Origin of the sequence: Pseudomonas sp. MWU16-30317, assembly GCF_020515695.1 — a bacterium.
Lineage (GTDB): Bacteria > Pseudomonadota > Gammaproteobacteria > Pseudomonadales > Pseudomonadaceae > Aquipseudomonas.
The window spans coordinates 1-55,663 of the sequence record NZ_JAIWJA010000002.1; the positions used below are offsets into that span (position 1 = coordinate 1).

Annotated in this window: 56 protein-coding genes and 1 pseudogene; 36 read left to right on the top strand and 21 right to left on the bottom strand. The window is 61.2% G+C overall.

Annotated features, from left to right (window positions below; translation table 11 throughout):
- Positions 1 to 789: 789 nt before the first annotated feature.
- The 5 genes from LIX93_RS04710 to gatC all read right to left on the bottom strand — a co-directional run bounded on the left by LIX93_RS04710 (position 790) and on the right by gatC (position 5,613).
- Positions 790 to 1,830 carry a calcium/sodium antiporter gene (locus tag LIX93_RS04710; RefSeq protein ID WP_226503662.1) on the bottom strand — a complete coding sequence of 347 codons (1,041 nt, stop codon included), beginning with the start codon at positions 1,828 to 1,830 and terminating at the stop codon, positions 790 to 792.
- 54 nt (positions 1,831 to 1,884) lie between these two features.
- Complete coding sequence (locus LIX93_RS04715; RefSeq protein WP_226502866.1) at positions 1,885 to 2,262, bottom strand: septal ring lytic transglycosylase RlpA family protein; 378 nt, start codon at positions 2,260 to 2,262, stop codon at positions 1,885 to 1,887.
- 138 nt (positions 2,263 to 2,400) lie between these two features.
- Entirely contained in the window at positions 2,401 to 3,846 is a 1,446-nt protein-coding gene (gene gatB, locus LIX93_RS04720; protein WP_260524664.1) for an Asp-tRNA(Asn)/Glu-tRNA(Gln) amidotransferase subunit GatB, read from the bottom strand.
- Between the two features lie 11 nt (positions 3,847 to 3,857).
- Entirely contained in the window at positions 3,858 to 5,309 is a 1,452-nt protein-coding gene (gene gatA / locus LIX93_RS04725; protein ID WP_226502868.1) for an Asp-tRNA(Asn)/Glu-tRNA(Gln) amidotransferase subunit GatA, read from the bottom strand.
- A gap of 16 nt (positions 5,310 to 5,325) precedes the next feature.
- Entirely contained in the window at positions 5,326 to 5,613 is a 288-nt protein-coding gene (gatC, locus tag LIX93_RS04730) for an Asp-tRNA(Asn)/Glu-tRNA(Gln) amidotransferase subunit GatC (protein WP_226502869.1), read from the bottom strand.
- Positions 5,614 to 5,817: 204 nt separating this feature from the next.
- On the opposite strand from gatC, the gene mreB reads away from it, so the two are divergent.
- The 8 genes from mreB to tldD all read left to right on the top strand — a co-directional run bounded on the left by mreB (position 5,818) and on the right by tldD (position 17,291).
- Positions 5,818 to 6,855: a rod shape-determining protein MreB gene (gene mreB, locus LIX93_RS04735; RefSeq protein WP_008371426.1), complete on the top strand. Its 1,038-nt coding sequence runs from the start codon at positions 5,818 to 5,820 to the stop codon at positions 6,853 to 6,855.
- Between the two features lie 164 nt (positions 6,856 to 7,019).
- Positions 7,020 to 8,243, top strand: coding sequence for a rod shape-determining protein MreC (mreC, locus tag LIX93_RS04740; protein WP_226503663.1), 1,224 nt, complete (start codon positions 7,020 to 7,022; stop codon positions 8,241 to 8,243).
- A complete protein-coding gene (gene mreD, locus LIX93_RS04745; RefSeq protein WP_226502870.1) occupies positions 8,243 to 8,731 on the top strand; it encodes a rod shape-determining protein MreD in 489 nt (162 codons plus the stop codon). Before mreC ends, mreD begins: the two co-directional genes overlap by 1 nt.
- A gap of 49 nt (positions 8,732 to 8,780) precedes the next feature.
- Positions 8,781 to 9,365, top strand: a complete 585-nt coding sequence (locus LIX93_RS04750) for a nucleoside triphosphate pyrophosphatase (protein ID WP_226502871.1) — start codon at positions 8,781 to 8,783, stop codon at positions 9,363 to 9,365.
- Between the two features lie 86 nt (positions 9,366 to 9,451).
- Positions 9,452 to 10,909, top strand: coding sequence for a ribonuclease G (gene rng, locus LIX93_RS04755; RefSeq protein ID WP_226502872.1), 1,458 nt, complete (start codon positions 9,452 to 9,454; stop codon positions 10,907 to 10,909).
- A gap of 142 nt (positions 10,910 to 11,051) precedes the next feature.
- Positions 11,052 to 14,951: a YhdP family protein gene (locus tag LIX93_RS04760; protein WP_226502873.1), complete on the top strand. Its 3,900-nt coding sequence runs from the start codon at positions 11,052 to 11,054 to the stop codon at positions 14,949 to 14,951.
- Between the two features lie 43 nt (positions 14,952 to 14,994).
- A complete protein-coding gene (locus tag LIX93_RS04765; protein ID WP_226502874.1) occupies positions 14,995 to 15,846 on the top strand; it encodes a carbon-nitrogen hydrolase family protein in 852 nt (283 codons plus the stop codon).
- Positions 15,847 to 15,848: 2 nt separating this feature from the next.
- Entirely contained in the window at positions 15,849 to 17,291 is a 1,443-nt protein-coding gene (gene tldD / locus LIX93_RS04770; protein WP_226502875.1) for a metalloprotease TldD, read from the top strand.
- A gap of 99 nt (positions 17,292 to 17,390) precedes the next feature.
- Here the strand turns inward: tldD and yjgA are convergent, their stop codons facing one another.
- The gene (gene yjgA / locus LIX93_RS04775; protein ID WP_226502876.1) at positions 17,391 to 17,912 is read right to left on the bottom strand and encodes a ribosome biogenesis factor YjgA; all 522 of its coding nucleotides are present in this window, start codon (positions 17,910 to 17,912) and stop codon (positions 17,391 to 17,393) included.
- A gap of 108 nt (positions 17,913 to 18,020) precedes the next feature.
- Here yjgA and pmbA point away from each other — a divergent pair, with 108 nt between their 5' ends.
- The 6 genes from pmbA to LIX93_RS04805 all read left to right on the top strand — a co-directional run bounded on the left by pmbA (position 18,021) and on the right by LIX93_RS04805 (position 23,343).
- A complete protein-coding gene (gene pmbA, locus LIX93_RS04780) occupies positions 18,021 to 19,367 on the top strand; it encodes a metalloprotease PmbA (protein ID WP_226502877.1) in 1,347 nt (448 codons plus the stop codon).
- Between the two features lie 177 nt (positions 19,368 to 19,544).
- Entirely contained in the window at positions 19,545 to 19,940 is a 396-nt protein-coding gene (locus tag LIX93_RS04785) for a FagA protein (protein ID WP_226502878.1), read from the top strand.
- The gene (locus LIX93_RS04790) at positions 19,933 to 21,309 is read left to right on the top strand and encodes a class II fumarate hydratase (RefSeq protein ID WP_226502879.1); all 1,377 of its coding nucleotides are present in this window, start codon (positions 19,933 to 19,935) and stop codon (positions 21,307 to 21,309) included. Before LIX93_RS04785 ends, LIX93_RS04790 begins: the two co-directional genes overlap by 8 nt.
- A 42-nt stretch (positions 21,310 to 21,351) precedes the next feature.
- Positions 21,352 to 21,801, top strand: coding sequence for a DUF2753 domain-containing protein (locus LIX93_RS04795; RefSeq protein WP_226502880.1), 450 nt, complete (start codon positions 21,352 to 21,354; stop codon positions 21,799 to 21,801).
- Position 21,802: 1 nt separating this feature from the next.
- Complete coding sequence (locus LIX93_RS04800) at positions 21,803 to 22,414, top strand: superoxide dismutase (RefSeq protein ID WP_226502881.1); 612 nt, start codon at positions 21,803 to 21,805, stop codon at positions 22,412 to 22,414.
- 35 nt (positions 22,415 to 22,449) lie between these two features.
- Positions 22,450 to 23,343: a ZIP family metal transporter gene (locus tag LIX93_RS04805; protein ID WP_226502882.1), complete on the top strand. Its 894-nt coding sequence runs from the start codon at positions 22,450 to 22,452 to the stop codon at positions 23,341 to 23,343.
- A gap of 38 nt (positions 23,344 to 23,381) precedes the next feature.
- On the opposite strand, the gene LIX93_RS04810 is transcribed toward LIX93_RS04805, so the two are convergent.
- The 10 genes from LIX93_RS04810 to LIX93_RS04855 all read right to left on the bottom strand — a co-directional run bounded on the left by LIX93_RS04810 (position 23,382) and on the right by LIX93_RS04855 (position 30,408).
- A complete protein-coding gene (locus LIX93_RS04810; RefSeq protein ID WP_226502883.1) occupies positions 23,382 to 23,654 on the bottom strand; it encodes an HPr family phosphocarrier protein in 273 nt (90 codons plus the stop codon).
- A gap of 16 nt (positions 23,655 to 23,670) precedes the next feature.
- A complete protein-coding gene (gene rapZ / locus LIX93_RS04815) occupies positions 23,671 to 24,528 on the bottom strand; it encodes an RNase adapter RapZ (protein WP_226502884.1) in 858 nt (285 codons plus the stop codon).
- A gap of 2 nt (positions 24,529 to 24,530) precedes the next feature.
- The gene (gene ptsN / locus LIX93_RS04820; RefSeq protein WP_226502885.1) at positions 24,531 to 24,995 is read right to left on the bottom strand and encodes a PTS IIA-like nitrogen regulatory protein PtsN; all 465 of its coding nucleotides are present in this window, start codon (positions 24,993 to 24,995) and stop codon (positions 24,531 to 24,533) included.
- 11 nt (positions 24,996 to 25,006) lie between these two features.
- Complete coding sequence (raiA, locus tag LIX93_RS04825; protein WP_226502886.1) at positions 25,007 to 25,318, bottom strand: ribosome-associated translation inhibitor RaiA; 312 nt, start codon at positions 25,316 to 25,318, stop codon at positions 25,007 to 25,009.
- Positions 25,319 to 25,395: 77 nt separating this feature from the next.
- On the bottom strand, positions 25,396 to 26,889 hold the full coding sequence (locus LIX93_RS04830) for an RNA polymerase factor sigma-54 (RefSeq protein WP_226502887.1): 1,494 nt from the start codon (positions 26,887 to 26,889) through the stop codon (positions 25,396 to 25,398).
- Positions 26,890 to 27,071: 182 nt separating this feature from the next.
- On the bottom strand, positions 27,072 to 27,797 hold the full coding sequence (lptB, locus tag LIX93_RS04835; RefSeq protein ID WP_226502888.1) for an LPS export ABC transporter ATP-binding protein: 726 nt from the start codon (positions 27,795 to 27,797) through the stop codon (positions 27,072 to 27,074).
- Complete coding sequence (gene lptA, locus LIX93_RS04840) at positions 27,797 to 28,339, bottom strand: lipopolysaccharide transport periplasmic protein LptA (protein WP_226502889.1); 543 nt, start codon at positions 28,337 to 28,339, stop codon at positions 27,797 to 27,799. The genes lptB and lptA overlap by 1 nt, the downstream gene beginning before the upstream one ends.
- Positions 28,326 to 28,901 carry an LPS export ABC transporter periplasmic protein LptC gene (gene lptC, locus LIX93_RS04845; RefSeq protein ID WP_226502890.1) on the bottom strand — a complete coding sequence of 192 codons (576 nt, stop codon included), beginning with the start codon at positions 28,899 to 28,901 and terminating at the stop codon, positions 28,326 to 28,328. Before lptC ends, lptA begins: the two co-directional genes overlap by 14 nt.
- Before the next feature lie 8 nt (positions 28,902 to 28,909).
- A complete protein-coding gene (locus LIX93_RS04850) occupies positions 28,910 to 29,434 on the bottom strand; it encodes an HAD family hydrolase (protein WP_226502891.1) in 525 nt (174 codons plus the stop codon).
- Positions 29,434 to 30,408 carry a KpsF/GutQ family sugar-phosphate isomerase gene (locus tag LIX93_RS04855; RefSeq protein WP_226502892.1) on the bottom strand — a complete coding sequence of 325 codons (975 nt, stop codon included), beginning with the start codon at positions 30,406 to 30,408 and terminating at the stop codon, positions 29,434 to 29,436. Before LIX93_RS04855 ends, LIX93_RS04850 begins: the two co-directional genes overlap by 1 nt.
- Positions 30,409 to 30,638: 230 nt before the next feature.
- On the opposite strand from LIX93_RS04855, the gene LIX93_RS04860 reads away from it, so the two are divergent.
- The 10 genes from LIX93_RS04860 (at position 30,639) to hisC (ending at position 38,541) form a co-directional block, all read left to right on the top strand.
- Positions 30,639 to 31,448 (top strand): ABC transporter ATP-binding protein, encoded by an 810-nt coding sequence (locus LIX93_RS04860; protein ID WP_226502893.1) that lies wholly within the window; start codon positions 30,639 to 30,641, stop codon positions 31,446 to 31,448.
- Entirely contained in the window at positions 31,448 to 32,245 is a 798-nt protein-coding gene (mlaE, locus tag LIX93_RS04865) for a lipid asymmetry maintenance ABC transporter permease subunit MlaE (RefSeq protein ID WP_226502894.1), read from the top strand. Before LIX93_RS04860 ends, mlaE begins: the two co-directional genes overlap by 1 nt.
- Positions 32,245 to 32,721, top strand: a complete 477-nt coding sequence (gene mlaD, locus LIX93_RS04870; RefSeq protein WP_226502895.1) for an outer membrane lipid asymmetry maintenance protein MlaD — start codon at positions 32,245 to 32,247, stop codon at positions 32,719 to 32,721. Before mlaE ends, mlaD begins: the two co-directional genes overlap by 1 nt.
- 11 nt (positions 32,722 to 32,732) lie before the next feature.
- Positions 32,733 to 33,386: an ABC transporter substrate-binding protein gene (locus tag LIX93_RS04875; protein ID WP_226502896.1), complete on the top strand. Its 654-nt coding sequence runs from the start codon at positions 32,733 to 32,735 to the stop codon at positions 33,384 to 33,386.
- Entirely contained in the window at positions 33,383 to 33,685 is a 303-nt protein-coding gene (locus LIX93_RS04880; RefSeq protein WP_226502897.1) for an STAS domain-containing protein, read from the top strand. The genes LIX93_RS04875 and LIX93_RS04880 overlap by 4 nt, the downstream gene beginning before the upstream one ends.
- 117 nt (positions 33,686 to 33,802) lie before the next feature.
- Positions 33,803 to 34,042, top strand: a complete 240-nt coding sequence (locus LIX93_RS04885) for a BolA family protein (RefSeq protein WP_226502898.1) — start codon at positions 33,803 to 33,805, stop codon at positions 34,040 to 34,042.
- Positions 34,043 to 34,064: 22 nt separating this feature from the next.
- Positions 34,065 to 35,330, top strand: a complete 1,266-nt coding sequence (murA, locus tag LIX93_RS04890; RefSeq protein WP_226502899.1) for a UDP-N-acetylglucosamine 1-carboxyvinyltransferase — start codon at positions 34,065 to 34,067, stop codon at positions 35,328 to 35,330.
- A 68-nt stretch (positions 35,331 to 35,398) separates the two neighbouring features.
- Complete coding sequence (hisG, locus tag LIX93_RS04895) at positions 35,399 to 36,034, top strand: ATP phosphoribosyltransferase (RefSeq protein ID WP_226502900.1); 636 nt, start codon at positions 35,399 to 35,401, stop codon at positions 36,032 to 36,034.
- A 144-nt stretch (positions 36,035 to 36,178) separates the two neighbouring features.
- Positions 36,179 to 37,501, top strand: a complete 1,323-nt coding sequence (gene hisD / locus LIX93_RS04900) for a histidinol dehydrogenase (RefSeq protein ID WP_226503664.1) — start codon at positions 36,179 to 36,181, stop codon at positions 37,499 to 37,501.
- Positions 37,498 to 38,541, top strand: a complete 1,044-nt coding sequence (gene hisC / locus LIX93_RS04905; RefSeq protein WP_226502901.1) for a histidinol-phosphate transaminase — start codon at positions 37,498 to 37,500, stop codon at positions 38,539 to 38,541. The genes hisD and hisC overlap by 4 nt, the downstream gene beginning before the upstream one ends.
- A 102-nt stretch (positions 38,542 to 38,643) precedes the next feature.
- Here hisC and algW read toward each other — a convergent pair whose 3' ends face one another.
- Entirely contained in the window at positions 38,644 to 39,807 is a 1,164-nt protein-coding gene (gene algW, locus LIX93_RS04910) for a Do family serine endopeptidase AlgW (RefSeq protein ID WP_226502902.1), read from the bottom strand.
- Between the two features lie 115 nt (positions 39,808 to 39,922).
- Here algW and LIX93_RS04915 point away from each other — a divergent pair, with 115 nt between their 5' ends.
- The 3 genes from LIX93_RS04915 (at position 39,923) to cysN (ending at position 43,679) form a co-directional block, all read left to right on the top strand.
- The gene (locus tag LIX93_RS04915; protein WP_226502903.1) at positions 39,923 to 40,681 is read left to right on the top strand and encodes a Nif3-like dinuclear metal center hexameric protein; all 759 of its coding nucleotides are present in this window, start codon (positions 39,923 to 39,925) and stop codon (positions 40,679 to 40,681) included.
- A 168-nt stretch (positions 40,682 to 40,849) separates the two neighbouring features.
- A complete protein-coding gene (gene cysD, locus LIX93_RS04920) occupies positions 40,850 to 41,767 on the top strand; it encodes a sulfate adenylyltransferase subunit CysD (RefSeq protein ID WP_226502904.1) in 918 nt (305 codons plus the stop codon).
- Positions 41,768 to 41,780: 13 nt separating this feature from the next.
- Positions 41,781 to 43,679, top strand: coding sequence for a sulfate adenylyltransferase subunit CysN (gene cysN / locus LIX93_RS04925; protein WP_226502905.1), 1,899 nt, complete (start codon positions 41,781 to 41,783; stop codon positions 43,677 to 43,679).
- Here the strand turns inward: cysN and LIX93_RS04930 are convergent.
- Both LIX93_RS04930 and LIX93_RS04935 read right to left on the bottom strand, forming a co-directional pair.
- A pseudogene (locus tag LIX93_RS04930) lies at positions 43,676 to 43,879 on the bottom strand (transposase); the annotation flags it as partial. The gene cysN and the pseudogene LIX93_RS04930 overlap by 4 nt on opposite strands.
- A gap of 195 nt (positions 43,880 to 44,074) precedes the next feature.
- Complete coding sequence (locus tag LIX93_RS04935) at positions 44,075 to 45,283, bottom strand: MFS transporter (protein WP_226502906.1); 1,209 nt, start codon at positions 45,281 to 45,283, stop codon at positions 44,075 to 44,077.
- Between the two features lie 775 nt (positions 45,284 to 46,058).
- Here LIX93_RS04935 and LIX93_RS04940 point away from each other — a divergent pair.
- Positions 46,059 to 46,346 (top strand): hypothetical protein, encoded by a 288-nt coding sequence (locus LIX93_RS04940; RefSeq protein WP_226502907.1) that lies wholly within the window; start codon positions 46,059 to 46,061, stop codon positions 46,344 to 46,346.
- A 401-nt stretch (positions 46,347 to 46,747) separates the two neighbouring features.
- Here LIX93_RS04940 and LIX93_RS04945 read toward each other — a convergent pair whose 3' ends face one another.
- Positions 46,748 to 47,185 (bottom strand): DUF1043 family protein, encoded by a 438-nt coding sequence (locus LIX93_RS04945; protein WP_226502908.1) that lies wholly within the window; start codon positions 47,183 to 47,185, stop codon positions 46,748 to 46,750.
- 139 nt (positions 47,186 to 47,324) lie between these two features.
- Between LIX93_RS04945 and LIX93_RS04950 the strand changes: the two genes are divergently transcribed.
- The 3 genes from LIX93_RS04950 to zapE all read left to right on the top strand — a co-directional run bounded on the left by LIX93_RS04950 (position 47,325) and on the right by zapE (position 50,521).
- On the top strand, positions 47,325 to 47,960 hold the full coding sequence (locus tag LIX93_RS04950) for a thioesterase domain-containing protein (RefSeq protein ID WP_226502909.1): 636 nt from the start codon (positions 47,325 to 47,327) through the stop codon (positions 47,958 to 47,960).
- Between the two features lie 25 nt (positions 47,961 to 47,985).
- Positions 47,986 to 49,341: a tryptophan--tRNA ligase gene (locus tag LIX93_RS04955; RefSeq protein WP_226502910.1), complete on the top strand. Its 1,356-nt coding sequence runs from the start codon at positions 47,986 to 47,988 to the stop codon at positions 49,339 to 49,341.
- An 85-nt stretch (positions 49,342 to 49,426) separates the two neighbouring features.
- The gene (gene zapE / locus LIX93_RS04960; protein WP_226502911.1) at positions 49,427 to 50,521 is read left to right on the top strand and encodes a cell division protein ZapE; all 1,095 of its coding nucleotides are present in this window, start codon (positions 49,427 to 49,429) and stop codon (positions 50,519 to 50,521) included.
- 183 nt (positions 50,522 to 50,704) lie between these two features.
- Here the strand turns inward: zapE and LIX93_RS04965 are convergent, their stop codons facing one another.
- A complete protein-coding gene (locus LIX93_RS04965) occupies positions 50,705 to 51,724 on the bottom strand; it encodes a GlxA family transcriptional regulator (RefSeq protein WP_226502912.1) in 1,020 nt (339 codons plus the stop codon).
- A 356-nt stretch (positions 51,725 to 52,080) separates the two neighbouring features.
- Here LIX93_RS04965 and rplM point away from each other — a divergent pair, with 356 nt between their 5' ends.
- From rplM to LIX93_RS04990, 5 genes are all read left to right on the top strand, one after another.
- Positions 52,081 to 52,509, top strand: a complete 429-nt coding sequence (rplM, locus tag LIX93_RS04970) for a 50S ribosomal protein L13 (RefSeq protein ID WP_226502913.1) — start codon at positions 52,081 to 52,083, stop codon at positions 52,507 to 52,509.
- 14 nt (positions 52,510 to 52,523) lie between these two features.
- Positions 52,524 to 52,916, top strand: coding sequence for a 30S ribosomal protein S9 (gene rpsI, locus LIX93_RS04975; RefSeq protein WP_226502914.1), 393 nt, complete (start codon positions 52,524 to 52,526; stop codon positions 52,914 to 52,916).
- 127 nt (positions 52,917 to 53,043) lie between these two features.
- Positions 53,044 to 53,637, top strand: a complete 594-nt coding sequence (gene petA / locus LIX93_RS04980) for a ubiquinol-cytochrome c reductase iron-sulfur subunit (RefSeq protein WP_226503665.1) — start codon at positions 53,044 to 53,046, stop codon at positions 53,635 to 53,637.
- Positions 53,637 to 54,845 carry a cytochrome bc complex cytochrome b subunit gene (locus LIX93_RS04985; RefSeq protein ID WP_226502915.1) on the top strand — a complete coding sequence of 403 codons (1,209 nt, stop codon included), beginning with the start codon at positions 53,637 to 53,639 and terminating at the stop codon, positions 54,843 to 54,845. The genes petA and LIX93_RS04985 overlap by 1 nt, the downstream gene beginning before the upstream one ends.
- A gap of 29 nt (positions 54,846 to 54,874) precedes the next feature.
- Entirely contained in the window at positions 54,875 to 55,495 is a 621-nt protein-coding gene (locus LIX93_RS04990; RefSeq protein WP_226503666.1) for a cytochrome c1, read from the top strand.
- Positions 55,496 to 55,663: the final 168 nt, after the last annotated feature.

A 55,663-nucleotide genomic window follows, 5' to 3' on the forward strand; every position in this document is an offset into this window, starting at 1 on the left:
GTTGATACTGAGGGAGCTACGCTTGCCTTCGAAGGGGACAGGGATGTGGGCGCGAGGCGCGCCAACGACGCAGGCGCAGTTTGCACGGCGGGCTATTCTGTTTTTTTGCGCCAGGCCCGCCAATGACTCAGGCGCAGTTTGCACGGCGGGATATTCTGTGTTTTTGCGCAAGCCATGCCGGCCCCTTCGCCAGCAAGCTGTGCTCCCACAGGTGTAAGGCTCAGGCGCGTTTACACTGTGGGAGCGAGGCTTGCCCGCGAAGGCGTCAGTGCTGTCGCCGCCAGGCCCGCCAATGACTCAGGCGCAGTTTGCACGGCGGGATATTCTGTGTTTTTGCGCGAGCCATGCCGGCCCCTTCGCCAGCAAGCTGTGCTCCCACAGGTGTAAGGCTCAGGCGCGTTTACACTGTGGGAGCGAGGCTTGCCCGCGAAGGCGTCAGTGCTGTCGCCGCCAGGCCCGCCAATGACTCAGGCGCAGTTTGCACGGCGGGATATTCTGTGTTTTTGCGCGAGCCATGCCGGCCCCTTCGCCAGCAAGCTGTGCTCCCACAGGTGTGGGGCTTGGGGCGGTTAGCACGGCGGGAGATTCTGTGTTTTTGCGCAAGCCATGCCGGCCTCTTCGCCAGCAAGCTGTGCTCCCACAGGTGTGGGGCTTGGGGCGGTTAGTACGGAGGGAGATTCTGTGTTTTTGCGCAAGCCATGCCGGCCCCTTCGCCAGCAAGCTGTGCTCCCACAGGTGTAAGGCTCAGGCGCGTTTACACTGTGGGAGCGAGGCTTGCCCGCGAAGGCGTCAGTGCTGTCGCCGCCAGGCCCGCCAGGTAGTGAAGGCAATCACCAGTGCGATCGGCGCCAGCAGGTAGCGCAACATGGCGTGCTCTAGCCGGGCGGCGAGCGGCATGCCGGTGGCGAACGACACCAGATGCAGGCCGTACATGGCATACAGCGCCAGCAGCATCAGGCCTTCACCACGGGTGATGCGCATCCCCGAATAGAACAGCGGCAGGCTCAACGCCGCCACGCCGAGCATCACCGGCAGGTCGAAGGCCAGTGCATTGGGAGATACCGACAGCGGCAGCGGTGCCAGCAGCGCGGTAAACCCCAGCACGCCAAGGAGGTTGAACAGGTTGCTGCCCACCACATTGGCGACGGCGATATCGCGCTGGCCGCGCAGGGCCGCAATCAGCGAGGTGACCAGCTCTGGCAGCGAGGCGCTGACGGCCACCAGCGTCAGGCCAATCACTCGCTCCGACAGCCCCAGGTCGCCAGCCACATCGACCGTGGCGTCCAGCAGCCAGCGCCCGCCACCCACCAGCAAGCCGATGCCCACTACGAACATGATCGTGCAGCGTGGCCAGGTGCGGGTCGGCACCGGCGCAGCGGGGTAGGTGCGGCCATGTTCCCTGGCCTGGCGCAACAGCAATATCAGATAACCCGCCAGGGCCGTCAGCAGCACGATGCCTTCGACAGGGCCCAATGGCCCTATGAACGCCAGCACGAACACCAGCGCGCTGGCGCCCAGCATCACTGGCAGATCCAGGCGCACCAGTTGCCGAGACACCCGCAGGGGGGTGATCAGCGCGCAACAGCCTAACGTCACCAGCAGGCTGAAGACGCTGCTGCCCACCACGCTGCCGAGGGCAATGTCAGGTGCATCGTTGAGCACGGCCTGGGTGCTGATTGCCATTTGTGGCGCGCTGCTGCCGAACGCTACCACTGTCAGGCCGATGATGAGCGGACGCACCTGCAACCTTGCGGCGACACGCACGGCCGAACGCACCATCAGCTCGGCGCCGACGATGAGCATCATCAGGCCCAGAGCCAGTTGCATCAGGCTGAAGGCGGGCAGGTTGGCGAGATCGAAGATAGCGGTGCTTCCTGGTGAGGGTCAGTCGATAAGATCCTGGACGCGGACTTTGGCGGTACCGGTGCCGATCATGCCCAATTGCTCGGCTGCCGCGCGTGAGACATCGACGAGGCGATTGCGCGTGTGCGGGCCGCGATCGTTGATGCGCACCACCACGCTGCGGTCATTGTTCAGGTTGGTGATCTTGACCCGCGTACCGAACGGCAGGCGCCGATGGGCGGCGGTGAGGTCCTGCTGATCGAAGCGTTCACCGCTGGCGGTGCGGTTGCCTTGATGAGCCGAACCATAGAAAGAGGCTACGCCGGTTTCGTCATAACCGTGGGGGTCGATAACGGAATCATCCTGGCTGGCACAGCCGGCGAGCAGGAGCAGGGCGGTAGCGAAAAACAGGTAGCGCATTGCCGGTTCCTTGTTTTGGGCCGCAAGCCGCAAGCCGCAAGCTCGTAGCTTCTAGCTTCTAGCTTCTAGCTTCTAGCTTCTAGCTTCTAGCTTCTAGCTTCTAGCTTCTAGCTTGCAGCTCACGCGAAGCGCGCCCGATCAGCCCTCGAGCTTGCGCTTGAGCAGTTCGTTCACCTGTTGCGGGTTGGCCTTGCCTTTGGAGGCTTTCATGGCCTGACCGACGAAGAAGCCGAACATCTTGCCACGCTTGGCCTCGTCGGCGGCGCGGTACTGTTCGACCTGCTCGGCATTGGCTGCGAGCATTTCGTCAAGCACCTTCTCGATCGCGCCGCTGTCAGTGACCTGCTTGAGGCCCTTGGCTTCGATGATCTGGTCGGCACTGCCTTCACCGTTGGCCATGGCTTCGAAGATCACCTTGGCGATCTTGCCGGAGATGGTGTTGTCCTTGATGCGCAGCAACATGCCACCCAACTGCTCGGCGCTGACCGGCGACTCGTCGATCTCGACCCCCAGCTTGTTGAGCAAACTGCCCAGCTCGACCATCACCCAGTTGGCCGCCAGCTTGGCGTCGCCACTGATGCCCGCGACCTGCTCGAAGTAGTCTGCTTGCTCGCGGTTCGACGCCAGCACACTGGCGTCGTACAACGACAGGCCGAACTGACTCTGGAAGCGCTCGCGCTTTTGCGGCGGCAGCTCGGGCAGGGTGGCGCGGGTGGCCGCCAGGAAAGCGTCCTCGATGACCACCGGCAGCAGGTCCGGGTCGGGGAAGTAACGATAGTCGTTGGCTTCCTCCTTGCTGCGCATGGCGCGGGTTTCGTTGGTGTTCGGGTCGTACAGGCGAGTTTGCTGGATGACCTTGCCGCCGTCCTCGATCAGCTCGATCTGGCGCTGGATCTCGCTGTTGATGGCCTTCTCGATGAAGCGGAACGAGTTGACGTTCTTGATCTCGCAGCGGGTACCGAACTCGACCTGGCCCTTGGGTTTGATCGAAACGTTGCAGTCGACGCGCAGCGAGCCTTCGGCCATGTTGCCATCGCAGATGCCCAGGTAGCGCACCAGCGAGTGCATGGCCTTGACGTAGGCCACGGCTTCCTTGGCGCTGCTCATCTCGGGCTCCGAGACGATTTCGAGCAGCGGCGTGCCGGCGCGGTTGAGGTCGATGCCGGTGCTGCCGGCGAAGTCCTCGTGCAGGCTCTTGCCGGCGTCTTCTTCAAGGTGCGCGCGGGTCACGCCGATGCGTTTGATGGTGCCGTCTTCGAGGGTGATGTCCAGGTGGCCCTTGCCGACGATCGGCAGCTCCATCTGGCTGATCTGGTAGCCCTTGGGCAGGTCCGGGTAAAAATAGTTTTTACGCGCGAACACGTTGTGCTGGCCGATCTCGGCATCGATGGCCAGGCCGAACATCACGGCCATGCGCACGGCTTCCTGGTTGAGCACCGGCAGCACGCCGGGCATGCCGAGGTCGACGAGGCTGGCCTGGGTGTTGGGCTCGGAGCCGAACGTGGTGGAGCTGCCGGAGAAAATCTTCGACTGGGTGGCGAGCTGGGTGTGAATCTCCAGCCCGATCACGACTTCCCATTGCATAGTCATATTCCTTAAAAGCCCTGAGGAGCGCGGGTGTGCCAGTCGGTAACTTGCTGGTACTGGTGCGCCACGTTGAGCAGACGGCCTTCCTGGAAGTACGGCGCCAGCAATTGCACACCCACCGGCAGGCCGTCGGCAAAACCGGCTGGCATCGACAGGCCCGGCAGGCCGGCGAGGTTGGCGGTGATGGTGTAGACGTCTTCGAGGTACGCGGCGGTCGGGTCGGCATTCTTGGCGCCGAGCTTCCAGGCCGGATTCGGCGTGGTCGGGCTGAGGATCAGGTCGACGTCATGGAACGCGGCCATGAAATCGTTCTTGATCAGGCGACGGATCTTTTGCGCTTGCAGGTAGTAGGCGTCGTAGTAGCCGGCCGACAGCGCGTAGGCGCCGACCAGAATGCGCCGCTGCACCTCGACACCGAAGCCTTCGGCGCGCGAGCGCTTGTAGAGATCGGTGAGGTCTTTAGGGTTGTCGCAGCGATGGCCAAAGCGCACGCCGTCGAAACGCGACAGGTTGGACGACGCTTCGGCCGGGGCAATCACGTAGTAGGCCGGGATGGCTTGCTGCATGTTCGGCAGGCTGATGTCCTTGATTGCGGCGCCGAGTTTTTCCAGCTCCTTGATGCTGGCTTGTACCAGGCTGGCGATGCGCGGGTCGAGGCCGGCTCCGAAGTACTCTTTCGGTACGCCGATGCGCAGGCCTTGCAGCGGCGCGGCCAGGGTGGCGCTGTAGTCGGCTACCGGCTCGTCGATGCTGGTGGAGTCAAGCGGATCGAAGCCGGCCATGCCTTGCAGCAGCAGCGCGCAGTCTTCAGCGGTGCGGGCCAGCACGCCGCCCTGATCGAGGCTCGAGGCGTAGGCGATCATGCCCCAGCGCGACACCCGGCCGTAGGTGGGCTTGAGGCCGGTGAGGTTGGTGAAGGCTGCGGGCTGACGGATCGAGCCGCCGGTATCGGTAGCCGTCGCCACGGGCAGCAGGCGCGCCGCCACTGCGGCAGCCGAGCCGCCCGACGAACCACCAGGTACGTGCTCGAGGTTCCACGGGTTCTTGACCGCGCCGTAGTAGCTGGACTCGTTGGCAGAGCCCATGGCGAACTCGTCCATGTTGGTCTTGCCCAGGGTCACGGTACCCGCAGCGGCCAGTTTGGCGACCACGGTGGCGTCGTAGGGCGCCTTGAAGTTGTCGAGCATCTTCGAGCCGCAGCTGGTGCGGATGCCCTGGGTGCAGAACAGGTCCTTGTGCGCCAGCGGGGCACCCAGCAGGGCGCCTGTCTCACCTTGGGCACGGCGGGCATCGGCGGCCTGGGCCTGGCTGATGGCCAGTTCCTCGGTCACGCTGATGAAGCTGTTAAGCTGCGGATCGAGCTGGGCGATACGCGCCAGCAAGGTGCGGGTCAGCTCTTCGGAAGAAAACTTTTTATCGGCGAGTCCGCGAGCGATCTCGGCCAGAGTCATTTCATGCATGGCAGGCTCTTTTCCCTTACTCGATGACTTGCGGAACCAGATACAGGCCGCTCTCGACCGATGGCGCGATGGCCTGGTAGGCGTCGCGCTGATTGGTTTCGGTAACCTGGTCGGCACGCAGCCGTTGGCTGGCCTCCAGGGGGTGGGCCAGGGGTTCGATGCCCTGGGTGTCGACGGCTTGCATCAAATCGACCAGCCCGAGAATGCTGTTGAGGGCGTCGAGGGTGTGTGGAATATCGTCTTCGGCCAGGCCCAGTCGGGCGAGGTGAGCGATCTTTTCCACGTCAGAGCGTTGAAGCGCCATGGGGAGTCTCCAGTGGAAAACAAAACGGATACATTCCGCCTGTCAGGGAACACAATTGCGATTTTACGGTCATATGGCGCGATTGTGTGGTGGCGTGTCCGGAAAAACAGCCAATTTAACATATTGGCGCCTTGCCCAAAATCCCCGTCGTTGTTAGAGTTTGCCGCACTTTTTTACCCACGCGTTGCCTAGGGTCACTTTCCCATGTTCAAGAAACTGCGTGGCATGTTTTCCAGCGATCTTTCCATCGACCTGGGGACTGCCAACACCCTTATTTACGTGCGTGAGCGCGGTATCGTCCTCAATGAGCCATCAGTTGTGGCCATTCGTACGCACGGCAACCAGAAGAGTGTTGTCGCCGTCGGTACCGAGGCCAAGCGCATGCTCGGCCGTACGCCGGGCAACATTGCCGCCATTCGGCCAATGAAGGACGGCGTGATCGCCGATTTCAGCGTCTGCGAGAAGATGCTGCAATATTTCATCAACAAGGTTCACGAAAACAGCTTTCTGCAGCCCAGCCCTCGTGTGCTGATCTGCGTGCCGTGCAAGTCCACCCAGGTGGAACGTCGTGCCATTCGCGAATCGGCCCTCGGTGCCGGTGCGCGCGAAGTGTTTCTGATCGAGGAGCCAATGGCGGCTGCGATCGGCGCCGGTCTGCCGGTTGAAGAAGCCCGTGGCTCGATGGTTGTCGACATCGGTGGTGGTACTACCGAAATCGCACTGATCTCTCTGAACGGTGTGGTTTACGCCGAATCCGTACGGGTGGGTGGCGACCGTTTCGACGAAGCCATCGTCACCTACGTGCGTCGCAACTACGGCAGCCTCATCGGTGAATCCACCGCCGAGCGCATCAAGCAGGAGATCGGCACCGCTTACCCGGGTGGCGAAGTCCGTGAAGTCGATGTGCGCGGCCGTAACCTGGCCGAGGGCGTGCCTCGTGCGTTCACCCTGAACTCCAACGAAGTGCTCGAAGCCCTGCAGGAATCGCTGGCGACCATCGTTCAGGCGGTCAAGAGCGCCCTGGAGCAATCGCCGCCCGAGCTGGCTTCGGACATCGCCGAGCGCGGTCTGGTGCTGACCGGTGGTGGCGCACTGCTGCGTGATCTCGACAAGCTGCTGGCACAGGAAACCGGCTTGCCGGTGATCGTCGCCGAAGACCCGCTGACCTGCGTCGCTCGTGGCGGTGGTCGTGCCCTGGAAATGATGGACAAACACACCATGGACCTGCTCTCCAGCGAGTAAGCTGGCCAGTCGGTTTCAAGGTGCCCGGTTTACAGGCAGCGCCAGCGGTGCTACCTGTAAGCGTCGGGTCGACGCCCTCACGGGCGTTTTCTGTTTATCTGCTTTTCAGTCGGTTTGTCTGCTCATGAATCACTCTTCGAACATCTCCCCGCGAGGAGCGGCTTATTAAACCGCTTTTCGCCAAGGGCCCCACACTGGGTGTCCGCCTGCTGGTGCTGGCCGTGTTGTCGGTCGCGCTGATGGTGGTCGATGCCCGCTTCACGCTGCTCAAGCCCGTGCGCAGCCAGATGTCGCTGGTGTTGATGGAGTCCTACACCCTCACCGATCTGCCTGGCCGGCTGTGGCAGGGTGTGGCCAGCCAGTTTGGCAGCCGTACCGAATTGATCGCCGAAAACGAAAAACTCAAGACCGAAGCCCTGCTGCTGCAAGGTCGCCTGCAAAAGCTCGCGGCCCTGACCGAGCAGAACGTGCGGCTGCGCGAGTTGCTCAACTCCTCGACGCTGGTGAATGAAAAGGTCGAAGTGGCTGAGTTGATCGGTATCGATCCCAACCCCTTCACCCATCGCATCCTGATCAACAAGGGTGAGCGCGATGGCGTGGTGCTGGGGCAGCCGGTACTGGATGCCCGCGGCCTGATGGGGCAAGTGGTCGAGTTGATGCCCTATACCTCACGGGTGCTGTTGTTGACCGACAGCACCCACAGTATTCCCGTGCAGGTCAATCGCAACGGCTTGCGCGCCATCGCCAGTGGCACCGGCAACCCGGAACGTCTGGAGCTGCGCCACGTAGCCGATACCGCCGACATCAAGGAAGGCGACCTGCTGGTGAGTTCCGGCTTGGGACAGCGCTTTCCGGCGGGCTATCCGGTGGCGACGGTGAAAGAGGTCATCCATGATTCCGGGCAACCGTTCGCTATTGTCCGTGCCGTGCCGACGGCGGCCATGAACCGCAGCCGTTACGTGCTGCTGGTATTTACCGACAACCGTTCGCCGGAAGAGCGCGCAGCGCAGGCGGCCCAGGCTCAGGAAGCAGCAGATGGGCAACCGGTAGCGCCGGGCATTGCCGCTGTACGAGATTCAGCTGCGGCCGCCGCGGCGGCCGCTGCGGCTGCGGCCGCCGCAGCACCTCCGGTGACCGCCGGTAATCTGGTCGGCGCGGCGATCGTCAAAAACGTCGTGCCTGCCACTCACAGTGCTGCGCCTGTCCACACTCGGGCGCCAGGTGCCGCTGCCCCGACGCACTCAGGCAATTCGCCGGCCAGCCCGGCAGCGCCTGCCACCGGCCCGGCGCCACATGCTGCGGCGCCCGCTACCGCTCCCGCGCGCAGCGCTACCCCCAACGCTGCGCCTGCCCGCAGCGCCACCCCCGCCGCGCAGGAGAGGGAATAATGCCCAGTTCGCGTAAAAGCCGTGGGTGGATCGTGTGGTTCACCTTTCTCGTCGGGTTGCTGCTGACCATCTCGCCGCTGCCGCAGTTCATGGAGGTCTTGCGGCCGATGTGGCTGGCCCTGCTGATGGCGTTCTGGTCGCTGGAGTTGCCGCAGAAGATCGGCATGACCACCGCCTGGCTGCTCGGCCTGTGCATCGATGTGCTGTATGGCACGTACCTGGGGCAGAACGCTCTGATCCTGACCCTCATCACCTTTCTGGTGCTGTCGTTGCAGCAGCGCATGCGCACCTTTCCGATGTGGCAGCAGAGCCTGATCATCCTCGTGGTGTTCGGCCTGGCGCAGTTGGTGCAACTCTGGCTCAGCGCCCTGACCGGCAATCGCCAGCCCACCCTGGCCCTGTTGCTGCCCGCGCTGGTCAGTGCCTTGCTCTGGCCGTGGGTAAGTTTCGGCCTGAGTGGCCTGACCCGTCGCTACAAAATCAATTGATCTGCGCGCGTCCTCGCGCGGCGCGCCCATGCCGACAGGGAGATGTCCGATGAACCCGATCTACCTGGCCTCCGGCTCTCCACGGCGACGCGAACTGCTGACCCAGATCGGCGTGCCCTTCGTGCCCCTCAGCGCCGCCATCGATGAAACCCCGCTGCCTGGCGAGGCGCCGGCCGACTATGTCGCTCGCCTGGCGCTGGGCAAGGCGCGCGCAGGATTTGCCAGCGTGTCCGCCGATGCTCGAAAGGGCGTGGTGCTAGGCGCCGACACCGCGGTGATCGTCGACGCGCGCATCCTCGGCAAGCCTGTGGATCGAGCCGATGCCCTGGCCATGCTCGCCAGTCTGTCCGGCCGCGAGCATCAGGTGCTGACCGCCGTGGCGCTGTTCGATGGCACTCGCAGCGAAGTGGTCAACGTCAGCGCCCACGTGCGTTTTCGCGTCATCGAGCCGGCCGAGGCGCAGGCCTACTGGGCCAGCGGTGAACCGGTCGACAAAGCAGGTGGCTACGCGATACAAGGGCTGGGGGCGGTGTTCGTCACCAGCCTGCAAGGCAGCTATTCGGCCGTCGTCGGGCTGCCGTTGTGTGAAACCGCCGCCTTGCTGGGGCGTTTCGGCGTACCCTGCTGGCAATAGAGTTGCGTCGACTGGTGCGTCAGTGTGACAGTCGTCCTCAATAACAAGACTTCGCAATCGATGTCGACAACGCACGGGACCGCGCCATGAGTGAAGAGATTCTGATCAATATCACGCCAATGGAATCGCGCGTGGCGGTGGTAGAAAACGGTGTATTGCAAGAGGTGCACGTCGAGCGCACCCAGCGCCGCGGCATCGTCGGCAACATCTACAAGGGCAAGGTGGTGCGGGTATTGCCGGGCATGCAGGCGGCCTTCATCGATATCGGCCTGGAGCGCGCGGCGTTCATCCATGCTTCGGAGATCTCCTTGCGTGAAGGCTCGGCGGTCGAGACCATCAGCGCCCTGGTGCATGAAGGCCAGAGCCTGGTGGTGCAGGTCACCAAGGACCCGATCGGCTCCAAGGGCGCGCGCCTGACCACCCAGCTATCGATTCCGTCGCGCTACCTGGTGTACATGCCGCGGACCAGTCACGTAGGCATCTCGCTGAAAATCGAAGACGAAGCCGAGCGCGAGCGCCTCAAGCAGGTGGTCAGCGATTGCGTTGCCCAGGAAGGCATCAAGGAGAACGGCGGATTCATTCTGCGCACGGCGGCCGAGGGCGCCCGCGCCGAAGAGATCCTCATGGACATCCGCTACCTGCGCCGGTTGTGGGATCAAATCGCCGCGCAGATCAAGACCGTCGGTGCCCCGACAGAAATCTACGAAGACCTCGGCCTGGCCCTGCGCACCTTGCGCGACCTGGTCAGCCCGAAGATCGAAAAAATCCGCATCGATTCCCGCGAGACCTTCCAGAAGACCACGCAGTTCGTTGCCGAGTTGATGCCGGAAATCGCCGATCGCCTGGAGCACTACCCGGGCGAGCGACCGATTTTCGATCTGTACGGTGTCGAAGACGAAATCCAGCGCGCCCTCGACCGCAAGGTGTTGCTCAAGTCCGGCGGCTACCTGGTGGTCGATCCGGCCGAGGCCATGACCACCATCGACGTCAACACGGGCGCCTTCGTCGGCCACCGCAACCTTGAAGAGACCATCTTCAAGACCAACCTCGAGGCGGCCACCGCCATTGCCCGGCAACTGCGCCTGCGCAATATCGGCGGCATCATCATCATCGACTTCATTGACATGGAAGACGAAGAACACCAGCGTCAGGTGTTGCGCACCTTGGGGAAACAGCTGGAGCGTGATCACGCCAAGACCAACATCATCGGCATCACTGAGCTGGGCCTGGTGCAGATGACCCGCAAGCGCACGCGCGAGAGCCTTGAGCAGATACTCTGCGAGCCATGCTCCTGCTGCGCCGGGCGGGGCAAGCTGAAGACTCCTGAAACGGTCTGCTACGAAATTTTCCGGGAGATTCTGCGCGAAGCCCGTGCCTATCAGGCGGTAGGGTATAGAGTGCTGGCCAATCAAAAAGTGGTCGATCGCCTGCTGGATGAAGAGTCTGGCAATGTGGCGGAGCTCGAGGCATTCATCGGCCGCACCATTCGCTTTCAGGTAGAAACTTTGTACTCACAGGAACAATACGACGTGGTGCTGCTCTGAATCAGCGTGAAACCGCTGTAGGTGTCGTCACGAGGGATCGGGCTGTCGAGTCGCTGCAGCCCGGTGTCCATCTGCAAAGCGTTGCCCGGTTTGAGCTGCGGCGCGCCAATGTTCATCTTTTTGTTTCCGGGAAATTTCTTGCATGGGGCGTCTGACGCGTTTCCTCGGCGCCCTGACCCGCTGGGGCTTGGGGCTGGCGGCCTTGCTGCTGGTGCTGATGGCGCTGTACGTAAGCCTGGGGCGGCAGTTGACGCCGCTGGTGGCCGAGTATCGTGATGAAGTCCAGAGCAAGGCCGCAGCGGCGCTGGGCATGTCTGTGTCGATCGGCAGCCTCGAGGGCCGCTGGAGCGGTATGGTGCCGGTCATCCTGGTCCACGACGTGCTGCTGGGGGAGGGCCGCAATGCCTTGCGCCTGGATGACGTGCGGGTGGTGCCCGACCTGTGGGCGAGCCTGACTCACCGCGATGTACGCATTGCCCATCTGCAACTCGGTGGCCTGCAACTGACGGCCGCGCAAGGCCTCGATGGCCGCTGGGCGCTCAAGGGCCTGCCACCTGTCACCGGCAGTGACAACGCCGCTGGCGATCCGGTGCAGATGCTTCAGCGTTTGCAGCAACTGGAGCAGATTTCGATTCTCGATAGCCAGCTGACTCTGGTGCCCAACGATCATGCGCCGATGACGCTCACCTATGTGGGTGTCAACCTGCGCACTGGCGCTTCACGCCAGCGTCTGGATCTGCGCCTGACGTTGCCGGATGGCCAGCCGTTGGCCCTCAACGTGCTGGCCCGCGTGAATCCCCAGCAATGGCGCGACAGCCAGGCACAGGCGTATCTGAGCCTGCCGCAAAGCGATTGGGCCAAGTGGGTGCCACCTTCATTGCAGCAGCAGTGGAAGCTGGGCACCTTCAAGGCGGGCGGCGAGTTCTGGCTGGATTGGCGTCAAGGAGCGCTGCAGAGCGCGGCGGTACGCTTCAATGCGCCCAGCATCAAGGCGGGGTATGCCAGCCGTACCCCTATCGCGCTAGACAACCTGGCACTCAACGCCTGGGTGCAGCGCTCCGATCAGGGCCTGAGTGCCACGGTCGATTCGCTGGCCTTGAACCTCGGCAAGCGTCACTGGGAGTCGCGCTTGCAGCTGCAAGGCAGCGGCGCCGGTACCCCGGACGAGCGCTGGCACCTGCAGGCCGATCGGCTCGATCTGACGCCGGTGACGCCCGTGCTCGACGCGCTGGCGCCGTGGCCGGACAAGGTCGCAGCGGTCATCGATGCACTCAAGGTCACCGGTGCCGCACGCAATGTAGTGCTCGACTATCGACCCCAGGCCCAGGGCAACCAGCGCCTGGCGTTCGCCGCCAATCTCGACAAGGTCGGGTTCAGTGCCACCCACGGCGCGCCGGCGGCCGGCAACGTCAGCGGCAGCATCAGCGGAGATCTCGGTCATGGGGAACTGCGCCTCGATACCGACGACTTCATGCTGCACCTTGAGCCGATCTTCGCCAAACCCTGGTATTACAAGCACGCCAACGCGCGCCTGACCTGGACCCTCACACCTGACACCTTTACCCTCGTCGCGCCCTATATCAAGGTATTGGGCGACGAGGGCAAGATTGCCAGTGATTTCCTGATCCGCATCCCGCTGACGCCCGAACACGAGCCGTACATGGACCTGCGCGTCGGCATGACCGAGGGTGACGGCCGCTATACCAGCAAGTACCTGCCCACGGCGCTCAGCCCCCAGGTGACTGAATGGTTGAGCACGGCGATTCTCAAGGGCACGGTCGATCAGGGTTATTTCCAGTATCAAGGTTCGCTGGCCAAGGCGGCGCCGGACCACGCGCGCAGTATCAGCCTGTTCTTCAAGGTGCGCGATGCCAGCCTGGCATTCCAGCCCGGCTGGCCCCAGCTCGATGGCGTGGATGGCAATGTCTATGTGCAGGATGGCGACGTGCGGGTCGAGGCCAGCAAAGGGCAATTGCTCGGAGCAGCGCTGAGCCAGGTGGTGGTGCACGTGCCTCATGTACCGGCGACCGAGCACGCCCATCTGTTCGTCAACGGCGCCTTCGATGGCGGCTTGGCAGATGGCATCCATATCCTGCAACAAGCGCCGATCGGCACGGGCCCGATCTTCGCCGGCTGGCAGGCCGATGGTCCGCTGCACGGCAAGGTCGATCTGGACATTCCACTGGTCAAGGGCCAGGAGCCCAAGGTGGTGGTGGATTTCAGCACCCAGGCGGGGCAGCTCAAAATCGCCAATCCGGCCCTGGAGCTCAGCCAGTTGAACGGCACCTTTCGCTTCGATCTGGACAAGGGCCTCAGCGGCCAGGGCGTAACCGGGCAGGCGTTCGGCCAGCCGATCGCCGCGCAGATCATCGCTGACGGCAAGCCTGGCAGCCCGCTGACGCGGGTCAACGTCAATGGCCAAATCGGCCTCAAGATCCTCACTGACTGGTTGAACGTCAAGCAGCCGCTGCCGGCCTCCGGCAATTTGCCCTATCAGTTGCAATTGGCGCTGGGCGGCGCCGCCAGTCGGCTGACCATCGATTCCGACCTCAAGGGCCTGGCGGTCGATCTGCCCGCGCCTTTCGGCAAGGGCGCCGGCGATACCCGCGCCACCCGCTTCACGATGAATCTGCAAGGCGATGAGCGACGTTTCGAGGGCGGCTATGCCGACTTGGCGAAATTTGCCTATGCCGCTCCGGCCACTGATCTGGCCCAAGGCCGCGGCGAATTGGCCGTAGGTGGCGGACCGGCGACGGTGCCTGCCGAAAAAGGCATTCGGGTCAGCGGCCAATTGGCGGAGCTCGACCTGGCGCCTTGGCAAGCGGTAGTGGCGCGTTATGCCGGCCAGGGTGCTACGGCAGCGGCTTCCTCGGGAGCCGCTGCCCCTGCTGCGGCTGCCACGTCGCCTCCGGCCGCATCTGCGTCGGCCAGCCCGCCGGGCAACACCCTGCTCAGCGGCCTGAATCTGCAGATCACTAAACTGACCGGCTACGGCGTCACGCTCGATCAAGCCACAGTCGCGCTCAAGCGTTCAGCGGCGGCCTGGGATGCCACGGTCGCCAGCCAGCAAGTGACTGGCTCCGCGCGGCTGCCGGACGCCAGCGGGCAACCGATCGTGGTCAATCTGCAGACGGTACACCTGCCGCCTGCGGCCACGCCGAAACCCGATGCGCCGCCGCCTGAAGACACGCCTGACCCGTTGGCCAGTGTTGACCCGCGCAAGATTCCGGCGGTAGACCTCAGCATCGCCAGCCTCTATCAGGGCGAGGACCTGATCGGCGCCTGGTCGATGAAAGTCCGGCCAACCCCCACCGGGGTGCTGTTCAATGACCTCGATCTGGGCCTCAAAGGCCTGCACCTCAAGGGCATGCTGGGATGGGACGGCAGTCCGGGGGCCAGTAACAGCTGGTTCCGCGGGCATCTGGAGGGCAAGAACCTGGCCGATGTGCTCAAGGCCTGGAAGTTCGCGCCGACGGTCACCAGCCAGGATTTCAGCCTTGAAGCAGAGGGCGGCTGGCCCGGTTCGCCGGCCTGGATTTCGCCCAAGCGCTATTCCGGCAGCCTGGATGCCACGCTGGATCGCGGCCAGTTCGTCGAGGTCGAGGGCGGGGCGCAAGCGCTGCGGGTGTTCGGCTTGCTCAACTTCAACTCGATCGGCCGACGTCTGCGCCTGGATTTCTCCGACCTGCTAGGGAAAGGCCTGAGCTATGATCGAGTGAAGGGCGTGCTGGCGGCGAGCAATGGCGTATATGTGACGCGCGTGCCGATCACCATGACCGGGCCGTCGAGCAACTTTGAACTGGACGGGACGTTGGACATGGTGGCCGATCAGGTGCACGCCAAGCTGTCGGTGACCTTGCCGGTCACCAATAACTTGCCGATTGCCGCATTGATCGTCGGGGCGCCGGCCATCGGTGGTGCGTTGTTTCTGGTGGACAAACTGCTGGGCGATCGCGTCGCGCGGTTCGCGAGTGTGCAATACAGTGTCGAAGGGCCTTGGAAGGAACCGAAGATTACCTTTCTCAAGCCGTTCAAAAAGTAATCCCACAGGGTTTGTGGCGCCGCAGCACTATGGAGTCTGGTTCATGTCATTCGCCGTCATTCAAATGGTCAGCCAGCCTGACGTTGCCACCAACCTGGCGCAGGCTCGCGCACTGCTCGAACAGGCCGCCGAGCGCGGTGCGCGGCTGGCAGTGCTGCCAGAAAACTTTGCCGCCATGGGCCGCAAGGACGCCGCCGCCATCGGCCGTGCCGAGGCCAAGGGTGAAGGGCCGATCCTGCCATGGTTGAAACAGACCGCCCGCGACCTCACCTTATGGATAGTGGCCGGCACAATTCCCCTGCCGCCGGCCGACGAGCCCGACGCCAAAGTGCGTGCCTGCTCGCTGTTGGTGGACGATCAAGGTGAAATCGTCGCGCGTTACGACAAGTTGCACCTGTTCGATGTGGACGTCGCCGATGCCCGTGGTCGCTATCGGGAGTCGGATGACTATGCTCATGGTCAACAAGTCGTGGTGGTGGATACGCCGGTAGGACGGTTGGGCTTGAGCGTGTGCTACGACCTGCGCTTCCCCGAGTTGTATACGGCGTTGCGTGAAGCCGGCGCCGAGTTGATCACCGCGCCCTCGGCCTTTACGGCCGTGACGGGTGCGGCGCATTGGGACATATTGATCCGTGCACGGGCCATCGAGAGCCAGTGTTATATGCTGGCGGCAGCGCAAGGCGGCATTCACCCCGGCCCACGAGAGACTTACGGGCATGCCGCGATCATCGACCCCTGGGGGCGTGTGCTGACACAACAGGATTCAGGCGAGGCCGTACTGCTGGCCGATCGCGACAGTAACGAACAAGCGTCCATCCGGGCGCGCATGCCGGTCAGCAGTCACCGGCGCTTTTTCTCGCGGGACGCCTTGCGGCCTGCGCACATCGCGGAGTGAATATGAGCGAGATGTTATCCACCGTCAGCGAACAACTGCTGGCCCCCGGCGGCCTGACCCTCGACAGCCTGCAATCGGTGCTGGGCGAGCTGGCGGGTCCGGGCATTGACGCCGCCGACCTGTATTTTCAAGGGCAGATCTCCGAATCCTGGGCGTTGGAAGACGGTATCGTCAAGGAAGGCAGCTTCAACCTCGATCAAGGGGTGGGCGTGCGCGCCCAATCGGCGGAAAAAACCGGTTTCGCCTACAGCAACACCATCACCGAAGACGCCCTGATGCAGGCCGCCCGTGCCGCCCGCTCGATCTCCCGCGCCGGGCAGAACGGCCGCGTGCAGACGTTCAGTTCCCATGATGTCACCCAGCTTTACGGCGAAGGCAATCCGCTCGAAGTGCTGACCCGCGCCGAGAAGGTCGACCTGCTCAAACGCGTCGATGCCGCCACCCGCCTGCTCGATCCGCGTATTCAGCAGGTCACGGTGAGCATGGCCGGGGTCTGGGAGCGCATTCTGGTGGCCGCCGCTGACGGTAGTTTGGCAGCCGATATTCGGCCGCTGGTGCGCTTCAATGTCAGCGTGATCGTCGAGCAGAATGGCCGGCGCGAGCGCGGCGGGCATGGCGGTGGCGGGCGGACCGACTACCGCTATTTCCTCGAAGATGACCGCGCCATGGGCTATGCCCGAGAAGCGCTGCGCCAGGCGCTGGTCAACCTCGAAGCAATTCCAGCGCCCGCGGGCACCTTTCCGGTAGTGATGGGCTCGGGCTGGTCCGGCGTGCTGCTGCACGAAGCTGTCGGGCATGGCCTGGAAGGCGACTTCAACCGCAAGGGCAGCTCCGCCTACAGCGGCCGTATCGGCGAAAAGGTCGCCTCCAGCCTCTGCACCATCGTCGATGATGGCACGTTGGCGGGCCGTCGTGGCTCTCTCAGTGTCGACGACGAGGGCACACCGACCTCCTGCACCACCCTGATCGAGAACGGCGTGCTCAAGGGCTACATGCAGGACAAGCTCAATGCGCGGCTGATGGGCGTGGCGCGCACTGGCAACGGCCGGCGCGAGTCCTACTCCCATCTGCCGATGCCGCGGATGACCAACACCTACATGCTGGCCGGTGAAAGCGATCCGGCGGAAATCATCGCCTCGGTGAAGAAGGGGATCTACTGCGCCAACCTCGGCGGTGGTCAGGTTGACATCACCAGCGGCAAGTTCGTCTTTTCCACCAGTGAGGCTTACTTGATCGAGGACGGCAAGATCACCGTCCCGGTCAAGGGCGCTACCCTGATCGGCAATGGGCCAGAGGCGATGAGCAAGGTGTCGATGGTCGGGAACGACCTGTCGCTGGACAGCGGCGTGGGGACTTGCGGGAAGGACGGGCAGTCAGTGCCTGTGGGCGTTGGCCAGCCGACGCTGAAGATCGATGCGATCACCGTCGGTGGTACCGGCGGCTGATGTTTCAGGTACTCCGTGTGGGAGCTGGCGCTGCCCGCGAAGCTGTTGAACGCTTCGCGAGCAGTCTCGCTCCCACAGAAGTCCTTGCAGCACTGGCGATCAGCTCAAACCGCGTTTGCTGTCATCCAGATCGCGGATGTATTTGAAGATTTTGCGCGTGGACGCCGGTGGTTTGTTATGGGCGTTCTCGTGCTGGGCCTGGCGGATCAGCCCGCGCAGGTGCTGTCGATCCGCGTCGGGGTATTCGCCGACGAAGGTCTCCAGGACCGCATCGGTGCCCGTGATCAGGCGGTCACGCCAGCGTTCCAGATTATGGAAGCGTTCGTTGTACTGGCGCGTCGAAGCGTCGAGCTGGTCGAGCAACTGCAGGATGGCGTCGGTGTCCTGGTCGCGCATCAGCTTGCCGATGAACTGGATGTGCCGTTTGCGGGCGATATTCGCCGTGTGCTTGGGTGCATCGGCCAGCGCCTTGCGTAGCGCATCGGTCAGCGGCAGCTTGTTCAGCGTGTCCGGCTTGAGGGTCGTCAGGCGCTCACCGAGATCCACCAGCGCATGCAGTTCACGCTTGACCTGAGTTTTGCTTTTTCCCTCGTCGAGGGAGTCGTCGTAAGAATCAACCATGGGGGCAGTCCGAAAATAATCGCCGCCATGATAACCAGTCGGGGGCCGCTTGTCCGGCCCGGTCGTAGATTGACCCGTGCCGAACACAGAATTTGAGTGGAGAGCACTATGAGCGCAGTCCAAAGCGTCGGTCCGCAGGCCTTGCCGGCACTGCAGGAGCAAGTCGAGCAGATCATCGCCGAAGCCAAGCGTCAGGGCGCCAGTGCCTGTGAAGTGGCGGTATCGCTGGAACAGGGGCTGTCGACGTCGGTGCGTCAGCGCGAAGTCGAAACCGTGGAGTTCAACCGCGACCAGGGTTTTGGTATCACCTTGTACGTTGGCCAGCGCAAGGGCTCGGCCAGTACCTCGGCCAGCGGCCCGGACGCCATTCGCGAAACCGTGGCGGCGGCCCTTGCGATCGCCAAGCATACGTCCGAAGACTCCGCGTCCGGGCTGGCCGATGCTGCCCTGATGGCCCGCGAGCAGCAAGACTTCGATCTGTACCATGCCTGGGATATCACCCCCGAGCAGGCCATCGAGCAGGCGCTGGCGTGCGAGGCGGCAGCCTTCGATACCGATCCACGCATCAAGAACGCCGACGGCACCACCCTCAATACTCATCAGGGCTGCCGCGTGTACGGCAACAGCCACGGCTTCGTCGGCGGTTACGCGTCCACCCGCCACAGCCTCAGCTGCGTGATGATCGCCGAGGCTGACGGGCAGATGCAGCGCGACTATTGGTATGACGTCAATCGCAAGGGCCCCTTGCTGGCCTCGGCGCAGAGCATCGGCCAGCGTGCCGCGCAACGAGCGGCCAGCCGTCTGGGCGCGCGGCCAGTGCCGACCTGCGAAGTGCCCGTGCTGTTTTCCGCCGAGCTGGCGGGAGGGCTGTTCGGCAGCTTCCTGGGGGCTATTTCGGGCGGCAACCTGTACCGCAAATCGTCGTTCCTCGAAGGCACCCTGGGCCAGCGCCTGTTTCCGGAGTGGTTGACCCTCGACGAGCGGCCACACCTGCGCGGCGGTATGGCCAGCGCCTCCTTCGACGGTGATGGCCTGGCAACCTACGCCAAGCCGTTCGTCGAAAACGGCCATTTGGTGTCCTATGTGCTCGGTACCTATTCCGGGCGCAAGCTGGGCCTGCCGAGCACTGCGAACTCAGGCGGCGTGCACAATCTGTTCGTCACCCATGGGGTCGAGGACCAGGATGCGCTGATTCGGCGCATGGGCCGTGGCCTGTTGGTGACCGAGCTGATGGGCAGCGGTTTGAACATGGTCACCGGCGATTACTCCCGTGGCGCGGCGGGCTTCTGGGTCGAAAACGGCGAAATCCAGTTCCCCGTGCAGGAAATCACCATTGCCGGCAATATGAAGGACATGTTCCAGCAAATCGTGGCGATCGGCAGCGATCTGGAGACGCGCAGCAATATCCATACGGGCTCGGTTCTGATCGAGAAAATGATGGTGGCAGGTAGCTGATACAAAGCTGTCCCCCTGTGGGAACGGAAGGCGTGCACAATCGCGTTCACAGGTCATCATGCAGTTGTAGGTGAGAAGGGCGCCCCGTGGCAGACGGGGCGCCTTTTTTTTGCGCTTGCGTCGATTCTCAATATCAAATAATAATAAATATCATTATCGAGAGTCGCAGGCGTATCGATGAGGGCTGCATTTCCGGATACACCCTACCAAGACAACTGGCGTCGGCTGAGCCTGCAGATTCGTTGTGCTCTGGAGCCTGACGAGCCGCGCCTGATCGACCATTACCTGGCAGAGGGTCGTTATCTCGCCAGTTGCACGCCGACTTCACCCTGGACAGTCGCCGAAACCTCCTTGCGACTGCTCCTCGATACCGCGTGTGATCACGCGCTGCCCTGGCATTGGCGCAGCCTGTGCCTCGATCTGGCCTGGCGACCCCTGCGCGACCTGCGCGCCGCCGCCAGCAGCCTCGAACATCGCCGCCGCTGGCAGGGCTGGGCCGCGCAGCTGGCCGGCTGCCGCCTCACGCCGTCTCTTTCCTCAACTGAACTGCTGCAAGGATATTCCGATGAGTAATACCCGTATCCAGCGCGACAGCATGGGCGAACTGCACGTCCCCGAGCAGGCCTTGTATGGTGCCCAGACTCAGCGCGCGGTCAATAATTTCCCGATCAGCCATCAGCGCATGCCGACGCAGTTCATCCGTGCCCTGATCCTCGCCAAGGCCGCCGCCGCCCACGCCAATATCGAGCTGGAGCAGATCAGCGCCGCGCAGGGCAAGGCCATCGTCGGCGCTTGCGAGCAATTGCTGGCCGGGGATTTCATGCAGCACTTCCCGGTGGATATCTACCAGACCGGCTCCGGCACCAGTTCCAACATGAACGCCAACGAAGTCATCGCCACCTTGGCCACGCGGCTGCTGGGCGATACCGTCAACCCCAACGACCACGTCAACTGCGGCCAGAGCAGTAACGACATCATCCCCACCACCATTCACGTCAGCGCCTCTCTAGCCCTGCACGAACAGCTGCTGCCAGCCCTCGGCTATCTGGTCGACGTCACCGAGCGCAAGGCCGCCGAGGTGCATCAGTACATCAAGACCGGCCGCACCCATTTGATGGACGCCATGCCGGTCCGCATGAGCCAGGTCCTCAACGGCTGGGCCGCGCAACTCAAGGCCAATATCGTCCACCTGCAAGCGCAGCTGCCAGCCCTGCAATCCCTGGCCCAGGGCGGCACTGCTGTGGGCACGGGGATCAATGCGCATCCGGAATTCGCCTTGCGCTTCAGCAGCCACCTCAGCGCGCTGACCCGTGTGCAGTTCGTGCCGGGCAAGAACCTGTTCGCCCTGATCGGCTCTCAGGACACCGCCGTGGCGGTGTCGGGGCAGCTCAAGGGTACTGCGGTGTCGCTGATGAAAATCGCCAACGACCTGCGCTGGATGAACTCCGGGCCGCTGGCCGGCCTCGGCGAGATCGAGCTCGAAGGCTTGCAGCCTGGCTCTTCGATCATGCCCGGCAAGGTCAATCCGGTGATCCCGGAAGCCACCGCGATGGTCGCGGCACAGGTCATCGGCAACGACGCCACCATCACCGTGGCCGGACAGTCGGGGAATTTCGAGCTCAACGTGATGCTGCCGATCATCGCTCAAAACCTGCTGAGCAGCATCGAGTTGATGGCCAATAGCTCGCGGCTGCTGGCCGACAAGGCGATTGCCACTTTCCGCGTCAACGACGCCAAGCTCAAGGAGGCGTTGTCGCGCAACCCGATTCTGGTCACGGCGCTTAACCCGATCATCGGCTACCAGAAGGCCGCCGAGATCGCCAAGCTGGCCTACAAGCAGGGGCGCCCGATCATTGATGTCGCGCTGGAAAATACCGATCTGCAACGCAGCCAGCTGGAAGCCTTGCTGGATCCCGAAAAGCTGACGGCGGGCGGTATCTGACAGCGCTCGCGCCTGATCATCGCTACGCCTGGGAGACTCACCATGCAGCACTGGAAACGCACCATCGAACGGGCCAACGAGTGTTTCAACAAGGACGAGCTGGTCGACGCCCGCGAGCATTACCTGCAGGCGCTGGCCTGGGCACAAGTGCTCTTCGAACGATGGCCCGAGCCGGACGAGGCGGTGGCTGCGTGTGTGATCTCCCACCACAACCTGGCCGATCTGCATTTGCGCCTGAACCAGCCGGAGGAGAGTGCCGAGTACCTATGCGCCATTCATCAGCGGCTGTTGCAGGCGGCCCAGGATCCGCGGCTAAAACCTGAACTTCGTCAGGCGGCCCTGCGTCACAGTGGTAAGACCTACGCCGAATTGCTGGCCTTCATCGGCGAACACGGCGAATACCCTCGCACCTCACGCCTGCTCTACAGCGGCGTGCAATCTGTCGAAAGCGCTGCCGTCGGCGCTGCGACCCACCGATATGGAGTTCATTGACATGGCTTACACCTTGCCTGCATTGCCTTACGCTTACGATGCCCTGGAACCGCATCTCGATGCCAAGACCATGGAAATCCACCACACCAAGCACCATCAGACCTACATCACCAACATCAACGCAGCGATCGAAGGCACCGAATACGCCGAGTGGCCAGTCGAGAAGCTGGTGGGCGCGGTCAAGCAGCTGCCGGAAAAACTCCAGGGCGTGGTGACCAACCACGGTGGCGGCCACGCTAATCACTCGTTGTTCTGGACCGTCATGGCGCCTGATGCCGGTGGTACACCGACGGGGCCGGTGGCCAAGGCCATCGACGAGCAGCTGGGTGGTTTCGACGCCTTCAAGGACGCATTCACCAAGGCCGCCGTGTCGCGCTTCGGTAGCGGTTGGGCGTGGCTGAGCGTCACCCCGGAGAAAAAACTGGTGGTCGAAAGCAGCGGCAACCAAGACAGCCCGCTGATGCACGGCAATACGCCGATCCTCGGTTTGGACGTCTGGGAACACGCCTATTACCTGAAGTATCAGAACCGCCGCCCGGAATACATCTCGGCGTTTTACAGCGTGATCAACTGGGCGGAAGTCGAGCGCCGTTACCAGGCTGCCGTGGCCTGATCATCGCCTTTGTATGACTCTGCCCAAGGCCTTTTATGCGTTCTGATAGTCTGTCGGTCAGCAGTGGGCGTATGTCTCGCCTGACTTTGGGTGCCCTGCTGCTGTTGATCGGCATGGCGGCGCTGGTGGGCACGGCATTGGCTTGGATCGACCTTGATCCGCCGATGATGCGGGCCCTCGAAGGCGGAGCAATCTGTGCCTTGGGTACGGCGCTGGGCGCTGTTCCGGTATTGGTGATTCGCAGTATGCCCGTGGCGATCGCCGATTGCCTGTTGGGTTTCGGCGCCGGTGTCATGCTGGCTGCAACGGCGTTTTCGCTGGTCATGCCCGGTATCGATGCAGCGCAAAGCATCGGTCTTGGGCGTTGGGGGGCGGGAGGCTTGATCAGCTTCGGCATCATGTTCGGGGCGTTCTGCCTGTTCTTGCTGGACCGCAAAGTGTCAGCTCCTGGGCCAGAGTTACTGGTGGGTGACCCAGCCCACCCGCACATCCCTGCGCGTATCTGGGTTTTCGTGATCGCCATCGTCGCTCACAATATTCCTGAAGGGATGGCCGTTGGTGTATCGGCGGGCGGTGCCATGCCGGACGCCAACAGCCTGGCCATGGGCATTGCACTGCAGGATGTGCCGGAAGGCTTGGTCATTGCGCTGGTGCTGGCCGGGGCGGGGATGTCGCGGTTCAAGGCGTTTCTGATTGGCGCCGCGTCCGGGCTGGTGGAGCCAGTGGCGGCGGTGCTCTGTGCCTGGTTGGTGCGTTTGGGGGAGGTTCTGCTGCCGCTCGGGCTTGCCTTCGCTGCGGGGGCCATGTTGTTGGTGGTGACCCAGGAAATCATCCCCGAATCCCGGGCCAACGGCCACCATCGACTGGCCAGCGCAGGCCTGTGCGTAGGGTTCTGCCTGATGATGCTGATGGATACCGCTTTGGGTTAGCGGGGAAGGGCGCAAATCAATCCTGTGTGGGCACGGTATTATTCGCCTTCGTCGAACTTGTCGTTTATCAGTTTCACCAATCCATCCAGAGCGTCCTGCTCCTGCTCACCCTCGGTGCTCAGGTGGATCTGTGTGCCTTTGCCGGCTGCCAGCATCATCACGGCCATGATGCTTTTACCATCGACCATGGTCTCAGGGGTGCGGCCGACACGGACCTGACAGGGAAAACGGCCGGCGACGCCGACGAACTTGGCGGCCGCGCGGGCATGCAAGCCAAGCTTGTTGATAATGGTGATTTCAAGAGCGGGCATCGCGGGGTGGGTCCTTTCAGCTGAGGTCGCGGTGGCGGACCTGGACATTCTTGAGGGCAGGTTGCAGCAGCTTGCCCAAGCGTTCGGTGAGATATACCGAACGATGGTGCCCGCCGGTGCAGCCGATGGCGATCGTCACGTAAGCACGGTTGCTGGCGGCAAAGCGCGGCAGCCATTTGAGCAGGTAGCCGGAGATGTCCTGGAACATCTCTTCGACATCCGGCTGAGCGGCCAGGTAGTCGGCCACCGGTTGATCCAGCCCCGATTGCTCGCGCAATTCGGGCTTCCAGTAGGGGTTGGGCAGGCAGCGCACGTCAAAGACCACGTCGGCGTCAACCGGCATTCCGCGTTTGAACCCGAAGGACTCGAACAGGAAAGCCGTGCCCGCTTCGGGTTTGTCCAGCAGCCGCAGTTTGATGATGTCGCGCAGCTGATAGAGGTTGAGGCTGGTGGTGTTGATCTTGAGGTCGGAGAGGTCTGCAATCGGCCCCAGCAGATCGCTTTCGACACGAATGGCTTCGGCGAGAGAGCGATTGGCGCTGCTCAGCGGGTGTCGCCGGCGAGTTTCGGAAAAGCGTTTGAGCAGCGTCTCTTCGTCGGCATCCAGATACAGCACGTCGCACTGGATATGACGGCCGCGGACTTCATCGAGCAGCTCCGGGAAGCGGCTCAGATGGCTGGGCAGATTGCGGGCATCGATGGAGACGGCTACCAGTGGCTGGGCCAGTTCGGTATGGATCAGTGCGCGCTCCGCCAGCTCGGGCAGCAAGCCGGCCGGCAGATTATCGATGCAGTAGAAGCCGTTGTCTTCCAGTACATCCAGGGCTGTGCTCTTGCCGGAGCCGGAGCGACCGCTGACGATGATCAAACGCATGATTACTGACCGTTCTGGGCGTCCAACACGACTTGGTACAGGGCCTCGCTACTGCTGGCCTTGCGTAGGTTGTCACGAACTTCCTTTCGATCGAGCATGCTGGCGATCTGGCGGAGCAATTCGAGGTGTGCGTCTGTGGCAGCCTCGGGCACCAACAACACGAACAACAGATCCACCGGCTCGCCGTCGATTGCATCGAAATCTATGGCGTGTTGCAAATGGAGCAGGGCACTGATGGGCGCGTCACAACCCTTCAGGCGGCAATGGGGGATGGCGATACCGTTGCCAAAACCGGTCGAGCCGAGTTTTTCACGGGCAAGCAACGCTTCGTACACGGTCTGCTGAGGCAGCGCGGGCACCTGTTCAGCGATCAGATCGGCGATCTTTTCGATGGCGCTTTTTTTACTGCTCCCCAGCACGTTCACGAGGGAACGGCCAGGGGTCAGGATATTTTCAAGTCGGATCATGGGTTGGGGTATCAGCGAGCAGCAGCACCTTGAAGCTGGCTTAGCTGTTTTTCCTTATGCTTGAGCAATTGTCGGTCGAGCTTGTCGGTCAGCAGGTCGATGGCAGCGTACATGTCATCATGTTCGGCATTGGCAACGATATCCTTGGCGCCAGCGACGTGCAGGGTGGCTTCGATTTTCTGTTTCAGCTTCTCGACCTCCATGATCACCTGCACGTTGGTAATCTTGCCGACGTGCCGCTCAAGTTTGGCGAGTTTTTCGCCTACGTAGCTGCGCATGGGCTCGGTCACATCCAGTTGGTGTCCACTGATGTTGACTTGCATACCGCTTCTCCTTATTGCCAGTGCATAAAGAGACAGGCTGAACGCCTGCCACTGGAACGCTGTGGCGCATCCAGGCGCTACATCAACCGCTTGCGTTCGCTGGAGGGAGCGATTCCCAAAGACTCGCGATACTTGGCGACGGTGCGACGTGCTACCTGGATGCCTTGTGCCTCCAGTAAACCAGCGATCTTGCTGTCGCTCAATGGCTTTTTCTGATTTTCCGCTGCGACCAGTTTCTTGATGATTGCCCGAATCGCCGTGGACGAGCATTCACCGCCTTCGGAGGTGCTGACATGGCTTGAAAAAAAGTATTTCAATTCATAGATGCCGCGGGGTGTGTGCATGTATTTCTGCGTGGTGACCCGTGAAATCGTCGATTCGTGCATGCCGACCGCTTCGGCGATATCGTGCAGGACCAGCGGCTTCATGGCCTCGTCGCCGTAGTCCAGAAAGCCGCGTTGGTGCTCGACGATCTGCGTAGCGACCTTCATCAGGGTCTCGTTGCGGCTCTGCAGGCTCTTGATGAACCAGCGGGCTTCCTGCAGCTGGTTACGCATGAAGGTATTGTCGGCGCTGGTATCGGCGCGGCGGACAAAGCCTGCGTACTGAGGGTTGACCCGCAGGCGCGGCACGCTTTCCTGGTTTAGCTCGACCAGCCAGCGCTCGTTGTCCTTGCGCACGATGACGTCAGGGACCACGTATTCGGGTTCGGAAGATTCGATCTGCGAGCCTGGGCGCGGGTTGAGGCTCTGGACCAGTTCGATGACCTGGCGCAGTTCGTCTTCCTTGAGCTTCATGCGGCGCATCAGCTGGCTGTAATCGCGGCTGCCGAGCATATCGATGAAGTCAGTGACCAAGCGCTGCGCTTCCGCCAGCCAGCGAGTGCGCGGGGGCAACTGGCGCAACTGTAGTAGCAGGCATTCGCTGAGGTTGCGCGCGCCGATCCCGGACGGCTCGAATTGCTGGATGCGGTGGAGAACGGCTTCAACCTCGTCGAGCTCGATATCGAGCTCCGGGTCGAACGAGTCGCAGACTTCCTGCAAGGTCTCGTCCAGGTAGCCCTGGTTGTTGATGCAGTCGATCAGGGTCACAGCGATCAAACGATCGGTATCCGACATCGGCGCGAGGTTCAATTGCCAGAGCAAATGGCTCTGCAGGCTCTCGCCAGCCGAGGTACGGGTGGTGAAGTCCCACTCGTCATCGTCATTGCTGGGCAGGTTGCTGGCGCTGGTTTGGTAGATGTCTTCCCAGGCGGTATCGACCGGCAGCTCGTTGGGAATACGCTCTCCCCATTCGCCTTCTTCGAGGTTGTCGACCGTAGGGGCGCTGCTCTCGAACGTGGGCTCCTGGATGTCCGGCGTGGTTTTCTGCTCGATATTGTCCGCCAGCGGATCACTATTATCGAAGTCGTCACCTTCTTCCTGGCGTTCGAGCATAGGATTGGATTCCAGCGCTTCCTGGATTTCCTGTTGGAGATCCAGAGTCGATAGCTGGAGAAGGCGGATGGCCTGTTGCAACTGCGGTGTCATCGTCAGTTGCTGGCCCATTCTTAGGACGAGCGATGGTTTCATGGCTGGGGCTTAACACCTTATTCGCCGGCGCAGAGCGCCATCCACTACAAGGCGCCGAAGCGCCCGGCTTTATGTCGTAAGCAAATTATATGCCTGAAACCCGAGTGTTTGCCTAGAGCGTTTGTCCAATTTAAACCAAAAGGTTTGGAGGACCGCGGAAAACGCTCCGGGCGCGGGGACTTCTACAGGCGGAACTCGTGCCCGAGGTACACTTCTTTAACCAGCTCATTGGCCATGATAGCGGCTGCGTTGCCTTCGGCAATCAGTTGCCCATCGCTGACGATGTATGCGGTTTCGCAGATGTCCAGTGTCTCACGTACGTTGTGGTCGGTGATCAGAACGCCGATGCCCTTGGCCTTGAGGTGGTGGATGATCTGCTTGATGTCGCCGACCGAGATAGGGTCCACGCCCGCGAAGGGTTCGTCCAGCAGGATGAACTTGGGCGCCGTGGCCAGGGCCCGGGCAATCTCCACGCGGCGGCGTTCGCCGCCGGACAGACTCATGCCGAGGTTGTCACGGATGTGGGTAATGTGGAATTCCTGCAAGAGGCTTTCGAGTTCCTTGCGCCGGGCATCGCCGTCGAGCTCCTTGCGGGTCTCGAGGATGGCCATGATGTTGTCGGCAACCGAGAGCTTGCGAAAGATCGAAGCTTCCTGCGGCAGATAGCCGATGCCGGACTTGGCGCGACCGTGCATGGGCTGGTGGCTGACGTCGAGGTCGTCGATCAGCACGCGCCCTTGGTCGGCCTGAACCAGGCCGACGATCATGTAGAAGCACGTGGTCTTGCCCGCGCCGTTGGGGCCCAGCAGGCCTACGATCTGCCCGCTGTCGATCGACAGGCTGACATCGCGCACGACTTGCCGGCCTTTGTAGGCCTTGGCCAGGTGTTGTGCTTTGAGGGTCGCCATTAATTGGCCTTCTGGTCGGCAGGCTTGTTCTTCGGCTGGATCACCATGTCGATACGAGGGCGCGGCGCAGTGATCTTGGAGCCATTGCCACGGCCAGCGTTGACCACCTGCTTGACGGTGTCGTAGACGATCTTCTCGCCTTCGGAGGTGTTGCCATCATTGATGACCTTGGCCTTGTCGATCAGCACGATACGGTTTTGCGGCGCAAAGTACTGGATGGTCACGCCCCAGGCCTGAACGATAGGCTTGTCGACTTGCGGCTTCTGCTCGTAATAGGCCAGGTTGCCGACGGCCGTGAACACGTCGACGTCACCGTTGGGAGCGCGAGTGATGGTCACCGTGTTGCCAGTGATCTTCAGCGTACCCTGAGTGATGATCACGTTGCCCTTGTAGGTCGCAACGCCTTGCTTGTCATCGATCTGCGCGTCATCGGACTGAATATGAATAGGCTGATCGCGGTCTGTCGGCAGAGCCCAGGCGCTCGCGCTTCCCAGTGCTGCGCTCAGGCTGAGCAAAAAAGGGAGGGTTTTAACGAGCCTCATACTGTCCTCTTACGTTGGATAGCAGGTTCATCCTGCTGTCGTTCAAGTACGCCTTCATCCCTGTCGCCGTGGTGACACTGCCGGCAGCTTCGATTCTAACGTTTTGCTCGGTTTGCGCATATTGCTTCTGCGGGAAGACAGTCATGCGCGGACCGGTGATGATAGTGGTGCGTTTCTTTTCGTCGGTACGGGCAACCCTGACGTTCTCGATCAGCTCGACCTGAGTGCCGTCCGGATTGACCTCGGCGCGTACGCTCTGGATGTGCCAGGGGAACTCGGTGCCACGGTACATGTAGACGTCGGGCGTGGTCACGTAGGTGATCTGGCTGACCTTCATGTGCTCGACCTTGGCCCCGGTCATTTCATACTGGCGCTTGCCTTCGAGATTAAACTGCACGGTGTGGGCGTTGGTCGCGTAATAGTCGATCTGGGTCGGATCGGCCTGTGCGGCGGCCTGCGGGTCCAGCAGCCGTTCGGGGCTGATATTCCAGTAACCCACGGCGACCAGCACGGCCGCCAAGGCACACATTAATAGAATGTTGCGAAACTTTTTGCTCGGCATATCTGACTCTACAGGTAGTCGGCGTAAGCCGCATCGAGGTTGCCCTGCGCTTGCAGGATCAACTCGCAGAACTCGCGGGCAGCGCCTTCACCGCCGCGCGCCTGGGTAACCCCATGGGCATGCTGGCGCACGAAAGGTGCAGCGTTAGGTACGGTCATGCCCAACCCAACGCGGCGAATGGCCGGCAGGTCGGGCAGGTCGTCGCCCAGATAGGCGACTTGTTCGTAACTCAGACCCAGTTCGGCCATCAATTGTTCGAGTACCACGCGCTTGTCTTCGCGCCCTTGTACTAGATGCGCTACGCCCAGCGCCTTGGCGCGGCGCTCGACCATGGGCGATTTGCGCCCGGTAATGATCGCGATGGTCACGCCCGAGGCGATCAGCATCTTGAACCCCTGGCCGTCGAGGGTGTTGAAGGCCTTCATCTCGCTGCCGTCTTCAAGAAAGTACAGGCGGCCATCGGTGAGGATGCCATCGACATCGAAAACCGCCAGTTTGACGGGCTTGCCGCGTTCTAGCAAATTCATGGTCATCAAATGACTCCGGCGCGCAGCAAATCGTGCATGTTCAGGGCGCCGACCGGGCGATTGTCGCCGTCGATCACGGTCAGGGCGCCTATTTTATGGTCTTCCATGATTTTCAGTGCTTCGGCGGCGAGCATCTCGGGGCGGGCGGTCTTGCCACGGGGGGTCATGACGTCGTCGATCAGCGCCGTGCGCAGGTCGATCTCGCGGTCCAGGGTGCGGCGCAGATCGCCGTCGGTGAAGATCCCCGCCAGGCGCCCGTCGCTCTCCAGAACCACCGTCATGCCCAGGCCTTTGCGAGTCATTTCCATCAGCGCCAGTTTCAGCGAAGTGCCGCGCTGAACCTGAGGCAGGTCGGCGCCGCCATGCATGACGTTCTCGACCTTTAACAGCAGGCGTCGGCCCAAAGCACCACCAGGATGGGAAAAGGCGAAATCCTCGGCGGTGAAGCCGCGCGCCTCGAGCAGGGCGATGGACAGGGCGTCGCCCATCACCAGCGCGGCCGTGGTCGAGGAGGTCGGGGCGAGGTTCAGCGGGCAGGCTTCCTGAGCCACGCGCACATCGAGATTGACCTCGGCTGTCTTGGCCAGCGTCGACTCGGGGTTGCCGGTCACGCTGATCAGCTTGATGCCCAGGCGTTTGATCAGCGGCAGCAGCGTGACGATCTCGGCGGTAGTGCCGGAGTTCGACAGGGCCAGGATTATGTCGTCGCGGGTGATCATGCCCATGTCGCCGTGGCTGGCTTCGGCCGGGTGGACGAAAAACGCCGGCGTGCCGGTGCTGGCCAGGGTGGCTGCGATCTTTTTGCCGACATGCCCGGATTTGCCCATGCCCAGCACCACGACGCGGCCCTTGCTGCCCAGGATCATCTCGCAGGCGCGCACGAAATCGGCGTCGATATGGGCCAGCAGGCCCTCGACCGCTTCGATTTCATAGCGGATGGTGCGCTGGGCGGATTGGATCAGTTCGTTGGCCTGAGTCATGTCGAAAATCGGAATGCCTGATGAAAAGGCGGCGATTATAGCGGTAATACGTGAAACCCTCACGTGCGATCATAACTTTCATGCATTTGAAGAAACTCTGTTGCGTTTCGAGCTTTGGCCGTCTGTGTCTGCGGTGATATAGTTCGCCGCCTGTTCGGCCATCTCGGTCCTCGTATGGCACTTTTGCGTCCATGCGCACGAGCAAGAGGCTGCATCGAAAGGAGTTTCAATTGAGTGCCGATAACGCCTACGCGGTCGAATTGAAGGGCGTGTCCTTCAAGCGAGGATCGCGCAGCATTTTCAACAACGTCGATATTCGTATTCCCAAGGGCAAGGTAACCGGCATCATGGGGCCGTCCGGTTGCGGCAAGACTACCCTTCTCCGGTTGATGGGAGCGCAGCTGCGGCCTTCCGCCGGCGAGGTCTGGGTCAATGGCCAGAACCTGCCCAAACTCTCGCGCAGCGACCTGTTCGATGCCCGCAAGCACATGGGGGTACTGTTTCAGAGTGGCGCGTTGTTTACTGATCTGGATGTCTTCGAAAACGTCGCCTTTCCGCTGCGTGTGCACACCGAGCTGCCCGAAGAGATGATCCGCGACATCGTCCTGATGAAACTGCAGGCGGTGGGCTTGCGCGGTGCTGTCGAATTAATGCCTGACGAGCTGTCCGGCGGGATGAAGCGCCGTGTGGCGCTGGCCCGGGCGATCGCCATGGATCCGCAGATCCTCATGTACGACGAACCTTTCGTAGGGCAGGACCCCATCGCCATGGGCGTCCTGGTGCGTCTCATCCGTTTGCTCAACGATGCCCTGGGCATTACCAGCGTGGTGGTCTCCCATGACCTGGCCGAGACCGCCAGCATCGCCGACTACATCTATGTGGTCGGTGACGGTCAGGTGCTGGGGCAGGGGACGCCGGCAGAGCTCATGGGCTCCGATAACCCGCGCATTCGCCAATTCATGAAAGGGGACCCCGACGGTCCCGTGCCCTTCCACTTTCCTGCGCCGGCTCTCGACGCTGATTTCCTGGGGAAGCGCTGATGCGTCGCAAGACATTGACCGACCGCGTGGCCTTGTTCGGCCATTCCGCCATCGAGGCTGTGGCCATTCTTGGGCGTTCGACGCTCTTTCTGCTTCATGCTCTGTTCGGCCGCAGCACCAGTGGCGGCGGTTTTCAACTGCTGGTCAAGCAGCTGTATTCAGTCGGTGTGATGTCCTTGGCCATCGTCGTGGTGTCCGGGATGTTCATCGGCATGGTGCTGGCGCTGCAAGGTTTCAGCATCCTGAGCAAGTACGGGTCCGCGCAAGCCACGGGGCAGATGGTTGCCCTGACCCTGCTGCGCGAGCTGGGGCCGGTGGTCACGGCGCTGTTGTTCGCTGGCCGGGCCGGCTCGGCGTTGACCGCCGAGATCGGCAACATGAAGTCGACCGAGCAGCTCTCGAGCCTTGAGATGATCGGCGTCGACCCGCTCAAGCACATTGCCGCGCCGCGCCTCTGGGCCGGTTTTGTCTCGTTGCCGGTGCTGGCGCTGATCTTCAGCGTGGTCGGTATCTGGGGTGGCTCGTGGGTCGCGATCGAATGGCTGGGTGTGTATTCCGGCTCGTTCTGGGCCAACATGCAAAACAGCGTGACCTTCAATACCGATGTTCTCAACGGCGTGATCAAAAGCGTTGTTTTCGCCTTTGTAGTGACCTGGATCGCCGTGTTCCAGGGGTATGACTGCGAGCCCACTTCCGAGGGGATCAGCCGTGCCACGACCAAGACCGTTGTCTACGCCTCGTTGGCCGTGCTCGGCCTGGATTTCATTCTGACCGCTTTGATGTTTGGAGATTTCTGATGCAAAACCGCACCCTGGAAGTCGGTGTCGGCCTGTTTTTACTGGCCGGGATCCTGGCTCTGCTCTTGTTGGCGTTGCGCGTCAGCGGTCTTGCAGCCACTCCGTCCGCCGACACCTATAAACTTTATGCTTATTTCGACAATATCGCCGGTTTGACGGTCAGAGCCAAGGTGAGCATGGCCGGTGTCACCATCGGCAAGGTCACGGCGATCGATCTGGATCGCGATAACTTCACTGGCCGAGTGACCATGCAAATTGACAAGAAGGTCGACAACCTGCCGATCGACTCCACCGCATCGATCCTGACGGCTGGCCTGCTGGGCGAGAAATACGTCGGTATCAGTGTGGGGGGCGACGACAAGCTGCTCGCCAACGGCGGCACGATCCACGATACCCAGTCCTCGCTGGTACTGGAGGACCTGATCGGCAAATTCTTGCTCAATAGCGTGGGCAAAGACGCCAAAGACGCCAAATGAGGAGTGGTTCAATGATTTCGACTTTGCGACGCGGCCTGCTGGTCCTGCTGGCGGCCCTGCCGATGTTTGCCAACGCGGCTCCTAGCGTTTCGGCCCATGACCTGGTGCAGAACACCACGCACGACTTGCTGGGCGATCTGGCCACCAATCGTGCGCAATACAAGTCCAACCCCCAGGCGTTCTACGATGCGCTCAACCGCATCGTCGGGCCGGTCGTGGATGCCGAAGGGATCTCCAAGAGCGTGATGACGGTCAAGTACTCGCGCAAAGCGACGCCTGAGCAGATGGCGCGCTTCCAGGAGAACTTCAAGCGCGGCCTGTTCCAGTTCTATGGCAATGCGCTGCTCGATTACAACGATCAAGGCATCACCGTTGCGCCAGCCAAAGACGAAAGCGGCGACCGCACCAGTGTCGACATGACCGTCAAGGGCACCAACGGTGCGGTCTATCCCGTGTCCTACACCCTCGAGAAAATCAACGGCGAGTGGAAAGTGCGCAACGTGGTGCTCAATGGTATCAACGTCGGCAAGCTGTTCCGTGATCAGTTCGCTGATGCCATGCAGCAGAACGGCAACGACCTGGACAAGACCATCGATGGTTGGGCCGGCGAAGTTGCCAAGGCCAAGCAAACCACCGACAGCGCTGCTCCGGCGCCTGCCCAATGACCGCCAGTGTCAGCCTGCAAGACGCCGGCGTGCTGGCGCTCGCCGGTGTGCTCGACTATCGCTCAGGGCCGGCCTTGCGTGAACAGGGCCGCAAGCTGATCGCCAGCAGCAGCGTGGATCCGTTGATCGTCGACTGCGCAGCGGTCGAGAAGGCCAACAGCGTCGGCGTGTCGCTGCTGTTGGGCTTCACCCGTGACGCCAGGGCGGCCGGCAAGGACTTGGTCATCCGTGGCTTACCCAGCGACATGGCACAGATTGCCGAAGTATCCGGGATCAGCGCACTGCTGGTCCGTGACTGAAAGCGCCATCAGCGTCAATGCCCCTCCGTCAGAGTTCTCGTATCCGGGTTCGCAGGCGCGGGGCTTTTTTTGTATGATGGCCGACCCGCGCGCACAGGGCGCCGATTGAGGTTGAGCATGCAGGCCGTAGAAGTTAAGAGCTTCCTTGAAGGAAAGCTGCCGCAAGTCCAGGTGGAAGTCGAAGGCGAAGGCTGCAACTTCCAGTTGAATGTGATCAGTGACGAAATCGCCGCCCTCAGACCGGTCGCCCGTCAGCAGCAGATCTATGCTCATTTGAACCCATGGATTGCCGACGGCAGTATCCACGCGGTAACGATGAAATTCTTCAGCCGCGCAGCCTGGGCTGAGCGCACCTGAGCCCTTTGGGGTCGAGATTCTAATGGACAAACTGATTATTACTGGCGGCATCCCTCTCGATGGGGAAATCCGCATTTCCGGGGCGAAGAACTCCGCCCTGCCGATTCTGGCCGCTACCTTGCTGGCCGATGCGCCGGTCACGGTCGCCAACCTGCCGCACCTGCACGACATCACCACGATGATCGAGTTGTTCGGCCGCATGGGCATCGAGCCGATCATCGACGAAAAGATGGCCGTGGAAATCGACCCGCGCACCATCAAGACCCTGATCGCACCCTACGAGCTGGTGAAAACCATGCGCGCGTCGATCCTGGTGCTGGGCCCTATGGTTGCCCGCTTTGGCGAGGCCGAAGTGGCTCTGCCAGGTGGTTGCGCCATCGGTTCGCGTCCAGTCGACCTGCATATCCGCGGCCTTGAAGCCATGGGCGCAGTGATCGAAGTCGAAGCCGGCTACATCAAGGCCAAGGCGCCGGAAGGCGGTTTGCGCGGTGCCAACTTCTTCTTCGATACCGTCAGCGTGACCGGTACCGAGAACATCATGATGGCCGCATCGCTGGCCAATGGCCGGACCGTGCTGCAGAACGCGGCGCGCGAGCCGGAAGTGGTCGACCTTGCCAACTTCATCAATGCCATGGGCGGTAACGTCCAGGGCGCCGGTACCGACACCATCACGATCGAAGGCGTCAAGCGCCTGGGCTCGGCTCACTACAAAGTGATGCCGGACCGTATCGAGACCGGTACCTACCTGGTGGCCGCTGCCGCCACCGGTGGTCGCGTCAAGCTCAAGGATACCGATCCGACCATCCTCGAAGCCGTACTCGACAAGTTGCGCGAAGCCGGTGCCGAAATCACCACTGGCAATGACTGGATCGAGCTGAACATGCATGGCAAGCGGCCCAAGGCCGTCAACCTGCGTACCGCTCCGTACCCAGCGTTCCCGACCGACATGCAGGCGCAGTTCGTTTCGCTCAACGCCATCGCCGAAGGCACGGGTGCGGTCATCGAGACCGTGTTCGAGAACCGTTTCATGCACGTCTATGAAATGGTCCGCATGGGCGCACACATCCTGGTCGAAGGTAACACCGCAGTCGTGACCGGCACGCTGAAGCTCAAAGGCGCGCCAGTCATGGCCACCGACCTGCGCGCTTCCGCCAGCCTGGTCATCGCCGCGCTGGTCGCCGAGGGCGATACCCTGATCGATCGCATCTACCACATCGACCGTGGTTACGAGTGCATCGAGGAAAAACTGCAGATGCTCGGCGCCAAGATTCGCCGCGTACCGGGCTAGTGCTTCCGGGCGCAGGGATGCGCCCCATGGGGTTATTGCCGAATAAATTATAAGGATCGATGTTTTTCATGTTGACCATCGCGCTGTCCAAGGGCCGCATCCTCGACGACACTCTGCCGCTGCTGGCTGCAGCGGGCATCGTGCCCACCGAGAATCCGGACAAAAGCCGCAAACTGATCATTCCGACCACGCAGGATGATGTACGCCTGCTGATCGTGCGTGCCACGGACGTTCCGACCTATGTCGAGCACGGCGCCGCCGACCTCGGTGTGGCGGGCAAGGATGTGCTCATGGAGTACGGCGGCCAGGGCCTGTACGAGCCGCTGGATCTGCAGATCGCCAAATGCAAGCTGATGACCGCCGGTGCCATCGGGGTTCCCGAGCCCAAGGGCCGTCTGCGCGTCGCTACCAAATTCGTCAATGTCGCCAAGCGTTACTACGCCGAGCAGGGCCGTCAGGTCGATATCATCAAGCTGTATGGCTCGATGGAACTGGCACCCCTGGTAGGTCTGGCCGACAAGATCATCGACGTCGTCGATACTGGCAACACCCTGCGTGCCAATGGCCTGGAGCCCCAGGAAATGATAGCTGACATCAGCTCCCGGCTGGTCGTCAACAAGGCATCGATGAAGATGCAGCATGCCCGCATCCAGGCCTTGATCGATACCCTGCGCACTGCGGTCGAGTCGCGACACCGCGGCTGAATCACTTGCACGCCCTCGGTGCGTGCCCATCTATCCGCGTCATAGCCAAAATCTCAGGTGCCCACGCGGATGGCTTGGTAGTCTAGCGACGCCTGAGTTTTGCCCTTTGTGCCCCCGCCAATTATTGAGGCCCACGTCATGACCCTGACCGCTCCCACTGCAATCCGTCGACTCAACGCGCTTGACCCGGACTTCGCACGCCATCTGGATCATCTGTTGAGCTGGGAAAGCGTGTCCGACGAGTCGGTCAACCAGCGTGTGCTGGACATCATCAAGGCCGTGCGCGAACGTGGCGACGAAGCCGTCGTGGAGTTTACCAAGCGTTTCGACGGCCTGGATGTGGCCTCGATGGCCGACCTGATCCTGCCGCGCGAGCGTCTGGAGTTGGCGCTGACGCGGATCACCGCGCCTCAGCGCGAAGCTTTGGAAACAGCCGCCGCCCGTGTGCGCAGCTACCACGAAAAGCAGAAGCAGGACTCCTGGAGCTACACCGAGGCCGACGGCACGGTGCTGGGCCAGAAGGTCACGCCTCTGGATCGTGCCGGCCTGTATGTGCCGGGTGGCAAGGCCTCGTATCCGTCCTCGGTGCTGATGAACGCCATTCCGGCCAAGGTCGCAGGTGTCGGCGAAGTGGTCATGGTGGTGCCAACGCCCCGTGGTGAAATCAACGAGCTGGTGCTGGCTGCGGCCTGCATCGCCGGCGTCGACCGGGTATTTACCATCGGTGGCGCACAAGCGGTCGCCGCGCTGGCCTACGGCACCGAAAGCGTGCCCAAGGTCGACAAGGTGGTCGGGCCGGGCAACATCTATGTGGCGACTGCCAAGCGCCACGTGTTCGGGCAAGTGGGCATCGACATGATCGCCGGTCCGTCCGAGATCCTCGTGGTCTGCGACGGCGGCACCGATCCGGACTGGATCGCCATGGACCTGTTCTCCCAGGCCGAGCACGACGAAGACGCTCAGGCGATTCTGGTCAGCCCGGACGCCGAGTTCCTCGACAAGGTCGCGGCCAGCATCGACAAGCTGCTGCCGACCATGGAGCGCGCTGAAATCATCAAGACTTCGATCAACGGCCGCGGCGCGCTGATTCAGGTGCGCGACATGCAGCAGGCCATCGAAGTGGCCAACCGCATCGCGCCGGAGCACCTTGAACTGTCGGTGGCCGACCCTGAGGCCTGGCTGCCACAGATCCGTCACGCCGGCGCGATCTTCATGGGCCGTCACACCTCCGAGGCGCTGGGCGACTACTGCGCAGGCCCCAACCACGTGCTGCCGACCTCCGGCACCGCGCGGTTTTCGTCACCACTGGGGGTGTATGACTTCCAGAAGCGTTCGTCGATCATCTTCTGTTCCGAAGCCGGAGCTTCCGAGCTGGGCAAGACCGCCTCGGTGCTGGCTCGCGGCGAGTCCTTGAGCGCCCACGCCCGCAGCGCCGAATACCGCATTCTGGAAGGTAAACAAGCATGAGCAAGTTCTGGAGTCCTTTCGTCAAGACCCTGGTGCCTTACGTGCCGGGCGAGCAGCCCAAACTCACCAAGCTGGTCAAGCTCAATACCAACGAGAACCCCTATGGTCCGTCGCCCAAGGCGCTGGAGGCCATGCGTGCCGAGCTGAACGACGACCTGCGCCTGTACCCCGATCCGAATGGCGATCTTCTCAAGCAAGCGGTGGCCGAGTATTACGGCGTGCAGACTGGGCAAGTATTCGTCGGCAACGGTTCGGATGAAGTGCTGGCGCACATTTTTCATGGTTTGTTCCAGCAGGATCTGCCGCTCTTGTTCCCGGATATCAGCTACAGCTTCTACCCAGTGTATTGCGGGCTGTATGGCATCGAGCACGTTCTGGTGCCGCTGGACGAGCAGTTTCAGATCCGTGCCGCCGATTACGCACGCCCCAACGGCGGGATCATTTTCCCCAACCCCAATGCGCCGACTGGCTGCGTGCTGGCACTGGACGCGGTCGAGCAGATGCTCAAGGCCAGCCCGGATTCAGTGGTGGTGGTCGATGAAGCGTATATCGACTTCGGCGGCCAGACGGCGATCAGCCTCGTGGATCGCTATCCCAACCTGCTGGTGACTCAAACGCTGTCCAAGTCGCGCTCGCTGGCGGGCCTGCGTGTCGGACTGGCGGTGGGTCATCCGGATTTGATCGAGGCGCTGGAACGGGTCAAGAACAGCTTCAATTCTTACCCGCTGGATCGCATGGCCATCGTTGGCGCCGCCGCGGCGTTCAACGACAAAGCGTATTTTCAGCAGACCTGCAAAGCGGTAATCGACAGCCGTGAGCATCTGGTGGCCAAGCTGCAACAGCGTGGCTTCGAGGTATTGCCGTCAGCGGCGAACTTCATCTTCACCCGCCACCCGCAGCAGGACGCCGCAGGGATCGCCGCCAAGGTGCGCGAGAAAGGGGTGATCGTGCGGCACTTCAAGCAAGAGCGAATCGCTCAGTTCCTGCGCATCAGCATCGGTACGCCGGAACAGAATCAGGCGTTGCTCGACGCCCTCTGATCGATTTACTTCGCACGCTCCCACAGGGCCGTCCTGAGTCGTACGCCTGTGGGAGCAAAGCTTGCTCGCGAAGAGGCCATGAGCCTCAACCGCGCTATTGGATTACTTCTCTTCCGGCGCCACCGCAGCCGGCGCCGGTGGGGGGCGCAGGCCCACTTCAGCCATCATCTTCAACTGCTTACCGTTGCGCATGACTTCAATGGCGATCTTGTCGTTGGGTTTGGTGCGCGCTACTTGATTCATCGAGCGGCGCCCGTCGCCGGCCGGCTCGCCGTTGATGCTCAGGATCACATCGCCCAACTGCAGGCCGGCCTTCTGCGCCGGGCCGCCGGCGAAAATGCCCGCCACCACGATGCCGGGTTTGTCTTTCAGGCCGTAAGACGCGGCCAGATCTTCGGTCAGCGGTTGCACTTCGATGCCCAGCCAGCCGCGGATTACCTGGCCGTGCTCGATGATCGATTTCATGACTTCGACCGCGAGCTTGATAGGGATCGCGAAGCCGATGCCTTGGGAGCCACCAGACTTGGAAAAGATTGCCGTATTGATGCCGGTCAGATTGCCATTGGCATCCACCAGCGCGCCGCCGGAGTTGCCGGGGTTGATGGCCGCGTCGGTCTGGATGAAGTCCTCATAGGTGTTAAGGCCCAGCTGGTTGCGGCCAGTGGCGCTGATGATGCCCATGGTCACCGTCTGGCCGACGCCGAAGGGATTGCCGATGGCCAACGCGACATCACCAATGTGGATGTTGTCCGAGCTGCCGATGGTGATCGATGGCAGGTTCTTCAGGTCGATCTTGAGGACCGCCAGGTCGGTTTCCGGGTCGCTGCCGATGACGCGCGCCAAGGTCTCGCGACCATCCTTGAGCGCTACCACGATCTGGTCGGCGCCTGCGGTGACGTGGTTGTTGGTCAGCAGGTAGCCTTCCGGGCTCATGATCACCCCCGAGCCGAGGCTCGACTCCCAGCGCCGTTGCTTGGGCAGGTTGTCGCCGAAAAAACGGCGGAACTGCGGGTCTTCGAACAGCGGATGATTGGTCTTGTTGACCACCTTGGTGGTGTACAGATTGGCCACGGCAGGCGCAGCAAGGGTGACGGCGCTGGCATAGGACACGGGGCCCTGGACCACGGTGGCCGATTGCGGCGCCTGTTGCAGATTGATGTCCTGGCTCGGCAAACCGACCCATTCGGGGAAACGCTGGATGACCAGCAACGCAATCAGGATGCCGGTCAATAATGGCCAACCAAAAAAACGTAGCGCCTTGAACATTTAACGATTCCCGGGAGATGGCGGTCGGGCGTTTCCACATGGCTTGGGACGCCCCATAATGGCCGCCATTATACGAGGCCTTTAGCGGCTCCGAACGGCCTTTATGGAGACTTTTATGGCTATTGCCTTGACGACCCTGGTGCAGGAGGCGGATCGCTACCTCGCCAGTGCAAAAATTCAGGATTACTGCCCCAATGGCTTGCAGGTCGAGGGCCGCTCGCAGGTGCTGCGTATCGTCAGTGGGGTTACAGCTAGCCAAGCGCTGCTGGATGCCGCAGCCGAGGCGGGCGCCGACGTTGTATTGGTACACCATGGGTATTTCTGGAAAGGCGAAAACCCCTGCGTGACCGGGATGAAGCAGCGGCGCCTGAAGACCCTGCTGCAGAACGACATGAGCCTGCTGGCCTATCACCTGCCGTTGGATGTGCACCCGGAGGTTGGCAACAACGTGCAGTTGGCGCGCCAGCTCGATATCACCGTTGAAGGGCCGCTGGACCCGAGCAATTCGCGGGTGGTGGGGCTGCTGGGCTCGCTTGACGAACCGATGAGCGCCCGTGATTTCGCCCGCAAGGTGCAGGAAGTGATGGGCCGCGAGCCGCTGCTGATCGAGGGCAGCGCCATGATCCGCCGGGTAGGCTGGTGCACCGGCGGCGGCCAGGGCTACATCGATCAAGCCATTGCGGCCGGCGTCGATCTGTTCATCAGTGGCGAGGCCTCGGAGCAGACTTTCCACAGTGCCCGAGAGAACGACGTGAGTTTCATCGCCGCAGGTCATCACGCCACCGAGCGCTATGGCGTGCAGGCGCTAGGGGATTATCTGGCGCGGCGCTTTGCGCTGGAGCACATCTTTATCGATGTTCCCAATCCGATTTGAATATTGGTTTATGAGCGCATAGGTCATCAGCGACACCCTAACCAGCGGGTATAACCTTATAACCTTTGCGTCTAGTCGGCTTTTTTCATAGAAACGGCCTCCATGTTAAAGTGCGCGGCTCGAACACGGCCCGTGGGCCGTCCATAAAGAATGTATCCGTGAGTAACCATGGTCGACAAACTGACGCACCTGAAACAGTTGGAGGCGGAAAGTATCCACATCATTCGTGAAGTGGCCGCCGAATTCGATAACCCGGTGATGCTGTATTCGATCGGCAAGGACTCCGCCGTCATGCTGCATCTGGCGCGCAAGGCGTTCTTCCCGGGCAAGCTGCCGTTCCCGGTGATGCACGTCGATACCCGGTGGAAATTCAAGGAGATGTACCAGTTCCGCGACCGCATGGTCGAGGAAATGGGCCTGGACCTGTTGGTGCACATCAATCCTGACGGCGTCGCCCAGGACATCAACCCGTTCACCCACGGTAGCTCCAAGCACACGGACATCATGAAGACCCAGGGCCTCAAGCAGGCGCTGGACAAGTATGGCTTCGATGCCGCCTTCGGTGGCGCACGCCGCGACGAAGAAAAGTCCCGCGCCAAAGAGCGCGTGTATTCGTTCCGCGACAGCAAGCACCGCTGGGACCCGAAAAACCAGCGTCCTGAGCTGTGGAACGTCTACAACGGCAAGGTCAACAAGGGCGAATCCATTCGCGTGTTCCCGTTGTCGAACTGGACCGAGCTGGACATCTGGCAGTACATCTACCTCGAAGGCATCCCGATCGTGCCGCTGTATTTCGCCGCGGAGCGTGAAGTCATCGAGAAGAACGGCACCCTCATCATGATCGACGACGATCGCATCCTTGAGCACCTCAGCGAGGAAGAAAAGTCCCGTATCGTCAAAAAGAAAGTGCGTTTCCGTACGCTTGGCTGCTACCCGTTGACGGGCGCAGTGGAGTCCGAGGCCGAAACCCTCACGGACATCATTCAGGAAATGCTCCTGACGCGAACTTCCGAGCGCCAGGGCCGGGTCATCGACCACGATGGCGCAGGCTCGATGGAAGACAAGAAACGTCAAGGCTATTTCTAAGTAGGGTCAGACCATGTCGCACCAATCAGAATTGATCAGCGAGGACATCCTCGCTTACCTGGCCCAGCACGAGCGCAAGGAACTGTTGCGTTTCCTGACCTGCGGCAACGTCGATGACGGCAAGAGCACCCTGATCGGGCGCCTGCTGCACGACTCCAAGATGATCTACGAAGATCACCTGGAAGCCATCACCCGCGACTCGAAAAAGTCCGGTACCACCGGCGATGATATCGACCTCGCACTGCTGGTCGATGGCCTGCAGGCCGAGCGCGAGCAGGGCATCACCATCGATGTCGCCTATCGCTACTTCTCCACGGCCAAGCGCAAGTTCATCATTGCCGACACCCCGGGCCACGAGCAGTACACCCGCAACATGGCCACCGGTGCGTCTACCTGTGACCTGGCGATCATTCTGGTCGACGCTCGCTATGGCGTGCAGACCCAGACCCGCCGACACAGCTACATCGCTTCGTTGCTGGGCATCAAACACATCGTGGTCGCCATCAACAAGATGGACCTCAAGGGTTTTGACGAGGGCGTGTTCGAGTCGATCAAGGCTGATTATCTGAAGTTCGCCGAGGCCATCAACCTCAATCCGACTACCCTGGCCTTCGTGCCGATGTCGGCGCTCAAGGGCGACAACGTGGTGAATCACAGCGAGCAATCGCCGTGGTACACCGGTCAGACCCTGATGGAAATCCTCGAGACCGTTGACGTTTCGACCGATCGCAACATGACCGACCTGCGCTTCCCGGTGCAGTACGTCAACCGCCCGAACCTGAACTTCCGCGGTTTCGCCGGCACCTTGGCCAGCGGCATCGTGCACAAGGGCGACGAAGTCGTGGTGCTGCCATCGGGCAAGAGCAGCCGCGTCAAATCCATCGTCACCTACGAAGGTGAGCTGGAGCACGCCGGCCCAGGCCAGGCCGTGACCCTGACCATGGAAGACGAGATCGACATCTCCCGTGGCGATCTGCTGGTGCACGCCGATAACGTGCCGCCGGTGACCGACCAGTTCGACGCCATGCTGGTGTGGATGGCCGAAGAGCCGATGCTGCCGGGCAAGAAATACGACATCAAGCGTGCGACCAGCTATGTGCCAGGCTCGATCGCCAGCATCGTCCACCGCGTCGACGTCAACACGCTGGAAGAGGGCGCCGCGAGCTCTCTCAACCTCAACGAGATCGGCAAGGTCAAGGTCGCGCTGGATGCCGCCATCGCCTTGGACGGCTATGAAAGCAACCGCACCACAGGCGCCTTCATCGTCATCGATCGCTTGACCAACGGCACCGTCGGCGCCGGCATGATCATCGCGCCGCCCGTGGTCGGCCAGGGTGGCGGCCATCACGGCAAGCTCGCCCATGTCGCCACTGAAGAGCGCGCCCAGCGTTTCGGCCAGCAGCCCGCTACCGTGCTGTTCACCGGCCTCTCGGGCGCCGGCAAGAGCACCTTGGCCTATGCGGTCGAGCGCAAGCTGTTCGACATGGGCCGTGCGGTCTACGTACTGGATGGCCAGAACCTGCGCCACGACCTCAACAAGGGGCTGCCCCAGGATCGCATCGGTCGCACCGAGAACTGGCGCCGTGCCGCCCATGTGGCGCGCCAGTTCAACGAAGCGGGCCTGTTGACCCTGGCAGCCTTCGTCGCACCATCGGCCGAAGGTCGCGAGCAAGCGAAGACCCTGATCGGCACCGAGCGCTTGATCACGGTATATGTGCAGGCTTCGCCGCTGGTATGCCGTCAGCGTGATCCACAGGGCCTGTACGCGGCCGATGGCGACAACATCCCGGGTGAGTCCTTCCCGTACGATGTGCCGTTGAATGCTGATCTGGTGGTGGATACCCAGAGTGCGTCGGTGGAGGAGGGGGTGAAGCAGGTGCTGGAGTTGCTGCGTTCGCGTGGGGCTATCTAGGGTCTGTGCGAAAAGTATTGTCGCAAACACCTCATGGCGCAGGCCAATGAGACCATCGCCGCAAAACTTGTTGCGAGCTTGTCGAAGCGAGTAACGACGCGGCGATTTTCCTTCAGCCACCCGAAAATGCGCTCGGTGATGTTGCGCTGTCGGGATCTGGGGCGATCAAACAGTCAGGCCAAGCCCGGCTTGGGTTTGCGTGCATGTCCCGCCATGCGGTACCAGAGCAAAGCACCCAAAGAACGTCGTTGAGCTTCAGCGATCATCGACTCTCGGGCGTCCGCTGCGGTGGGTTTCAGTGAAAAAATCGGCATCCAGATCTCAGGCTGCTTTGGGGGGGGCGGGCTTGCCCTTTGCCGGCAGATCGATGCCCCCGACAAAGTCCAGAGTGCTGATCACTGGACTTTCGGCTCGGCACAAACGGCAGACGTGGCACGAAGTGTAGGCATCCCCAACAGCACGATTACCACCATGGACAGGCCCGCGACAATTGCGACACCGAACCCTGCCTGCGCGCCATAGACGTCGATGACTAGGCCCGCCAATACGCCACCGAGCGCTACGCCGATGCTGATTCCTGTAGTCATCCACGTAAGTCCTTCGGTTATTCTGAACGGTGGAACAATGATCGTACCGAGATTCATGACGACGACCATCGTTGGCGCAAATGACATACCTGCCACAAACAGCATCCCGGAAAGGATGTAGACATCCGGTGACAAAATGGGCAACACGGCAGTGACTGCCGTTATCAGGACCCCAATAAAGAACTGCTTTTCAATCGGCAAGGAAATCCTTAAAGTGCCGAACGTCAAGCCAGCGATCATCGAGCCGAGCGCATAGGCTGCCAGGATGAAACTGGCAGATGCCGGCCAGCCTTGTGCGTTGGCGAAAGCAACAACCGCCACGTCGATTGATCCGCCAATCACACCCATCGCCAAGAGCGCCAGCACGATGGTACGAACGCCGGGGATAAGAAGGGTCGAGCTTGTGCTCCTTCCAATGCCCACGACTACCTTCGGTTCTGTCTGCCGCTGCATAAGAAAAGCCGTCACGCCGACAACCAGCAACATGACAGCTACAAGTGGTCCAGCTTCGGCGAAAAAGCTGACGCTCAAACCAATGGCTAGTGGTGGCCCGATGATAAAGGCGAGTTCAGTTAGAACCGTATCTAGAGAGAAGGCAGTGTGTAACTGTGGCTTACCACGGAAAAGCTGCGTCCAGCGTGCTCTTATCATGGCGGGCATGCTCGGCATCGTGCCCGCCAATGCCGCAAGAATAAACAGCAGTGTAGCGGGAGCCCTCATGTAGACGGCAACGATCAGCGCGAGCAACATGCCAACGCTGAAGGTCGTCACAAAGGGCAGAACCCGACGTTGGCCCCGCCGATCAACCAGCTTCGATACTTGCGGACCGATAAGCGCATTCGCCAAGGTAAAAGTACCGGCGACTGAGCCGGCCAGCCAATAAAGGCCCGTTTGCTGCACCAGCATGGTAATGATGCCGATGCCGATCATTGCTTGTGGCAGACGGGCAATTGAGCTCGCAATCACTAACCCCATGACGCCCGGAGTGGCGAGAAGTTCGCGGTAGGGATTTGCCATAATTTTTCCTTTTTATAATTTGACTCTGATAAATAACCCGCTGCATGCGACGAAAACAATGGAGTATTATCTTGACTCCTATTGATCATATGTCTCAAGTCATTCAGCGGAAAAGTATCGCTTATTAAAATAATCGCTACCTGTTATATAAATCGGGCGTATCAGTCGATGCTATCTTGCCAGTTTCATCGCGCATTACCAAATCCAATGCCTGTCGGAGCTTTGGATGTTGCAATTAAAGGCCCTGATTGTTTTTGCCCATGAGAAACAACATCCTTGACCAGGTCAGCTAGTACATTTTTTTCTGCAGTAGAGATGATCAATATTCTTAGGGTGTATTCAGATAAAAAATTTCGATCCGATTTCAGCTTCGATGCCTGTCGAAACCAAGATTCTACCCCAGACACGTAAAAGTCAATACCGGTCGAAAACTGACAAGCTCTACGTTCAAGCCATGCTCCTTGCGATAAGCACGGTGGCTATAGAGAGATCATCTGGACACCCCGCGAAAATTAGCTTTTGCAGAGTTTTTTTGCTCATAATTGAAAGATTATGTGACTCAGATATGCTCCCATCTGTAATGCACTTTTGCGTATATCAACTATAACTACTTGCCGCGTCGGTAATGGCCGAGTGCGCGAACCACCGTGCTAGAGATATCGCTGTACGACAAGCGGTTTTCTACTGAAATATGCTGTTACTTCAGAAATGATCTGTATGGTCTTGATGGCACTTTGCGGCTATCCCTTCCCCTGACGACCGCGCGCCCCTTTGCTTGGAGATCGGTAACGCGCAGCATAAGGTCCGCCTGACAGACATTCAGGACACGCTGTCCAGAATCGAGGCCCTGTATCAAGAGTCGCTGGGTAAAAGTTCGATCCTGTCTCGAAATGAATTCATCACCCGTCGTCGGGAGATGTTCGATCTGCTGTACAGGCAGCTGAAAGAATTTGCAGGCATAGGTTCAGGATTAAAGAACACCAACGGGATCAGAAATATGCTTGGGGTGTCGACTAACAGCTATCTGCGGCATGGGGAATCTCCGGGTATGCAGAGAGAATAGCGAAGGTGTCGAAGGCGGCGGCGTATATGAAGGCGGGCGGCTATATTGGGGTGGCGTTGAATGTTGCTGCCCCTGGTTTGGCGATTCAAAAGGCTTGCTCGTTTGGTCGGGAGGAATAATGTACAGAGGCGAAATATGTCGAGGGTGGGAAATAAGTCGGTGGTGTAGCGCTAAGCGCTTACCTTGGGGGAAGCGGGCTGGCCATGGGAGGCGCGATATGTCGAGCGAGGTTCGCGGCGGCTGGATCTCGCTCAGCTCTGAGAGCTGCTGGACGTGCTGGGCACGGATCTGATTCGATTCGTGGCGCGCTATGAAACAGCGCTGGCTGGACTGAGCCAGGGTGATATACACCAGCCATAAAAAACGGAGCCCGCAGGCTCCGTCGTTTTTTGAGCGAAGCGTTACTTGCGCTTCAACCCATACTGCTCATCGAGCATCCCCGGCGAGTTGGGCGCTTTTGGCGCGTAGTCGAGCGGCGGCTCGGCGCCTTGTGGCGGGGTCAGGCGCTCGCGAGGGCCGATTGGCGCTTCGGAGTGCAGCGAGGCCAGCAGGCGCTGGCGGGTCAGTTCGTCGAGGGCCAGGCTGTTGGCGCCCTCGGCGAGGTGATCTTGAACCTCCTGGTAGCTCTGAGTGAGCTTCTTGACCAGGATGGCGGTGCTGTTGAAGTGGGTGACCACCTCGTGCTGGTAGTTATCGAAACGTTCCTGAATTTCGTCCAGCTGACGCTGCGTGCTGCTAGGCGCGGCGTTGGGCGCGAGGCGGGCGATCAGGAAACCGGCGACCACACCGACCACCAGGGCCAGGGTAGGCAACAACCAAACTAAGAGCGAGTGTTCCACGAGTCCTTCCTCTATAAACGGCTTTGCTTTACGTTAACGGCTCGGACCTGCACTGTACACTGCATTACGATGGCAAATATGTCAGACAGGATCTTTCAGCTAGACGAGTCGACCCTATCAGAGGTCACGGAGTTCATCCTTGCTCACCCGCGAAACCCCTTTGATGCTTGATGGTCCGCTGGGCCAACTGGAAGCGCTGTACCTCGATACCCCCGGTGCCACCGGCGTAGCGTTGATCTGTCATCCTAACCCGGTGCAGGGCGGCAATATGCTCAACAAGGTCGTGTCGACGCTGCAGCGCACTGCGCGGGATGCGGGTCTTGTGACGTTGCGTTTCAATTATCGCGGCACGGGTGCCAGCGCCGGCAGCCACGACATGGGCAGCGGCGAGGTCGATGACGCCCTGGCGGCGGCCACCTGGCTGCAGGCCCAGCACCCTGAGCTGCCGCTGACGCTGTTCGGCTTCTCCTTTGGGGGCTTTGTGGCCGCCAGCCTTGGCGGGCGCCTGGAGGCCCGGGGAAGCGCCTTGAAACACTTGTTCATGGTGGCCCCGGCGGTGATGCGCCTCAAGCCCGAGCATCCGCTGCCACAACACTGCCCCATCACGGTCATCCAGCCAGAAACCGACGAAGTGGTCGAGCCACAGCTGGTATACGACTGGTCCAATGCGCTGGACCGTCCCCATGAGCTGCTGAAAGTGGCAGAATGCGGACACTTTTTTCATGGCAAGCTGACCGATCTCAAGGATCTGGTCGTACCCCGCCTTTCGAACTGACTGCAGCCTGACTAAGCGACCCGACATGACCACCACTCGTATCCTCACCGGTATCACCACCACCGGGACCCCGCATCTGGGCAACTACGCCGGCGCCATCCGCCCGGCTATCGTTGCCAGCCGCCAGAGCGATGCCGATTCGTTCTACTTTCTGGCCGACTACCACGCCCTGATCAAATGCGATGAGCCACTGCGCATTCAGCGCTCGCGCCTGGAAATCGCCGCGACCTGGCTGGCGGCGGGGCTGGACGTGGATCGAGTGACCTTCTATCGGCAGTCCGACATTCCCGAGATCCCCGAGCTGACCTGGCTGCTGACGTGCGTCGCGGCCAAGGGCTTGCTCAACCGCGCGCACGCCTATAAAGCCTCGGTGGACAAGAACGTCGAGACCGGCGAAGACCCGGACGCCGGCATCACCATGGGCCTGTACAGCTACCCGATTCTCATGGCAGCGGACATCCTGATGTTCAACGCGCACAAGGTGCCCGTCGGTCGCGACCAGATCCAGCACGTCGAAATGGCTCGCGACATCGGCCAGCGCTTCAATCACCTGTTCGGCCAGGGCAAGGAATTCTTCGTCATGCCTGAAGCGCTGATCGAGGAGAGCGTCGCCACCTTGCCGGGCCTCGACGGTCGCAAGATGTCCAAGAGCTACGACAACACCATTCCGTTGTTCAGCAGCCCCAAGGACATGAAAGAGGCCATCTCGCGGATCGTCACCGATTCGCGCTTGCCGGGTGAGGCCAAGGACCCTGACAACTCGCACCTGTTCACCCTGTTCGAAGCCTTCGCCACACCTGAGCAGGCAGCCGAATTTCGCGCCGACCTCCTGCAGGGCCTGGGCTGGGGCGAGGCCAAGAACCGCCTGTTCACCTTGCTCGACGCCGATCTGAGTGAAGCGCGGGATAAATACGCGACCTTGATCGAGCGCCCGGCCGACCTTGAGGACATCCTCCAGGCTGGCGCCGCCAAGGCGCGCAAGGTAGCGACGCCGTTCCTCGGTCAACTGCGCGAAGCGGTGGGCCTGCGCTCGTTCCGCGAGCAAGTGCAAGTCGCTGCCGCTGGCAAGAAAAAGGCCAGCAAGGCGGCGCGCTTTGTGAGCTTCCGTGAAGACGACGGCAGCTTCCGCTTCCGCCTATTGGCCGCCGATGGCGAGCAACTGCTGCTGTCGCGCAGCTTTGCCGATGGCAAGGCCGCAGGGGGCGTCAGCAAACAACTGCAGCAAGGCGGCGAGCTGGATATCCGCGTTGATGCCGATAACGGTTTCACCTTGTGGCTCGACGGTGCCTGCGTGGCCGACGGACCGCAGTTTGCCGACAGCGCTGCGCGCGAGCTGGCCGTAGAGGCTCTGCGTCAGGCGCTGCAGCCTCAAACGGACTGATGCGACAGCCTGTCGCACTGTCCATTGCCATTCATCAGGGGCGCCGCTACAGTGGCGACCCGTTTTTGTTGCCTTGCTGACGAATATGACGCCTCTAGAACGATATCAAGCCGACCTCAAGCGCCCCGACTTCTTCCACGATGCCTCCCAGGAGAACGCCGTGCGCCACCTGCAGCGTCTATACGACGATCTGGTAGCCGCGCAGCACAGCAAGCCGGGCATGTTGAGCAAGCTGTTCGGCAAGAAAGAGCAGGTACCGGTGACCGGCCTGTATTTCTGGGGCGGTGTCGGCCGCGGCAAGACGTATCTGGTGGATACCTTTTTCGACGCGCTGCCGTTCGAGCAGAAGGTGCGCACGCACTTTCACCGCTTCATGAAGCGCGTGCACGAAGAAATGCGCACCCTCAAGGACCAGAAAAACCCGCTGACGGTGATCGCCAAGCGCTTTTCCGATGAGGCGCGGGTAATCTGCTTCGACGAGTTCTTCGTGTCTGACATCACCGACGCCATGATCCTGGGCACCCTGATGGAAGAGCTGTTCAAGAACGGCGTGACCCTGGTGGCGACCTCCAACATCGTGCCTGATGGTCTGTACAAGGACGGCCTGCAGCGCGCGCGCTTCCTGCCGGCCATCGCGCTGATCAAGCAGTTCACCGAAGTGGTCAACGTCGACAGCGGCGTCGATTATCGTCTGCGCCACCTCGAGCAGGCTGAGCTGTTCCATTCCCCGCTCAATGAAGCGGCCGAAAAAAGCATGCGCGACAGCTTCAAGGCGTTGACCAACAACAGCACCAAGGTCAAGGAAAACGACCCGCTGATGATCGAGAACCGCGAGATCAAGGCGCTGCGTACCTGCGAGGACGTGGCCTGGTTTCAGTTTCGCGAGCTCTGCGATGGCCCGCGCAGCCAGAATGACTACATCGAGCTGGGCAAGATCTTCAACACCGTGCTGCTCAGCGACGTAGAGCAGATGAGCGTGACCATCGACGATATCGCGCGCCGATTCATCAACATGGTCGACGAGTTCTACGACCGTAACGTCAAGCTGATCATTTCCGCCGAAGTGGAGCTCAAGGACCTGTATACCGGTGGGCGCCTGAACTTCGAGTTTCAGCGCACCCTGAGCCGGTTGCTGGAGATGCAGTCCCACGAGTTCCTGACTCGCGCGCACAAGCCCTGACTTCGCTGCCGAACGCGCAAGCCCGCTCCCGCAGGGCGATACGTAACTTGTGGGAGATTCTATGGTCTTGCGCAAACCGTGCCGGCCCCTTCGCCAGCAAGCTGTGCTCCCACAGGTGTACGGCTCAGGCCAGGTTTGCACTGTGGGAGCCGGGCTTGCCCGCGAAGAGGCCCTCGCAAACGCCTAGGACTCCTGCATGAACTGCTGCCGATACTGATTCGGCGACAGCTGCGTGTGGTGGCGAAACAGTCGGGCGAAAAAACTGGCATCGTCATAGCCCACTTCGTAGCTGATCGTCTTGATGCTCTCCCGCGTCGCCGACAGCAGGCCTTTGGCGGTCTCGATACGCAGCCGCTGCAGATAATGCAGCGGCTTGTCTCCCGTGGCGGTATGAAAGCGGCGCATGAAGTTGCGGATGCTCATGCCGTGTTCGCGCGCCACATCCTCGAAGCGGAATTTCTCGGCGAAATGCACCTCCAGCCACTGCTGGATGCCGAGGATCGTCGGGTCGTGATGCAGCTTCTGTCCGCCGAACCCGAGTCTGCCGGGTGAATAGTTTCGTTGCACCTCGAACAGAATCTCCCGCGACACCGCTTGCGCCACGGCTACGCTGCAGAAACGCTCGATCAAGTACACGTACAGATCGCAGGACGACGTCGAGCCCGCCGCGCAGTACAGCGAGTCGCTATCGGTCAGGTGCTTGTCGCGGTTCAGCGTCACCAGCGGGTAGCGCTCGGCGAAGTCATCGAAAAACCGCCAGTAAGTGGTGGCTTCCTTGCCATTCAGCAGCCCGGCCTCGGCGAGCCAGTACACGCCGCTGGCCTCGGCGCACAGGGTGGCGCCCCGCGCATGCTGGGCGCGTAGCCAAGGCAGTATTTGCGGGTAGCGCGCCTGCAGGGTGGCGAAATCGCCGCCAAAGGCCGGCAGGATGATCACGTCGGCGTCCTCCAGGCCGCCATCGACCGGCAGCACCACACCGCTGAAGGTGCAGGCCGGGAGGCCGTCGGGGCTGACCAGGCGGGTTTCCAGACGCGGGATGCTGGGCGGCGATGGCAGGGCGGACGGCGACTCCGGCAAGCGACCATGGCGCAGGTCGGCCAGGTGAAACAGATCCTTGGCCTGCATCGCGGTGGTGGCGAACACCTTGTCGATAACCAGGATGTGGATCCTGCGCGGCGAGGGGGCAGGGGGCGTTGTGGTCATGGGTATCTTGTTCTTGTTCGAATTTTTATAGGGGGCCGCTGAAAGGGGATAGCGGTCAGATCACGGCTGGATCGTCTTATTTTTCGGCACGGCTGTCCAGCCATGGCAGGATACGCAGCGAAACCTGAAGCCTTTTGAAAAAGCTGCTTGAAATTTCCCCGTCAATCTGGATAATTAGCCCGCTCTTTCTGCAGTGGAAGTGATGCGCCGCCGCCGAAGAATCTTGCCGTTGAACGGACGCGCTGACCCGAGCCCCCGATAGCGTCTGTATCCGGCTGCCTTTGACTTGTCAAAGTACGCACTATTCAGTAAGATCCGCCGTCTATTTTGTTGGGCGGCCCCTGAGGCTATAAAGAATGAAAACTTTTACTGCTAAACCAGAAACAGTTCAGCGCGACTGGTTCGTCGTCGACGCCGCTGGCCAGACCCTGGGTCGTTTGGCTACCGAAATCGCGAGCCGCCTGCGTGGCAAGCACAAGCCAGAATACACTCCGCACGTTGACACCGGTGATTACATCGTCGTCATCAACGCTGAGCAGGTACGTGTGACCGGTGCCAAAACCACCGACAAGATCTACTACTCTCACTCCGGTTTTCCGGGCGGGATCAAGTCGATCAACTTCGAAAAGTTGATCGCCAAAGCTCCTGAGCGCGTGCTCGAGACCGCAGTCAAAGGCATGCTGCCTAAGAACCCGCTGGGTCGCGACATGTATCGTAAGCTGAAAGTCTATGCGGGCACTGTACACCCTCATACTGCTCAGCAGCCCCAAGAACTGAAGTTTTAAGAGAATAGTTACCTATGTCGGCGACTCAAAATTACGGCACTGGCCGTCGCAAGACCGCAACCGCACGCGTTTTTCTGCGTCCGGGGACCGGTAACATCTCCATCAACAACCGTTCGCTGGACAATTTCTTCGGCCGCGAGACTGCCCGCATGGTAGTTCGTCAGCCGCTGGAACTGACCGAGACCACCGCCAAGTTCGACATCTACGTCACCGTTATCGGTGGTGGTGTCAGCGGTCAGGCCGGTGCGATCCGCCACGGTATCACTCGCGCTCTGATGCAGTACGACGAAACCCTGCGTGGCGCTCTGCGCAAAGCTGGCTTCGTGACTCGCGATGCTCGTGAAGTTGAACGTAAGAAAGTCGGTCTGCGTAAAGCACGTAAGCGTCCACAGTACTCCAAGCGTTAATTCGCTTTCTGGTACTGGCTTTCGAGCCCAAAAGAACCCGGTTCCTAAACGAGCCGGGTTTTTTTTCGTCTTATGGAACGAGAAGATGTGTGATGACGCAGGCGCGCAATTGACAGCAGAGGGCTCGATGGACGGCGATGGCATCAATCCAGATCGGCGCCGCTTTCTGGTGGCCGCTACTTCGGTGGTAGGAGCGGTGGGGGCGGTCGGCGCGGCGGTGCCTTTTGTCGGTTCCTGGTCGCCGGGTGCGCGAGCCAAGGCTGCGGGCGCGCCGGTGCGGATCAGTATCGCCAAGCTCGAGCCCGGCCAGCAGATGGTTGTCGAGTGGCGCGGTCAGCCGGTGTTCGTGTTGCGTCGCAGCGAGGCGATTCTGGCCGATCTCGGCAAGGTCACGCCGCAACTGGCCGATCCCCAGTCCGAGGACTCGGTGCAGCCGGATTACGTCGATCATCGCCTGCGCTCTATCAAGCCCGAAATTCTGCTGGTGGTCGGCATTTGCACGCATCTTGGCTGTTCGCCGACCTTTCGACCACAGGTCGCTCCAGTCGATCTGGGGGCGGATTGGTTGGGAGGGTATTACTGCCCCTGCCATGGCTCGCGCTACGATCTGGCTGGGCGGGTTTTCAAGTCGCAGCCCGCACCGCTGAATCTGCCGGTGCCGCCGCACGCCTATGAGTCCGCTGACATTATCGTCATCGGTATCGATCAGGAGCGCGCCTGATGGGTAAGTTGATGGACTGGGTGAATGCACGCCTGCCGGTCATCAAGACGATTCGCGAGCACCTGACCCACTACTACGTGCCGAAGAATCTGAATTTCTTTTACATCTTCGGTTCCCTGGCGTTGCTGGTACTGGTCAATCAGGTGCTCACCGGCATCTGGCTGACGATGAATTACACCCCAACGGCGGAGGGTGCCTTTGCCTCGATCGAATACATCATGCGCGACGTGCCCTACGGCTGGATCCTGCGCTATATGCACACCACCGGGGCCTCGGCATTTTTCATCGTGATTTATCTGCACATGTTCCGTGGCCTGCTTTACGGCTCTTATCAGAAACCCCGGGAGCTGGTGTGGATCTTCGGCATGCTGATCTACCTGGCACTCATGGCCGAAGCGTTCATGGGCTACCTGCTGCCGTGGGGGCAGATGTCCTATTGGGGTGCGCAGGTGATCATCTCCCTGTTCGGCGCCATTCCGCTGATCGGCGGCGAGCTGACCCAGTGGATTCGCGGGGATTACCTGGTGTCGGGCATCACCCTCAATCGCTTCTTCGCCTTGCACGTGATCGCCCTGCCGATCGTGATCGCAGGCCTGGTGGTGCTGCATATCCTGGCCTTGCACCATGCTGGGTCCAACAACCCGGATGGCATCGATATCAGGCAGCACAAGGACGAGGCAGGGCGGCCGCTCGACGGGATTCCCTTTCATCCGTATTACACGGTCAAGGACCTGCTGGGCGTGGCCATTTTCCTGCTGGTGTTCTGCTCGGTGGTGTTTTTCTTTCCGCAGATGGGCGGCTACTTCCTTGAGGGGGCCAACTTCGAGCAGGCGAATGCCTTCAAGACCCCGGAGCATATTGCCCCGGTATGGTACTTCACGCCGTTCTACGCCATCCTGCGCGCCGTTCCCGACAAGTTGCTGGGGGTAATCGCCATGGCAGGGGCGATCGCCGTGCTGTTCGTGCTGCCGTGGCTGGATCGCAGTCCGGTCAAGTCGATGCGTTACAAGGGTTGGATCAGTCGCGTGGCGCTGGCGTTGTTCTGTGTGGCGTTCGTGGTGTTAGGGGCGCTGGGGGCGCAGGCGCCGACGCCGCTGGGTACGCTGCTGTCGCGAATCTGCACCCTGGTGTACTTCGCCTACTTCCTGACGATGCCGTTCTATACCCGTCGGGAACGTACTCGGCCCGTGCCTGAGCGAGTGACCTGATGATCAAGGCCCTATTGCTGTCATGCCTGATGTGGCTGTGCCCGGCGGTTGTCATCGCCCAGGAGGCGCCACTGGAGCGGGTCGATATCGACCTGGCGGACAGGTCCGCGTTGCAGGATGGCGCGCGCACGTTCGTCAGCTACTGCATGGGCTGCCATGGTGCGAAATTCCAGCGCTACGAGCGGGTGGCCGATGATTTGGGTCTCTCGCATGATCAGATGCTCAAAGAGCTGGTGTTCACCGGTGCCAAGATCGGCGATCCCATGGCCAGCAGCCTGCGGGCGAGCGATGGCAAGCACTGGTTCGGCGCCGCGCCGCCGGATCTGACTCTGGTCGCGCGGGTGCGCGGCAATGACTGGCTGTACGGCTACCTGCGCGGGTTCTATCCCGATGCGACCCGACCCTGGGGAGTGAACAACCACGTGCTGCACGACGTCGGCATGCCCAATGTGCTGGAGCCTCTGCAAGTGAGAATGCCGCCTGCGCAGTTCGATGCCAAGGTCAAGAATCTGGTGACCTTCCTGGCTTACTCCGCCGATCCGGTCAAACTGCAGAGCCGGCGGATTGGTATTTACGTTCTGTCATATCTTCTGGTGCTGCTGGGCTTCGCTTTCCTGCTCAAGCGCGAATACTGGAAGGATGTGCGTTGAAATTACTGTAATATTCAGCCCCTGTTGCGCGCGCCCTTGGGCGTCTCTGTGCGATGACTCATGGATCGGCCGCACGGTATGCAGCGTTTTGCTGCCATCGCCGGCGATTGATCCGAATCATGCTGGGGCCGGCTGGGGGCGCGTTCGTATTTGCAGATCCATTATTTT

Bases quoted from the DNA above. Each gene is read 5' to 3' on its own strand.
- LIX93_RS04715 (WP_226502866.1), bottom strand. From the start codon at position 2,262: ATGCGCTACCTGTTTTTCGCTACCGCCCTGCTCCTGCTCGCCGGCTGT.
- gatB (WP_260524664.1), bottom strand. From the start codon at position 3,846: ATGCAATGGGAAGTCGTGATCGGGCTGGAGATTCACACCCAGCTCGCC.
- gatA (WP_226502868.1), bottom strand. From the start codon at position 5,309: ATGCATGAAATGACTCTGGCCGAGATCGCTCGCGGACTCGCCGATAAA.
- gatC (WP_226502869.1), bottom strand. From the start codon at position 5,613: ATGGCGCTTCAACGCTCTGACGTGGAAAAGATCGCTCACCTCGCCCGA.
- mreB (WP_008371426.1), top strand. From the start codon at position 5,818: ATGTTCAAGAAACTGCGTGGCATGTTTTCCAGCGATCTTTCCATCGAC.
- mreD (WP_226502870.1), top strand. From the start codon at position 8,243: ATGCCCAGTTCGCGTAAAAGCCGTGGGTGGATCGTGTGGTTCACCTTT.
- LIX93_RS04750 (WP_226502871.1), top strand. From the start codon at position 8,781: ATGAACCCGATCTACCTGGCCTCCGGCTCTCCACGGCGACGCGAACTG.
- rng (WP_226502872.1), top strand. From the start codon at position 9,452: ATGAGTGAAGAGATTCTGATCAATATCACGCCAATGGAATCGCGCGTG.
- LIX93_RS04760 (WP_226502873.1), top strand. From the start codon at position 11,052: ATGGGGCGTCTGACGCGTTTCCTCGGCGCCCTGACCCGCTGGGGCTTG.
- LIX93_RS04765 (WP_226502874.1), top strand. From the start codon at position 14,995: ATGTCATTCGCCGTCATTCAAATGGTCAGCCAGCCTGACGTTGCCACC.
- tldD (WP_226502875.1), top strand. From the start codon at position 15,849: ATGAGCGAGATGTTATCCACCGTCAGCGAACAACTGCTGGCCCCCGGC.
- yjgA (WP_226502876.1), bottom strand. From the start codon at position 17,912: ATGGTTGATTCTTACGACGACTCCCTCGACGAGGGAAAAAGCAAAACT.
- pmbA (WP_226502877.1), top strand. From the start codon at position 18,021: ATGAGCGCAGTCCAAAGCGTCGGTCCGCAGGCCTTGCCGGCACTGCAG.
- LIX93_RS04785 (WP_226502878.1), top strand. From the start codon at position 19,545: ATGAGGGCTGCATTTCCGGATACACCCTACCAAGACAACTGGCGTCGG.
- LIX93_RS04790 (WP_226502879.1), top strand. From the start codon at position 19,933: ATGAGTAATACCCGTATCCAGCGCGACAGCATGGGCGAACTGCACGTC.
- LIX93_RS04795 (WP_226502880.1), top strand. From the start codon at position 21,352: ATGCAGCACTGGAAACGCACCATCGAACGGGCCAACGAGTGTTTCAAC.
- LIX93_RS04800 (WP_226502881.1), top strand. From the start codon at position 21,803: ATGGCTTACACCTTGCCTGCATTGCCTTACGCTTACGATGCCCTGGAA.
- LIX93_RS04805 (WP_226502882.1), top strand. From the start codon at position 22,450: ATGCGTTCTGATAGTCTGTCGGTCAGCAGTGGGCGTATGTCTCGCCTG.
- LIX93_RS04810 (WP_226502883.1), bottom strand. From the start codon at position 23,654: ATGCCCGCTCTTGAAATCACCATTATCAACAAGCTTGGCTTGCATGCC.
- rapZ (WP_226502884.1), bottom strand. From the start codon at position 24,528: ATGCGTTTGATCATCGTCAGCGGTCGCTCCGGCTCCGGCAAGAGCACA.
- ptsN (WP_226502885.1), bottom strand. From the start codon at position 24,995: ATGATCCGACTTGAAAATATCCTGACCCCTGGCCGTTCCCTCGTGAAC.
- raiA (WP_226502886.1), bottom strand. From the start codon at position 25,318: ATGCAAGTCAACATCAGTGGACACCAACTGGATGTGACCGAGCCCATG.
- LIX93_RS04830 (WP_226502887.1), bottom strand. From the start codon at position 26,889: ATGAAACCATCGCTCGTCCTAAGAATGGGCCAGCAACTGACGATGACA.
- lptB (WP_226502888.1), bottom strand. From the start codon at position 27,797: ATGGCGACCCTCAAAGCACAACACCTGGCCAAGGCCTACAAAGGCCGG.
- lptA (WP_226502889.1), bottom strand. From the start codon at position 28,339: ATGAGGCTCGTTAAAACCCTCCCTTTTTTGCTCAGCCTGAGCGCAGCA.
- lptC (WP_226502890.1), bottom strand. From the start codon at position 28,901: ATGCCGAGCAAAAAGTTTCGCAACATTCTATTAATGTGTGCCTTGGCG.
- LIX93_RS04850 (WP_226502891.1), bottom strand. From the start codon at position 29,434: ATGACCATGAATTTGCTAGAACGCGGCAAGCCCGTCAAACTGGCGGTT.
- LIX93_RS04855 (WP_226502892.1), bottom strand. From the start codon at position 30,408: ATGACTCAGGCCAACGAACTGATCCAATCCGCCCAGCGCACCATCCGC.
- mlaE (WP_226502894.1), top strand. From the start codon at position 31,448: ATGCGTCGCAAGACATTGACCGACCGCGTGGCCTTGTTCGGCCATTCC.
- mlaD (WP_226502895.1), top strand. From the start codon at position 32,245: ATGCAAAACCGCACCCTGGAAGTCGGTGTCGGCCTGTTTTTACTGGCC.
- LIX93_RS04875 (WP_226502896.1), top strand. From the start codon at position 32,733: ATGATTTCGACTTTGCGACGCGGCCTGCTGGTCCTGCTGGCGGCCCTG.
- LIX93_RS04880 (WP_226502897.1), top strand. From the start codon at position 33,383: ATGACCGCCAGTGTCAGCCTGCAAGACGCCGGCGTGCTGGCGCTCGCC.
- LIX93_RS04885 (WP_226502898.1), top strand. From the start codon at position 33,803: ATGCAGGCCGTAGAAGTTAAGAGCTTCCTTGAAGGAAAGCTGCCGCAA.
- murA (WP_226502899.1), top strand. From the start codon at position 34,065: ATGGACAAACTGATTATTACTGGCGGCATCCCTCTCGATGGGGAAATC.
- hisG (WP_226502900.1), top strand. From the start codon at position 35,399: ATGTTGACCATCGCGCTGTCCAAGGGCCGCATCCTCGACGACACTCTG.
- hisC (WP_226502901.1), top strand. From the start codon at position 37,498: ATGAGCAAGTTCTGGAGTCCTTTCGTCAAGACCCTGGTGCCTTACGTG.
- algW (WP_226502902.1), bottom strand. From the start codon at position 39,807: ATGTTCAAGGCGCTACGTTTTTTTGGTTGGCCATTATTGACCGGCATC.
- LIX93_RS04915 (WP_226502903.1), top strand. From the start codon at position 39,923: ATGGCTATTGCCTTGACGACCCTGGTGCAGGAGGCGGATCGCTACCTC.
- cysD (WP_226502904.1), top strand. From the start codon at position 40,850: ATGGTCGACAAACTGACGCACCTGAAACAGTTGGAGGCGGAAAGTATC.
- cysN (WP_226502905.1), top strand. From the start codon at position 41,781: ATGTCGCACCAATCAGAATTGATCAGCGAGGACATCCTCGCTTACCTG.
- LIX93_RS04935 (WP_226502906.1), bottom strand. From the start codon at position 45,283: ATGGCAAATCCCTACCGCGAACTTCTCGCCACTCCGGGCGTCATGGGG.
- LIX93_RS04955 (WP_226502910.1), top strand. From the start codon at position 47,986: ATGACCACCACTCGTATCCTCACCGGTATCACCACCACCGGGACCCCG.
- zapE (WP_226502911.1), top strand. From the start codon at position 49,427: ATGACGCCTCTAGAACGATATCAAGCCGACCTCAAGCGCCCCGACTTC.
- LIX93_RS04965 (WP_226502912.1), bottom strand. From the start codon at position 51,724: ATGACCACAACGCCCCCTGCCCCCTCGCCGCGCAGGATCCACATCCTG.
- rplM (WP_226502913.1), top strand. From the start codon at position 52,081: ATGAAAACTTTTACTGCTAAACCAGAAACAGTTCAGCGCGACTGGTTC.
- rpsI (WP_226502914.1), top strand. From the start codon at position 52,524: ATGTCGGCGACTCAAAATTACGGCACTGGCCGTCGCAAGACCGCAACC.
- petA (WP_226503665.1), top strand. From the start codon at position 53,044: ATGGACGGCGATGGCATCAATCCAGATCGGCGCCGCTTTCTGGTGGCC.
- LIX93_RS04985 (WP_226502915.1), top strand. From the start codon at position 53,637: ATGGGTAAGTTGATGGACTGGGTGAATGCACGCCTGCCGGTCATCAAG.
- LIX93_RS04990 (WP_226503666.1), top strand. From the start codon at position 54,875: ATGTGGCTGTGCCCGGCGGTTGTCATCGCCCAGGAGGCGCCACTGGAG.